The sequence below is a fragment of the Streptomyces sp. NPDC058877 genome, assembly GCF_042742855.1.
Classification (GTDB): domain Bacteria; phylum Actinomycetota; class Actinomycetes; order Streptomycetales; family Streptomycetaceae; genus Streptomyces.
On record NZ_JBHYMF010000004.1, the window covers coordinates 1 to 43,148 of the forward strand.

Genomic DNA, 43,148 nt, shown 5'->3' on the forward strand with positions numbered 1-43,148 from the left:
GTTGATAGGCCGGATGTGGAAGCCCAGTAATGGGTGGAGCTGACCGGTACTAATAGGCCGAGGGCTTGTCCTCAGTTGCTCGCGTCCACTGTGTTTGTTCTGAAGCAATGAACTCCCATGCCGGTTGAGTTCAACTTCATAGTGTTTCGGTGGTCATAGCGTTAGGGAAACGCCCGGTTACATTCCGAACCCGGAAGCTAAGCCTTTCAGCGCCGATGGTACTGCAGGGGGGACCCTGTGGGAGAGTAGGACACCGCCGAACAATCATTGTGGGAAAGCCCCGCACCTTCTGGTGCGGGGCTTTTCTGCGTTCACACCACACAACCCACCCCTCAGTGCGTCCGGCTTTGGCCGTACTCAGAGACGGCCTGCCGCCTTCAGGGAGAGATAGGCGTCCGCCAGAGCCGGGGCAAGATCTTCGGGCGTGGCGTCGACCACCGTGACACCGTGACGGCGCAGCTGATCCGCGATCCGGGCACGCTGGAACTGCGCCTGCGTCGCAGCAGCAGCCTCGTAGATGCCGTCGATCGTGCTGCGAGTCGACGCCATGCGTGTGACATGGGGGTCCGCCACGGAAGCCACCAAGACTGTGTGGCGCTGTGCGAGCTGGGGGAGGACGGGGAGGATCCCCTCCTCGATCGGGGCTGCGTCGAGGCCCGTCAGAAGAACGATGAGCGAACGGCGGGGAGCGCCGGCGATCGCGTGGGAGGCCAAGCCGCGGGCATCGGTCTCGACCAACTCGGGTTCGAGTGGAGCGAGTGCATCGACCATGGCCGGTAGCACCTCGCTGGCTGTGCGTCCCCGAACCTGGGCACGGAGGCGGCGGTCGTAAGCGAGGAGATCCACACGGTCACCGGCTCGGGAGGCGAGCGCGGCGAGGAGTAGGGCCGCGTCCATGGCAGCGTCCAAGCGGGGTACGTCGCCGACACGACCGGCCGAGGTGCGGCCGGTGTCGAGAACGATCAGGATGTGGCGATCCCGCTCGGGACGCCAGGTTCGGATCGCAACGGAAGACTGCCGGGCCGTGGCCCGCCAGTCGATCGAACGGGTGTCGTCACCGGGCAGGTACTCGCGGAGACTGTCGAACTCCGTGCCCTCGCCACGGGTCAGCACGCTGCTACCACCGTCGAGCTCACGAAGCCGTGCCAGACGCGAGGGCAGGTGCTTGCGGCTGGTGAAGGGCGGCATGACGCGGACGGTCCACGGGACCTCGTGGTGGCCCTGGCGAGCTGCGAGGCCGAGGGGGCCGAACGAACGCACCGTGATCCTCTGGGCGCGGCGGTCACCGCGGCGTGACGGGCGCAGAAGAGTCGTGAGGCTGCGGCGCTCGCCGGCGGGGACCGTCAGACGGTGGCGGGAGAGGTCCTCTTTGGCGTCCGAAGGCCAACTGCTGGGTGGCCATGCATCGCGGAGCTGGGCACGGAGCCGCCGACGGGATGGGTTGCTGACGGTGAGCTCAATCTCCGCAGTGTCACCGAGTCGAACGGATGTGTCACCAGTTCGGGTGAATTGGAGCTTTCGTACTGGCGCCGCCAAGGCGTAGTCGCACAGAATTGCTACGGAAAGGGGCGCGTTCACTGCGAGCATTCCCGCCCAACTGGGGGCGAGAATGCCGACGGGGAGCGCCCCGAGGGCGGCGAGCAGCGCGGTTCGTCCGGTGAGAGCCATGGGGCGCCGTTCTCAGCGAGGTACGGGGACGTGGGCGAGGACCGAGTTGATGACGGAGTCAGGGGTGACTCCCTCCATCTCCGCCTCGACTCGCAGGTGGATGCGATGGCGCAGGGTGGGGAGGGCGAGGGCCTTCACATCGTCCGGAGTGACGTAGTCCCGCCCGGTGAGCCAGGCCCAGGCGCGAGCGGTGGTGAGCAGGGCGGTGGCGCCTCGGGGAGAGACTCCGAGGCTCAGCGAGGGGGAATCACGCGTGGCACGACAGATGTCCACGACGTAGCCGGCGATCTCGGGAGAGACCGAGACCTTGGCGACGGCAGCGCGGGCCGCTTCGAGCTCAGCGGGGCCAGCGACGGGGCGGACGCCGGCCGCTTTCAAGTCGCGGGGGTCGAAGCCTTCGGCGTGACGGGTGAGGACGTGGATCTCGTCCTCACGTGAAGGAAGGGGGACTGTCAACTTGATTAGAAAACGGTCCAATTGGGCTTCGGGCAGAGGATAGGTGCCCTCGTACTCGACGGGATTCTGAGTAGCTGCGACCAAGAACGGTTCGGGAAGGGGGCGTGGGACGCCGTCGACCGTGACTTGGCGCTCCTCCATAGCTTCCAGCAGGGAAGCCTGGGTTTTCGGAGGCGTGCGATTGATTTCGTCAGCGAGCAGCAGATGGGTGAAGACAGGGCCTGGCTGAAAGGAGAACTCGGCGGTCCGAGCGTCGTAGACGAGGGAACCGGTGACGTCGCTCGGCATCAGATCAGGGGTGAACTGGACGCGCTTCGTGTCGAGTTCGAGTGCGGCAGCCAGCGAGCGGACCAGAAGGGTCTTGGCGACTCCCGGGACGCCTTCGAGGAGGACGTGTCCCCGACAGAGCAAGGCGACGACGAGACCGGTCACGGCGGGGTCCTGGCCGACCACGGCCTTTGCGATCTCGCTGCGCAGTGCCTCCAAAGAGGCGCGGGCGCTGTCCGATTCCGTGGCGGTCTCGGGGGTCGGGGCGCTCATGGAGTGCGTACCTCTCTTTCGAGGGCGTCGAGTTGGTCTGCCAGGTGGATGAGGGCGGTGTCATCGACCGGAGCGGGTCCGAAGAGCACGCTCTCTACGTCCGCACTGGTTTGGGGAAGACGGAGGGAGAGAGCGGGAAGGAGGCGGCCGGGGGAGTGGGCGTCCTTGACCGGGACACCGAGCAAGGGCGCGAGCTTGGTTCGGGTCGCTGCACGCAGGACGGAGGCCGCGCGGTCCCGGGCGTTCGCCTTGTGGTAGAGCCTGGCGTGGCCCTCGGTGGTCTCGGACGCGCGAAGGGCGACGGGAAGCGGCTCGGTGACCAGGGGGCCGAGGCGGCGCCCGCGCCACAGTGCGGCGAGCAGGGTTGCGACGGCGAGTTGCAGGGTGCCCCACAGCCAGCCGGAGGGGATGAGGGCGAAGAAGTCGCCCGTCGTGTTGCCGTCGGACGTCTCGGCCGTGGCCGAAGCATCGGAGAGGGAGGGGAGGTACCAAACGAGATGGGCTTGGGAGCCGAGCAGTTGCAGGGCCAGCGAGGCGTTGCCCAGTTGGTCGAGTCGGGAGTTGTAGAGGATGTCGGGCGAGCCGAGGAGGACGGTGTCGCTGCCAGTGACCTCGGTGCGGGGAAGGCGGACCAGGGTCGGCAAGTCGTCGGAGCCGTAGCAGGAGTCGGCAGTGGTGCCGGGGGAGACCTCGTAGCGCTCGCCACCCAGGTCAACGCTGCCGGCACGGATGGCAGCCGGCAGAGCACAGGCCGGTGTGCGCTCCGTCACCGGAATGCCGGGTGCGCTGGTGACAGTCGGGGCCAAGACGTCGAGGGAGGGCCTGCCGGCCCCGACGAGGACCGTACGGGCGGCCGAGTTCTCCATCGTCCTACGGAGCGTGGACTGCTGCCCATCCGTCAGGAGGTCGGGGGCGGTGACCAGGAGGGTGGTGTCGCTGTCCATGGCCGCGGTGGCTTCGGGCAGGGTGGTCGCGAGGGTGATGGAGACGCCACGGGCCTTGAGCAGTTCGGCGATGGCGCGGCTGCCGTGGGGGTCGGCCGAGCGAGGGTCGAGGGCGTTGTGGGAGTCGACGGATTGCACCGCAGCAAGGGCGATGCCACCGGTCAGGATCAAGGCGAGGACCAGGGCCGCGCCACGGACACGGGTCCAGATCTGGCGGGCGGTGGGAGCGGTCGAGGTGGTGCCGGCGGGCTGGGCGCTCATGCGGTCGTCCCCGTGGAAGTGGCATCGGAACCGGGGCGGGCCCGCTCCAGGGCGGTGTCCAATGCTTCGACACGCCGGTACGCCGGTTCGTCGGCGGTGTGTCCCCCGTACGTGACGTCGTCGAAGGTGCGGACCGCGAGGCGCAGTCCGTCTGCGTGGGAAGGGAGCGAGCGACCGGCTTCGGCGGCCGCCTCGTCGGCCGTGCGGCCGGGACGGGAGTCCAGGACGGTGCGTTCTTCGAGGGAGCGGACGATGGCCCGCATCCGCTCCTGGACCGCCTCGTTCCAGCGGCCGGCGGAAGCGTGCTGGGCGGCAGCCGTGCGGTGGTCCCGTGCGGTGCGCGGACCGTTCGGGAAGAGGGGGTCGCCGGTCACGCCGCTCGCCCGGCCCGGAGAGCCGAGGCGCCACCAGAAAGCCGTGGCGAGGGCGGCCACGGCCAGGACGATCACGACGAGGCCGAGCAAGCCGCCCGGGGTGGCCCCGGAAGCGGCGCCGAAGAAGGCGTCGAGCCACTCCCAGAAGCTCTTGAGACCGCGCTGGAGGAGGCCGGGATCGTTCTCGTGGTACCGGGGGTCGGACAGCTCCCGCTCCGCCGCCTCACGAGCGGGTACGCGGGAGATGTCCACCGGAACGTCACCGTCGGCGCGCAGCCACCACAGCGCCGACGTTCCCCCCGTGACCGTCACCGCATCAGCCCCCGACGGAGCTGGTGCCGTAGCCGGGGAGGCCTGCCGCTCGGGCCAGTTCGAGGTCCAGGGCCTCGCGACGGATGCGCTGGTCCACGTAGAGGAGGGCCGTCACACCGGCCGAGATCGGGTAGGTGACCGCGCTGATGATCACGCCGCCGATGCCCGTGACGATGAGGAACGGCCAACCGAAGGTCGTGGCGGTGCCGGAAAGGAGGCCGGAGAACCCTTCGCCGTCGACCGCAATGCCGATGACGGTGAACGGGATCACGATGATCATGCTGAAGATGAAGATCAGCAACTGGGTCAGCACGATGATGCCGAAGATCCGCCACCAGGAGCCCTGCACCAGCTTTGCCGAGCGCTTCAGCGAGCGGGCCACCCCCTGGCGCTCCAGCATCAGGGAAGGCGAGGCGAGACTGAAGCGGACCATCAGCCAGACGACCACCACCAGACCGCCGAGGCCCCCGAGGAAGGCCAAGGCTCCCCCACCGGCCCCGCCGAGCAGGAGCCCCGGGAGCAGGCCGACGCACACGATGGCCACACTCATCACCGAGAGCAGCAGGGTCAGTCCCGTCAACTGGAGCAGACGCGGGCGAGCCTCCTGCCAGGCGGATCCCAGCGTGACCGGACGGCCGAGGACCGCACGACTGATGACCACGGTCAGCAGCGCTGCGACCACGAGCGAGGCCATCAACGTCACGACCAGGGAGGGACCCATGCTGATCATGGAGGTCTGGGCCGCGTCGAGGGACTGCTCCAGCTGCTCCGCTGGCGTGGCACTCGGGTCGGGCTCGGGAGCGGCCGGCACGAGGTAGCGCTGGGCCAGGACATTGGCGATCTGGGAGAGCACTGCGACCGGGACCGTGATGGCGAGGACGGTGCGCCAGTAGGTGCGGAGCGTTTTCACCGCGCCGTCGAGGATCTCTCCCGTGCCCAGGGGGCGCAGCGGAATGACACCTGGCTTTGCGGCCGGGGGCTTGCTCCAAGGAGCGTTCGAGTGCGGGGTTCCCCAGTTCCGGCCGGGAACGGGAAGCGGAGCGAGGTCAGCAGGAGGGGACCATTGGCCGGCGGGAGGCTGTTCCTTGGACCACTGGGGGGTGGAGTCGTTGGCGTCGACCGAAGCGGGGGGAACGGGAGCTCCCGTATCGCCCTGCTGGTCGGAGGGGCCGGATCCGGGCGAGGTCCAGCCCGGAGTGTCGTTCACGGTCGTCCACCTCGGAGGAATGGTCGCGGTGCCGGATCGGCGAACCGGCTCGGTCACGGCGGCCGACACCTGTACACGGCGGCGGGCCGGGTGCCATCGTGCCACGCGAGGTTTGCCGATGGGCCGGAGTGGTCCCTTCCCTCGTACCTTTGTCCGGACCTTCATTGTGTGAGTGGTACACGGCACACTGTGCGGATGCCCGGTCAAGGCGCACGAACCGTACGCTGACGGGCCCAGCGGGGCGCCTTTGAGCGGCTCGCGATCCAGGCAGGGGGAGGCGCTGTGGGACAGGTCACGGCAGGTAACGATTGGCTAATGGGATGATGTCGATATGAAGGGACGCGTTCTTGTCGTCGACGACGACACCGCACTGGCCGAGATGCTCGGCATCGTGCTGCGGGGTGAAGGGTTCGAGCCGTCGTTCGTCGCTGACGGCGACAAGGCGCTGGCTGCTTTCCGCGATGCCAAGCCCGACCTGGTGCTGCTCGACCTGATGCTGCCCGGACGGGACGGCATCGAGGTGTGCCGGCTCATCAGGGCCGAGTCGGGCGTGCCGATCGTGATGCTCACGGCCAAGAGCGACACCGTCGACGTGGTCGTGGGCTTGGAGTCGGGCGCCGACGACTACATCGTGAAGCCGTTCAAGCCGAAGGAGCTCGTCGCCCGCATCCGGGCGCGGCTGCGGAGGTCCGAGGAACCGGCTCCGGAGCAGCTCACCATCGGTGACCTGGTCATCGACGTGGCGGGCCACTCGGTGAAGCGGGACGGGCAGGCCATCGCCCTCACCCCGTTGGAGTTCGACCTGCTGGTCGCGCTGGCGCGCAAGCCGTGGCAGGTCTTCACCCGCGAGGTCCTGCTCGAGCAGGTGTGGGGCTACCGGCACGCGGCCGACACCCGGCTGGTCAACGTGCACGTCCAGAGGCTGCGCTCGAAGGTCGAGAAGGACCCCGAGCGCCCGGAGATCGTGGTGACCGTCCGCGGAGTCGGTTACAAGGCGGGACCGAGCTGACATGAGTACGGGCAGTACTGCTCCGAAGCCCGGGGACCCGGGAGTCCGTACGGGGCGGGCTGCCGGACCGGGGCGGGGGGGCTCGCGATTCGGCCGTCTGCTCCGTGGGGGACGGTTCTCGAAGCACGGCGTGCGCGGTGGACCGGTCCTCCGGCTCTTCGCGCGCTGGATCCGCAGACCGCTGCTGCCCGCCGTACGGCTGTGGCGGCGGAACATCCAGCTGCGGATCGTCGCGGGCACCCTGCTGATGTCCCTCGGCGTGGTACTGCTGCTCGGCGTCGTCGTCATCGGGCAGGTTCGCAACGGGCTGCTCGACGCCAAGGAGAAGGCCGCCCAGAGCCAGGCCGCCGGCGGGTTCTCCGCGGCCCAGGACCGGGCGGCAACCACCCCGACCACGCCCGGACAGCAGGACGGGGTGCGGGTCGGCACCTCCCTGAACTGGCGCTCCACGCTGGTCGAGCAGCTCGCCAGTGGTGGCCAGAGCGCCTTCAACGTGGTCGCGCTCTCCCGCGACGGCGGGGACACCGCGAACCGCGGCGCCCGTGCCTCCGGCGAGGTCGACCCGATCACGAGCATCCCCGCTGAACTGCGGCACTCGGTGGCCCAGGGCACCGGAACCTTCCAGAAGTTCACGCGGATCCACTACACCAGCAGCAAGGCCTCCGAGCCCGGGTTGGTGATCGGCAAGCGGCTGAACGACGCCGACGGCGATCAGTACGAGCTCTACTACCTCTTCCCCCTGGCCCAGGAGGAGGACTCCCTCACCCTGGTCAAGGGGACCCTGGCGACCGCAGGGCTCTTCGTCGTCGTCCTGCTCGGCGCCATCGCCTGGCTCATGGTGCGCCAGGTCGTCACACCCGTGCGGATGGCCGCCGGAATCGCCGAGCGGCTCTCGGCGGGGCGGCTCCAGGAGCGGATGAAGGTGACCGGCGAGGACGACATCGCACGCCTCGGCGAGGCCTTCAACAAGATGGCCTCCAACCTCCAGCTCAAGATCCAGCAGCTGGAGGACCTCTCGCGGATGCAGCGGCGGTTCGTCTCCGACGTTTCGCACGAGCTGCGGACCCCGCTGACGACCGTGCGGATGGCTGCCGACGTCATCCACGAGGCGCGCGTCGACTTCGACCCCGTCACCGCCCGCTCCGCCGAACTCCTCGGGGACCAGCTCGACCGTTTCGAGTCACTGCTCTCCGACCTCCTGGAGATCAGCCGCTTCGACGCGGGGGCGGCAGCCCTGGAAGCCGAGCCGATAGACCTGCGCCAGGTCGTCCGCCGGGTCATCGGCGGCGCCGAGCCCCTTGCCGAACGCAAGGGCACCCGGATCGTGGTCGTCGGAGACGAACAGCCCGTGGTGGCCGAGGCGGATGCCCGCCGGGTCGAGCGGGTGCTGCGCAACCTCGTCGTCAACGCCGTCGAGCACGGCGAGGGCCGTGACGTCGTGGTGAAGCTCGCCGCCGCGGGCGGGGCCGTCGCCGTCGCCGTCCGCGACTACGGCGTCGGCCTGAAACCGGGCGAGGCCACCCGGGTCTTCAACCGCTTCTGGCGTGCCGACCCCGCGCGGGCGCGCACCACCGGTGGCACCGGCCTCGGCCTGTCCATCGCCGTCGAGGACGCACGGCTGCACGGCGGCTGGCTCCAGGCATGGGGGGAGCCCGGCGGCGGCTCACAGTTCCGGCTCACCCTGCCGCGCACCGCGGACGAGCCGCTGCGGGGCTCCCCGATACCCCTGGAGCCCGAGGACTCGCGGCGCAACCGCGAGCAGGCTGCCGCCGGACGGGCCCGGGAGAGCGACTCCAGGGCCGCCGTGCCGACACAGCCCGCGGGCGACCGGCCGCACCTTCCCGTGGGCCCGAGACTGCCCACGCCCTCGCGGGCGACCGTCGATCCGACGGCGCTGCCCGGCAGCGGCGCCCGGGTGGTGGCGCGAGCGACACCGGACGGCGACGGCGGCGGGGCGGGTACGGCGACGGCCGGCGGGAACGGACATCTGGAGCGGGAGGACGGGACACGTGGGAGCTGACTCCCGAGCGGAACGCGCGGGCCGGCGACGGAGCGCCCGGGTGCTGGTGCTGGCCGCGTGCGGAGGCCTGCTGGCGACCGGGTGCGCCACGATGCCCGACAGCGGGGAGGTGCAGCAGGTGAAGGGGGCCAACACGGGTGACTCGCAGGTGCGGGTCTACGCCGTCGCCCCCCGGGAGAACGCCGACCCGAAGGAGATCGTCGACGGCTTCCTGGAAGCCATGACCAGTGACGACCCCGGCTTCGCCACGGCCCGCAAGTACCTCACCGAGAAGGCCGCGCAGAACTGGAAGCCGGAGCAGAGCATCACCGTGCTCACCACGGCCCCCAACCGCGACCAGGCGGACCGCAACGCGGACCCCGACAGCCCGGGGCGTACCTTCCCGCTCTCCGGCCGGAAGATCGCGACCGTGGACGCCCGGCACGCGTACCAACCGGTCAGCCCTGCCGAGTACCTCCAGTCGATCCACGTCGTGCAGCAGCCGGCCGCGAAGGGCAAGGGCAAGGAGTGGCGCATCGACAGCCTTCCGCCCGGCCTGGTCCTCGGCGAGGCCGACTTCCTCCGGAACTACCGTTCCGTCAACAAGTACTACTTCGCCTCCGGGGAGAGCTGGGTCGTCGCCGATCCCGTCTACATCCGGCAGCGGCAGGACCCGGTCACCCGGATGGATCCGGTGACGCAGACGGTCAGGGCGCTGCTCGAAGGGCCGACGAACTGGCTGAAGCCGGCCGTCGACTCCCAGTTCCCCTCCGGTACGGAACTGAAGAGCGGGGTCACCAGCCTGGCCCCGGACGACCAGTCCACGCTGCGGGTGCCGCTCAACGACAAGGCGGACGGGATCGGTGGCGAGGCCTGCCGGCGGATGGCGGTCCAGCTGTTGTTCACCCTGCGCGACCTGACCTCCGTCAACGTCGAGCAGGTGGAGCTCCTGGACTCGCACAGGCGTCCCCTGTGCCGCTTGGGACAGGGGCAGGCGGCGGAGTTCGCGGCCGTGCGGAACACCAGCGGCAAGGAGAACCCGTACTTCGTCGACGAGCACGGCAAGCTGATGATGCTGGTCGTCGGGGGCAAGGAGCCGAACGCGCCGATCCAGGTTCCGGGGCCCCTCGGCAAGGGCACGGTGCCGCTCGGTTCGGTCGCCGTCGACCGGGGCGAGACCCGGGCTGCCGGGACCAGTGAGACCGGTCGCGAACTGGTCGTCTCCTCCATCACCACGGAGGGCGAGCCGCTGCCGCCGGTCCTGACGAGCCGGGCGGTCCGACCGGAGGACCGGTTGTCCGCGCCCAGCTGGGACGGCAAGGGCGACCTGTGGGTCGCCGACCGCGACCCCGCCGCACCCCAGCTGTGGATGGTGCCGGGCGGCACCGGCCAGCCCGTCAAGGTCCGCACGCCCTGGTTGGGCGACGGTGCGCGCATCGAGTCGCTGAGGGTCTCCGCGGACGGGGTGCGGATCGCCATGACGGTGACGCGGGGTGACCACACGACCCTGCAGATCGGCCGGGTCCAGCGGCAGACCACCGACGAGGAGACGGTCGTCTCCGTCCTGGACCCGCAGCCCGCCGCACCTCGGCTGGAGTCCGTCACGGCCGTTTCCTGGGCGGGCCCCAGCCGGCTCCTCGTGGTCGGCAAGGAGGCGGGCGGCGTCCAGCAGATCCGCTACCTCCAGACCGACGGGTCGACTTCCACCACCGCGGTGCTCCCCGGGCTGAACGGGGTGACCTCGGTGGCCGCCCCGCACACGGACGCGGCGCCCGTGGTGGCCGTTTCGGGTGATGACGGCATCGTGCGGCTGGCACCCGGCACGAACTGGCAGCCCGTGGCCAAAAAGGGCTCCTCCCCGGTCTACCCGGGTTAGGTCGACACCCTGCCGGGGCGCCGCGCGGTGCGGTTCCCCGGCCGCCGACAGCTCCGCGCGACCGGGCGAGACGGACGCACCTGACGTACTTCGGGGTGTCGGAGAGGTTTTCCACAGGGGTGGCCGGGTGGCGCGCGAAGGCGCACAGTGGAGCCATGCGGGGGTGGTGGCACGAGATCGTCGGGCTGGTGCTGCCGGTCGCCTGCGGCGGCTGTGGCAGACCGCGGACGGAGCTGTGCCCGGAGTGCGCGGATGCGCTCGTCGGGGCGGCGCCGCGCAGGGTGAGGCCCGCACCCGAGCCCGCCGGGCTGCCCGTGGTCCACGCTGCCGCGCCGTACGCCGATGCCGTCAGGGAAATGCTCCTCGCCCACAAGGAACGCGGCGCGCTCCCCCTCACCCGGCCCCTGGGCGAAGCCCTCGCCGGGGCCGTGGAGGCCGCCACGGGCCCGCCAGCGGACCCCGTGGACCGGCCGCTTCTCCTCGTACCGGTGCCGTCCTCGCGGCGCTCCGTACGGGCACGTGGCCATGATCCGATGCGGCGGATCGCGCTGGCCGCAGCGACGCGGCTGCGGAGGGCGGGGAGGCCGACGCGCGTCCTGCCGGTGCTCCGGCACCGGCGGCGCGTGGCGGACCAGTCAGGGCTCGGGGCGCGTGGACGGCTGGCCAACCTCGACGGGGCGCTCCGGGTGGTGCCGGGCGGAGCAGATCTCCTCGGCACGGGAAGGGTCGTGCTCGTGGACGACCTGATGACGACGGGGGCTTCGCTCGCCGAGGCGGCGCGCGCCCTCACAGCCGTTCGCCTTCCGTTCATTCCTGGAATACCCCACGGCTTACCGGCCGGTTTGGCGCAAGGTGAAATCGAACAGCAGGTGGCGGCTGTGATCGCATCCTCTCCCACCTCGTTCGAAATAAACCGGAACTCGCCGGGATCTTGGATCGTTGCAGGTGGTGAGAGGTGAAAGCACCCGATCGGAGGTATGTCGCGGTACCGGGTGCCAACACCCGTCCGAAGGGGCTATGTTCGGTTGTGAGGAATGGCGAACGCCATCGCCTCGCCGAATACATGGTTGCGCCTACAGGACAGGAGTTCAGGGCGAATTAACCTCTTGTCGATGGGGTGGAGATCTTGTCGACTGGGGAGGAGGAGGGCGAAGTCGCCAAGTCCGAGCTCCGGTAATCCACCGGAGTCTGGTGCAAAGGGAGATGCCCGGCGGCCAAGGAGCCGGCCAGGGCGATCCGGGAACGGAGTTCTGCGTGGACATCGTCGTCAAGGGCCGCAAGACCGAGGTGCCCGAGCGGTTCCGCAAGCACGTGGCCGAGAAGCTGAAGCTGGAGAAGATCCAGAAGCTCGACGGCAAGGTGATCAGCCTCGACGTCGAGGTGTCCAAGGAGCACAACCCGCGGCAGGCCGACCGGTCCGACCGTGTGGAGATCACCCTCCACTCCCGAGGCCCGGTGATCCGGGCGGAAGCTGCGGCAGGCGACCCGTACGCAGCGCTCGACCTCGCCAGCGACAAGCTCGAGGCACGACTGCGCAAGCAGCACGACAAGCGGTACACCCGCCGCGGGAACGGCAGGCTGTCGGCGGCCGAGGTCGGGGACGTGGTCCCCGGTGCCGCCCAGCTCAACGGGGACGGCCAGCTCGTCGCCGACGAGACCGACAAGGTGCCCACCACGATGATGGGCTCCATCGAGGTCCAGGGCGAAGGCCCCCTGGTGGTCCGGGAGAAGACCCACCGGGCCGCACCGATGACGCTCGATCAGGCGCTCTACGAGATGGAGCTGGTCGGGCACGACTTCTACCTCTTCGTCGACTCCGACACCAAGCAGCCGAGCGTCGTCTACCGGCGACACGCGTACGACTACGGCGTCATCCACTTGGAGAGCGACCCGCTCGCCGAGGGCGGCGGCGCCGGCGGTGCTCTCGGCGGCTGAACGAGCCGCCCGCACCACCTCCGACCGAGAGGTGTTCCACTCGGTGCCCCTGGAGCGCGTTGCGCCTCCCAGGGGCACCCCTGTGCGCCCGTGGATCACCCCGTCGTCATCCGGGCATGAAATCATGGCGCGCACGCCAACCGGTGCTCATGGAGTACGGGTTGGCGGACCGGAAACGAATTCAGGCCACGGCCTTCAGGGGGAGGAACGATGGCGGACAGCTTCGGACCGGTGCTCAGCGGGCGCGAGCACGGTGGTGCGGTCCCGGAGGGATCGGACACGGACGGCGGAGCGTTCCGCAAGGAGCCGATCAGGGTCCTCGTCGTGGACGACCACGCCCTCTTCCGTCGGGGACTTGAGATCGTCCTCGCCCAGGAGGAGGACATCCAGGTCGTCGGCGAGGCCGGCGACGGCGCCGAGGCCGTCGACAAGGCGGCCGACCTCCTGCCGGACATCGTCCTCATGGACGTGCGGATGCCCCGGCGCGGCGGCATCGAGGCGTGCACCTCCATCAAGGAGGTGGCTCCCAGCGCCAAGATCATCATGCTGACGATCAGCGACGAGGAGGCCGACCTCTACGAAGCGATCAAGGCGGGGGCGACCGGGTACCTCCTGAAGGAGATCTCCACCGACGAGGTCGCGACGGCGATCCGTGCGGTTGCGGACGGACAGTCGCAGATCAGCCCGTCCATGGCGTCCAAGCTCCTCACCGAGTTCAAGTCGATGATCCAGCGCACCGACGAGCGCAGGCTCGTGCCGGCGCCCCGGTTGACCGACCGGGAACTGGAGGTCCTCAAGCTCGTCGCGACCGGGATGAACAACCGTGACATCGCCAAGGAGCTGTTCATCTCCGAGAACACGGTGAAGAACCACGTCCGGAACATCCTGGAGAAGCTGCAGCTGCACTCGCGTATGGAGGCCGTGGTGTACGCGATGCGGGAGAAGATCCTCGAAATCCGGTAGCCCATCCGCACCGGCCTCCGCCGCGCCGCGAACCGGTCCGACAGGGACCACGGACTGCCTCACCCCAAGGCCGCCACCAGGTCCTTCGCCAGTTCCGGGGCGTCGACCCGCTCGACCGCCACCGCATCGCAGCCGACCCACGCGGCGGCCTCCCGCAGGGCCCGGGCCACCGCCGACACCGCCTTCGGGCCGTCCAGCGTCACCTGTCGGGCGACCAGGGTCCCGCCTTCCCGTGCCGGGTCCACCCGGCCGACCAGGCGCCCCCCGGCGAGGACCGGCATGGCGAAGTAGCCGTGGACCCGCTTCTGCTTCGGCACGTACGCCTCCAGACGGTGGGTGAAGTTGAAGATCCGCTCCGTCCGGGCCCGTTCCCAGATCAGTGAGTCGAACGGGGAGAGCAATGTCGTGCGGTGCCGGCCGCGCGGCTCCGTGGCGAGCGCCGCCGGGTCCGCCCAGGCGGGTTTCCCCCAGCCCGCCACTGTCACCGGCACCAGGCCCGAGGCCTCGACCACCGCGTCGAACTGCTCGCCCTTGATCCGGTGGTAGTCGGCGATGTCCGCGCGGGTGCCCACGCCGAGCGCTTCGCCGGCCTGCCGCACCAGCCGCCGCACGCATTCGGCATCGGCCAGGTCGTCGTGGAGCAGCGCCTGCGGGACCGCCCGCTCGGCCAGGTCGTAGACCCGCTTCCAGCCGCGCCGCTCGACGACCACCACCTCGCCGTACATCAGCGCCCGCTCGACGGCGATCTTGGCGTCGGACCAGTCCCACCACTCGCCCTTGTTCTTCGCGCCGCCCAGTTCGGTCGCCGTCTGCGGTCCTTCGGCCCGCAGCTGGTCGATCACCTTGCCGTACGCGCCGGCCGACAGCTCGTGGCCCCAGTGCGGGCGGTCGCGGTAGGCGCGCCGACGGAAGGCGAAGTGCGGCCATTCCTCCACGGGCAGGACACAGGCGGCGTGCGACCAGTACTCGAAGGCGTGCGTCCCCGTCCAGTACGCGTCCTCCACCGTCGTCCGGCCGACGGCCCCGAGGCGCGCGTACGGGATGAGCTCGTGGGAGCGGGCAAGGACCGAAATGGTGTCCAGCTGGACCTGGCCGAGGGACCGGAGGACCCCGCGCACCCCGGCCCTGCGGTCGGGGGCGCCCAGGAAGCCCTGGGCGCGCAGCGCGATCCTGCGGGCTTCGTCGGCGGACAGTTCGGCGGCGGGGCGCGGCGCAGTCGTCATGGACGGCACCCTAGGCCCCGGTACTGACAGCGGGCCCCGCCCCGGCCTCAGGCGGCACCGGTCGGCAGGTCGCGGGCGGGGAGGTACGGCAGGGGGCTGGGCAGGCCGAAGTCCGAGGGGAGCAGGGAGCCGACCCAGCCGTCCCGGAGGATGCCCTTGTTGGGGAGTCCGGCGCGCTGGACGCCCTCCAGGGCGAAGCCCAGCCGCTCGGCCACCGCCCGCGAGGCCGTGTTGCCGACCTCGGCGCGCCAGACCAGCCGGACGCAGCCGAGGCCGGTGAAGGCCCAGTGGGCCAGGGCGCGCACGGCCTCGGTCATGTAGCCGTGGCCCCGCTGCTCGGGCGCCATCCAGAAGCCGATCTCCCAGACCCCGGTGTCGCGGGCGTGAAGGCCGGTCGCAGCGAAGAGCGGGCCGCCCTCCAGCGGTTCCACGGCGAAGGTGTACTCGGTGTCGTCCCGCCAGCCGTCCGGGACCAGGCGCTGGAGGAAGAAGGCGGCGTCCTCGTGGCGGTACGGGGAGGGCACGACGGTCCACCGCTGGATGGTGGGGTCCTGGCAGATCTCGTACACCCTGTCGACGTCCTCGGGAACGAAGGTGCGGAGTCGCAGGCGGTCGGTGCTGAGGGTGATGGGTTCCATGTCGGGATTGTGGTGACCGGACGGGCTCGAAGCGAACACTTTTCGGATGAGGCGGCACCTTCCGCCCACCTTGCGCGTTCTCTTCTACGGGCGGACGTGCGGCTTCGGCACTGCGGGCCTCCCAGTGCAAGGGCGGTCTCGCTTACGATGGCCGTTGCGGTGGGGACCACCTGCCGTGCCCGCGCTCGCGTCCATCACAAGACCCAGTGCCAGGCCCGACCGGCAAGGAGACCAGCCTCAGTGTCCGTCTTCAACAAGCTCATGCGTGCAGGCGAAGGCAAGATCCTGCGCAAACTGCACCGCATCGCGGACCAGGTCAACTCCATCGAAGAGGACTTCGTCAACCTCTCCGACGCCGACCTGCGGGCGCTCACCGAGGAGTACAAGCAGCGGTACGCCGACGGCGAGAGCCTCGACGACCTGATGCCCGAGGCCTTCGCGACCGTTCGCGAGGCAGCCAAGCGCGTCCTCGGCCAGCGCCACTACGACGTCCAGCTGATGGGCGGCGCCGCGCTCCACCTCGGCCACGTCGCCGAGATGAAGACCGGTGAGGGCAAGACCCTCGTCGGCACGCTCCCGGCCTACCTCAACGCGCTCTCCGGCAAGGGCGTGCACCTGATCACGGTCAACGACTACCTGGCCGAGCGAGACTCCGAGCTCATGGGCCGGGTGCACAAGTTCCTCGGTCTGACCGTCGGCTGCATCCTGGCCAACATGACGCCGGCCCAGCGCCGCGAGCAGTACAACTGCGACATCACCTACGGCACGAACAACGAGTTCGGCTTCGACTACCTGCGCGACAACATGGCCTGGTCCAAGGACGAGCTCGTCCAGCGCGGCCACAACTTCGCCTGTGTCGACGAGGTCGACTCCATCCTCGTCGACGAGGCCCGTACGCCGCTGATCATCTCCGGTCCCGCCGACCAGGCGACCAAGTGGTACGGCGACTTCGCCAAGCTGGTGACCCGCCTGACCCAGGGCGAGCCGGGCAACCCGCTCAAGGGCATCGAGGAGACCGGCGACTACGAGGTCGACGAGAAGAAGCGCACCGTCGCCATCCACGAGGCGGGCGTCGCCAAGGTCGAGGACTGGCTGGGCATCGACAACCTCTACGAGTCGGTGAACACCCCGCTCGTCGGTTACCTGAACAACGCCATCAAGGCGAAGGAGCTGTTCAAGAAGGACAAGGACTACGTCGTCATGGACGGCGAAGTCATGATCGTCGACGAGCACACCGGCCGCATCCTCGCCGGTCGCCGCTACAACGAGGGCATGCACCAGGCGATCGAGGCGAAGGAGGGGGTGCCGATCAAGGACGAGAACCAGACCCTCGCCACGATCACCCTGCAGAACTTCTTCCGCCTCTACAACAAGCTCTCCGGCATGACCGGCACGGCCATGACCGAGGCCGCCGAGTTCCACCAGATCTACAAGCTCGGCGTCGTCCCGATCCCGACGAACAGGCCGATGCAGCGCAAGGACCAGTCCGACCTGATCTACCGGACCGAGGTCGCCAAGTTCGCCGCCGTCGTCGACGACATCGCGGAGAAGCACGAGAAGGGCCAGCCGGTCCTCGTCGGCACGACCTCCGTCGAGAAGTCCGAGTACCTCTCGCAGCAGCTCGCCAAGCGTGGCGTTCCGCACGAGGTCCTCAACGCCAAGCACCACGAGCGCGAGGCCACGATCGTCGCCCAGGCCGGCCGCCGCGGTGCCGTCACCGTCGCCACCAACATGGCCGGCCGTGGTACGGACATCAAGCTCGGCGGCAACCCGGACGACCTCGCCGAGGCCGAGCTGCGCCAGGCGGGTCTGGACCCGGTGGAGCACGTCGAGGAGTGGGCCGCTGCCCTTCCCGCCGCCATGGAGCGCGCCGAGAAGGCCGTGAAGGCGGAGTTCGAAGAGGTCAAGGACCTCGGCGGGCTGTACGTCCTCGGCACCGAGCGTCACGAGTCGCGCCGCATCGACAACCAGCTCCGTGGTCGTTCCGGCCGTCAGGGCGACCCCGGCGAGTCCCGTTTCTACCTCTCGCTCGGCGACGACCTGATGCGCCTGTTCAAGGCGCAGATGGTCGAGCGCGTGATGGCCATGGCCAACGTCCCGGACGACGTGCCGATCGAGAACAAGATGGTCACCCGCGCCATCGCTTCCGCCCAGTCCCAGGTCGAGACCCAGAACTTCGAGACGCGCAAGAACGTCCTGAAGTACGACGAGGTCCTCAACCGGCAGCGCGAGGTCATTTACGGCGAGCGGCGCCGCGTCCTGGAGGGCGAGGACCTGCACGAGCAGGTCCGCCACTTCATGGACGACACGATCGACGACTACATCCGCCAGGAGACCGCCGAGGGCTTCGCGGAGGAGTGGGACCTCGACCGCCTGTGGAACGCCTTCAAGCAGCTCTACCCGGTGAAGGTCACCGTGGAGGAGCTGGAGGACGCGGCCGGGGACCGGGCGGGGATCACCGCCGAGTTCATCGCCGAGTCCATCAAGGACGACATCCACGAGCAGTACGAGGCGCGCGAGGCGCAGCTCGGCCCGGACATCATGCGTGAGCTGGAGCGGCGTGTGGTCCTCTCCGTCCTGGACCGCAAGTGGCGCGAGCACCTCTACGAGATGGACTACCTCCAGGAGGGCATCGGCCTGCGCGCGATGGCGCAGAAGGACCCGCTGGTCGAGTACCAGCGCGAGGGCTTCGACATGTTCACCGCCATGATGGAGGGCATCAAGGAGGAGTCCGTCGGCTACCTGTTCAACCTGGAGGTCCAGGTCGAGCAGCAGGTCGAGGAGGTCCCGGTGCAGGCGGGTGCTCCGTCGCTCGCCAAGGAGGACGCGCCCCGTGACGCCGTGCCGGGCAACGGGCGCCCGGAGATCCGCGCCAAGGGGCTCGAAGCCCCGCAGCGGCCGGACCGGCTGCACTTCTCGGCGCCGACCGTGGACGGCGACGGCGGTGTCGTCGAGGGCGACTTCGCCTCCGAGGACGGCATGACCCGCGCGGAGCGGCGCAAGGCGCAGAAGAACGCGAGCGGCGGGCGTCGCCGCAAGAAGTGACCTTCTGAGCAGTGCGGAGGGGCCGGTCGCCCGAGGGGGCGGCCGGCCCCTCCGTCATGGCTGGCGGGCGGTGCCGTCGAGTCCGTCGAGTTCCACTGCGGCGCAGCGCCAGCGCTGGTCGTCGCCGCGCTCCAGGCGGAACGCCATGGCCCGCACCCGGGCTCCGGTGGTGATGGTCGCGAAGGCCTCGACGACCGATCGCGGGGAGTGCACCTGTACCGAGCAGCGGCGCAGGGCCGGGCGGGGGCCGGGGGAGCGCAGGGGCGTGTGCGGCGCGAGGCGGACCAACTGCTCGTAGGCGGCGCCGACGGTGTGGCCGAGCATCCAGTGGACGGGCCGCTCACCGCTGAGCACGGCGAGCAGGCGCTCGGCGAAGACGGTGTGCGGGAGGAGCGTGCGGGGGGCGGTGCGGCGCGGGCCGCCCTGGGCCGGGCCGTGGGGACGGGGGCCCGCCGTGCCGCGGGGGCGGGTGCCGGCCGGGCCGCCGGGGGCCGTGCGGGGGCGTGGGGTGGGTGAGGGGGTGCTGGTCAGCGTGGTGTTCATGGCGGACCCCTGTCGTTCCGTGAGCGAGCGGTACCAGTCGGTAACTTGACCTGGGGATCTTGTACGGGCGAATCCCGTGGGCCCGCAAGCGCCCTTCCGGGCGGGGCGCTCCGAAAGGCGGATCACCTATCAGGGTGACGCCGGGGGACAGCGGGTCTCCGGCGGCCCGGAGGGCGCCCTCCGGCGGTGGACGCGTGGTGCGTTCGCCCGGCCACCCCGAAGGGGGACTCCGCACGTATCCTGAGGGCCTCTCCGACTACGAAAGCGGCCAGCCATGCGCGTCTACGTCCCCCTGACCCTTCCCGGTCTCGCACAGGCGCACAAGGCGGGCGAGCTGGGCCCTGGCCCGCTGACCGCCTACGCCGTCACGCCCGCGCTGCGCGAGTGGTACGTCTCCGACGACATCGAGGAGCTGGAGTACGCGGCGCTCAGCCGGGCCGCTTCCGCCTCCCTGCGCCTCCTCGCCGAGGACCCCGAGGCGCCCCGGCGGCGGATCGTGGTCGCCGTGGACGTGGCCGACAAGGACGCCGTCGTCGACCCCGACCGCGGGCTCGACGCCGCTTCCATCGGTGAGGTGCGGATCGCCGGTGCCGTTCCGCTGGCCAAGGCGGCGGCGGTGCACGCCGACGCGGAGGACGCCGACGAGGACGTCACCGCCGCGGCGCGTGCGCTCGGTGCGGCGGACCGGGGCGACGACGACGCGCAGTTCGTCGTGGACGGGGCCGAGGACCACGAGCTGCTCTGGTTCGGGGTGCAGGAGATCCCGACGCTGCTCGGCTGACCGCCCCGCGGCGGTCGCGGACTCTTCGCCGCCGGTGGGGCCGGGTACTTTCTTTCCATGGGGAAGCACGGGAAGCACCTGGTCTGGGACTGGAACGGCACACTGCTCGACGACATCGGTGCGGTGATCGGGGCGACGAACGCGGCCTTCGCAGAGCTCGGACTCGCGTCGATCACCCTGGAGCGCTACCGCGAGCTGTACACCGTGCCGGTGCCGAAGTTCTACGAGCGGCTGATGGGCCGGCTGCCGACCGAGGAGGAGTGGGCCGTCATGGACGACGTCTTCCACCGGCACTACTGGGAGCGGGCCGAGTCGTGTGGTCTCACCGCCGGTGCGGCCGAGCTGCTCGCGGTGCGACAGGCGTCCGGACTCACGCAGTCGCTGCTCTCGCTCGCACCCCATGCCCACCTCGTGCCGCTCGTGCAGAGGCACGGAATCGCGGAACGGTTCGTCCGGATGGACGGCCGCGTCGACACCTCGACCGACGGGAAGTCCGGGCACATGGTGCGGCACCTCGCCGCGCTGCGGGTCCCCTCGGAGCGCGTGGTCGTCATCGGCGACGCCGCCGACGACGCGGTGGCGGCGGCCCACGTGGGTGCACGGGCGGTGCTGTACACCGGGGGGTCGCACAGTCGGGCGTCGTTGGAGAGGGTCGGGGCGCCGGTGGTGGACTCCCTGGAAGAGGCGGTCGCCGTCGCCGAGGAGCTGGTGTAGCGGTCCGACGCGGTGCCCCGGCCGCGGCCGGGGTGCGTCCCGGACCGCGGCGTGCCCGCTCTGGACCCGGGCGGGGGCGTGGTGCCGCCGTGCGTCAGGCCTTGGCGCGCAGGACCTTCAGGAACTCGCGCATCCAGGTGGGGTGGTCCGGCCAGGCCCGGGAGGAGACCAGGAGGCCGTCCACCACGGCCGCGCTGTCCTGGAAGGTCGCCCCCGCCACCTGCATGTCGATCTCCAGGGCCGGATAGGCGGTGACCCGGCGGCCCTCCAGGCCGCCGACCGCCGCCGTCAGGAGCGGGCCGTGGCAGATCTGGGCCACCGGCTTGTCGGCGTCGAAGAACGCCTTGAGGATCTTGCGGAGCTCCGGGTCGTTGCGCAGGTACTCCGGCGCGCGTCCGCCGGGGATCACCACGGCCACGTACGCGCCCGGATCCACCTCGGAGAAGGCCAGGTCGGCGGGCCAGGTGTAGCCGGGCTTCTCCGTGTACGTGTCGTAGCCCGGCTCGAAGTCGTGGACGACGAAGCGGAGCGTCTTGCGCGCCGGGGCCGCGATGTCGACCTCGTACCCCTCCTCCAGAAGCCGCTGGTACGGGTACATCACCTCCAGCGACTCCGCCGCGTCACCGGTCACGATCAGGATCTTCGCCATGGCTCTCCCAGATCACAGAGGGTCGGTCTGCCGTACTCGGGTCCACGCTGCCGTCCCCGGCGTGCTTTGCCAAGAGGACACGTGTCGCTGTCCATAACGTCAAACTTCGCCCGCTCTTTTGTACGCATACGGCTCATGACGGTTCGGGGGTCCGGGGCGATAGGCTTTTCCCGTGATCAGCGCGATACGCCAGGGGGGCAGTGAAGCCCCCGGCTGCCGCCCGGCCCGCGACAGCGGCCGGGCCGACCGTGCGTCCGCCGATCCCCTCCGTCCGGGTGCGCCGCGTTCCGTGGCCGATAAAGACCCGGGCATCTCTCATCCGGGCATAGCGTCGAGGTCGACCGGAATCCCCGCGTCGTGGCGTTGTGCCCTTTCTTCCACCGACGTCACGCAACGGCGCGCGACAGGAGTCAGAGGACATGCAGACCAAGCTGGACGAAGCAAAGGCCGAGCTGCTCGAACGGGCCGCTCGGGTAGCTGAGCACAGCCCGGTCGGGGGGCGACTTCCGACGGGCCCGGAGGGCGCGGAGGAACGTCCTGACCGGGACACCGTGCTCGACTACCTCCAGCGCTACTACCTGCACACCGCGCCGGAGGACCTCGACGACCGGGACCCGGTCGACGTGTTCGGCGCCGCGCTCTCTCACTACCGCCTCGCGGAGAACCGCCCGCAGGGCACCGCGAACGTGCGCGTCCACACCCCGACGGTGGAGGAGAACGGCTGGACCAGCAGCCACTCCGTCGTCGAGGTCGTCACCGACGACATGCCCTTCCTCGTCGACTCGGTGACCAACGAGCTCTCCCGCCAGGGCCGCGGCATCCACGTCGTGATCCATCCGCAGGTCCTCGTCCGCCGGGACGTCACCGGAAAGCTCATCGAGGTCCTGGCGGCCCAGATCCACGGCGAGCTGCCGCACGACGCCCTCACCGAGTCCTGGATCCACGTCGAGATCGACCGCGAGACCGACCGCGCCGACCTCAAGCAGATCACCAGCGACCTGCTGCGCGTGTTGTCCGACGTCCGCGAGACGGTCGAGGACTGGGAGAAGATGCGCGATGCCGCCCTGCGCATCGCCGACGGGCTGCCCTCCGAGCCCACCGCCTCCGACCTGCGGCCGACCGAGGTGGAGGAGGCCCGCGAGCTGCTGCGCTGGCTCGCCGACGACCACTTCACCTTCCTCGGTTACCGAGAGTACGAGCTGGTCAACGGCGACGCCCTCTCCGCCGTCCCCGGTACCGGCCTCGGCATCCTGCGCTCCGACCCCCAGCACGGCGCCGATGACGAGGGCCACCACGCCCACCCCGTCTCGCCGTCCTTCAGCAGGCTGCCCGCCGACGCCCGCGCCAAGGCGCGCGAGCACAAGCTGCTGATCCTGACGAAGGCCAACAGCCGGGCGACCGTGCACCGCCCCTCCTACCTCGACTACGTCGGGGTGAAGAAGTTCGACGCCGAGGGCAACGTCATCGGCGAGCGGCGCTTCCTCGGCCTCTTCTCCTCCGCCGCCTACACGGAGTCCGTCCGCCGGGTCCCCGTGGTCAAGCGCAAGGTCCAGGAGGTCCTGGAGGGTGCCGGCTTCTCGCCCAACAGCCACGACGGCCGCGACCTGCTCCAGATCCTGGAGACGTACCCGCGCGACGAGCTCTTCCAGACCCCGGTCGACCAGCTGCAGTCCGTCGTCACCAGCGTCCTCTACCTCCAGGAGCGGCGCCGGCTGCGCCTCTACCTGCGCCAGGACGAGTACGGCCGCTACTACTCGGCCCTCGTCTACCTGCCGCGCGACCGCTACACGACCCGCGTCCGGCTGCGGATCATCGACATCCTGAAGGAGGAGCTCGACGGCACCAGCGTCGACTTCACCGCCTGGAACACCGAGTCGATCCTGTCCCGCCTGCACTTCGTCGTCCGCGTCAAGCCCGGCACCGAGCTGGCGAAGCTCACCGATGCCGACGTCGACCGCATCGAGTCCCGGCTGGTCGAAGCCGCCCGCTCCTGGGCCGACGGCTTCAGCGAGGCGCTCAACGCCGAGTTCGGCGAAGAGCGCGCCGCCGAGCTGCTCCGCCGCTACGGCACCGCCTTCTCCGAGGGTTACAAGGCCGACCACTCGCCGCGCGCCGCCGTCGCCGACCTGGTCCGCATGGAGGCCCTCACGGCCAGCGGCAAGGACTTCGCGCTCTCCCTCTACGAGCCCGTCGCCGCAGGCCCCGGAGAGCGCCGCTTCAAGATCTACAAGACGGGCGACCAGATCTCGCTCTCCGCCGTCCTGCCGGTCCTCAACCGGCTCGGCGTCGAGGTCACCGACGAACGTCCGTACGAGCTGCGCTGCGCCGACCGCACCCACGCCTGGATCTACGACTTCGGCCTGCGGATGCCGGCCTCCTCCGGCAGCGGCGGCGACTACCTCGGCGACGACGCCCGTGAGCGCTTCCAGGAGGCCTTCGCCGCCACCTGGACCGGCGCGGCGGAGAACGACAACTTCAACTCGCTCGTCCTGTCCGCCGGGCTCACCTGGCGCGAGGCGATGGTGCTGCGCGCCTACGCCAAGTACCTCCGGCAGGCTGGTGCCACCTTCAGCCAGGACTACATGGAGGACACCCTCCGCAACAACGTCCACACCACCCGGCTGCTCGTCTCCCTCTTCGAGGCCCGGATGGCGCCGGAGCGCCAGCGCGCCGGAACCGAGCTGACCGACGGCATCCTGGAGGAGCTGGACGGTGCCCTCGACCAGGTCGCGAGCCTGGACGAGGACCGGATCCTGCGGTCCTTCCTCACCGTCATCAAGGCCACCCTGCGGACGAACTTCTTCCAGGCCGCGGCGGACGGCCGCCCGCACTCCTACGTGTCGATGAAGTTCGACCCGCAGGCCATCCCCGACCTGCCGGCCCCGCGCCCGGCCTTCGAGATCTGGGTGTACTCCCCGCGCGTCGAGGGCGTCCACCTGCGCTTCGGCAAGGTCGCCCGAGGCGGCCTGCGCTGGTCCGACCGCCGGGAGGACTTCCGCACGGAGATCCTCGGCCTGGTCAAGGCCCAGATGGTGAAGAACACCGTCATCGTGCCGGTCGGCGCCAAGGGCGGCTTCGTCGCCAAGCAGCTGCCGGACCCGTCCGTGGACCGCGACGCCTGGCTGGCCGAAGGCATCGCCTCCTACAAGACCTTCATCTCGGCGCTCCTCGACATCACCGACAACCTGGTCGCGGGCGAGGTCGTGCCGCCGGCGGACGTGGTCCGCCACGACGAGGACGACACCTACCTCGTGGTCGCGGCCGACAAGGGCACCGCGACCTTCTCCGACATCGCCAACGGGGTCGCGGAGTCGTACGGCTTCTGGCTCGGCGACGCCTTCGCCTCCGGCGGTTCCGCGGGCTACGACCACAAGGGCATGGGCATCACGGCCCGCGGCGCCTGGGAGTCCGTGAAGCGGCACTTCCGCGAGTTGGGCCACGACACCCAGACCGAGGACTTCACGGTCGTCGGCGTCGGCGACATGTCCGGTGACGTCTTCGGCAACGGCATGCTGCTCTCCGAGCACATCCGCCTGGTCGCGGCCTTCGACCACCGCCACATCTTCATCGACCCGAACCCGGACGCGGCCGTCTCCTACGCCGAGCGCCGCAGGCTCTTCGACCTGCCGCGTTCGTCCTGGGCCGACTACAACACCGAGCTGCTCTCCGCCGGCGGCGGCATCCACCCCCGCTCCGCCAAGTCCATCCCGGTCAACGCGCCGATGCGGGCCGTGCTCGGCATCGAGGACGGCGTCACCAAGCTGACCCCGGCCGAGCTGATGAAGGCCATCCTGCAGGCCCCCGTCGACCTGCTGTGGAACGGCGGCATCGGCACGTACGTGAAGTCCTCGGCGGAGTCCAACCCCGACGTCGGCGACAAGGCCAACGACGCCATCCGCGTCGACGGCCAGAACGTCCGCGCCCAGGTCATCGGCGAGGGCGGCAACCTCGGCGCCACCCAGTTGGGCCGCATCGAGTTCGCCCGCAGCGGCGGCCCCGAAGGCCTGGGCGGCAAGGTCAACACCGACGCCATCGACAACAGCGCCGGCGTCGACACCTCCGACCACGAGGTCAACATCAAGATCCTGCTCAACGGGCTCGTCGCCGAGGGCGACATGACCGTCAAGCAGCGCAACAAGATCCTCGCGGAGATGACGGACGAGGTCGGCCGGCTCGTCCTGCGCAACAACTACGCGCAGAACACCGCCCTCGCCAACGCCGTCGCCCAGTCGCCGTCCCTGCTCCACGCCCACCAGCGGTTCATGCGCCGCCTGGGCCGCGACGGCGACCTCGACCGCGCCCTGGAGTTCCTGCCCAACGACCGGCAGATCCGCGAGCTCCTCAACAACGGCCGGGGCCTGAGCCAGCCCGAGCTCGCCGTCCTCCTCGCGTACACCAAGATCACGGTGGCCGAGGAGCTGATCGGCACCGGGCTCCCGGACGACCCGTACCTGCGCGGGCTGCTCCACGCGTACTTCCCGTCGCTGCTGAGCGAGAAGTTCCCGGATGCCGTCGACGGCCACGCCCTGCGCCGCGAGATCATCACGACCGTCCTGGTCAACGACACCGTCAACACCGGTGGCTCGACCTTCCTGCACCGCCTCCGCGAGGAGACCGGCGCATCGATCGAGGAGATCGTCCGCGCGCAGACCGCCGCCCGGGCCGTCTTCCGCCTCGGCCGGGTCTGGGACGCCGTCGAGTCCCTCGACAACCGGGTGCCGGCCGACGTCCAGACCCGGATGCGGCTGCACTCCCGCCGGCTGGTCGAGCGCGGCACCCGCTGGCTGCTCAACAACCGGCCGCAGCCGCTCCAGCTCACCGAGACCATCGAGTTCTTCGCCGAGCGCGTCGAAGAGGTCTGGACCCGGCTCCCGGAGCTGCTGCGCGGCTCGGACCTGGAGTGGTACCAGTCGATCCTGGCGGAGCTGACCGAGGTCGGCGTGCCGGAGGAGCTCGCCATGCGGGTCGCCGGCTTCTCCTCCGCCTTCCCGATCCTCGACGTCGTCGCGATCGCGGACCGTGCGGGCAAGGAGCCGCTCGCCGTCGCCGAGGTCTACTACGACCTGGCCGACCGGCTGCGGATCACCGACCTGATGGACCGGATCATCGAGCTTCCGCGCAGCGACCGGTGGCAGTCGATGGCCCGTGCCTCGATCCGCGAGGACCTCTTCGCGGCACACGCGGCCCTGACCGCCGAGGTCCTGACGGTCGGCAACGGCACGACCAGCCCCGAGGAGCGGTTCAAGGCCTGGGAGGAGAAGAACGCGGCGATCCTGGGCCGCGCGCGGACGACCCTGGAGGAGATCCAGGGCTCGGACACCTTCGACCTGGCGAACCTGTCCGTGGCGATGCGAACGATGCGGACGCTGCTCCGTTCGCACGGCTGATGCGTTCATGAGGGAGGGCCCCGCCGGAGTTCCGGCGGGGCCCTCCTGCACGTCCGGGCCGAACGGGAGCGGCGGTGCGTGCCCCTGGCATTGCGGCCCCTCAGGCCCCCGCGGGGACGGCGGCCGTCGAGGTCCACAGCCGGCGGGCGGCCAGCAGGGCCGCCGCGAGCAGCAGGCCGTTGCGCAGCACCATGACGGCCAGGCCGGGGACGGTGCCGGCGATGACCTCGGCGTACAGGACGGGGTAGGCGAGCGAGCTCAGCGCGGCTGCCGGGAGGAGGAGCAGGGCCACCGGGCGCATCGCGGTCGCGCGGGAGGTCAGACAGACGGCGGCGAGTCCGAGCAGCCAGATCAGGTACTGGGGGCTGATCACCCGACTGGTCACGGTGAAGAGCAGGACGGCGGTCAGGGCCGCGTCGAGCGGGGTGGCAGGGCTCCAGCGGCGGGCCTGGAGCCGCCACAGGAGCAGCCAGCCGAAGGCGATGACGGTGAGCAGCAGGGCGAGGTGTCCGAGGGTGGAGACGTACGGCCCGACGTACTCGACGGATCCGTAGCGGAACTCGACCCCGCCCGGCCAGGCGCCGGCGGCCCGGGCCAGGGCGAGTGCCGTGCCGCCCAGGGACTCGATCTGGACGCCCCGGTCGCCCTGTTGGCGGAGGAAGCCCAGGGAGTCGGAGAAGAAGAGCGCGAGGGTGGCGAGGAGCGCGAGGGCGGCGACGGCAGCGGCGGTCCAGGCCTCGCGGGTGGTGCGACCGCGCGGCGTGCCGATCAGGGCGAGCGCCGGCCACACCTTGACCATCGCGCCGATCCCGGCCAGTGCCCCGCCGAGCTGGTGGGCGGCGGGGGACCGGGCGCCGATGGCCAGCAGGGCGAGCACGGCGAGGGCGGTGGTCTGGACGTCGTACCGGGCGAGCGGCAGGTGCAGGAGGAGCGGGAGGCCGCAGACCCAGATCCAGGCGCCGTGGGTGGCGCGGGCGGCATCGGCGTGGGCGAGGGCGAGGGCGACGACCGCGTCGGCGAGGAGGGCGAGGGCGACGAAGGCCTGGAAGTAGGTGAGCCAGGGGAGGAGGCCCGGCGACATGATCACGAGTCCTGCGCCGGGAGGGTACTGCCAGGTGACGTCGCCGGAGGGGAAGGTGCCGTCGGCGAACCCTCCGTACCAGTGCTCGTACAGGGCGATCTCGCCGCTCACCCCGCCGATGCCGAGGTCGTCGCGGACGAGGAGGAGGAGCATGCCGACCCGGGTGAGGAGCCAGACGGCGGCGAGGGCGAGGGCGGGGCCCCGGCTGACCGTGACGAAGGTGGCGGAGGTGAAGGTCTCCGATTCGAAGGGGGACCGGGTGAGGGCGGGAGGGCCGCCCTCGGGCCGCGAGGGGGTGGCGGGGGTGCCCCGGGGGTCGGGCGTCCGGGACGGGTCGGGGCGGGGGTGATCGAGAGGCGGGTGATCGTTCGTCACCCCACCGCACTTTAGCCGTCGATGTCCCATTTGTTCGTTTACTTGCTCCTCGGTCTGGCCGTGAACTCCTCGTACGCCGCCACCACCTGCTCCGCCGGCCCGTCCATCCGCAGCGTTCCCTCCTCCAGCCACAGTGCGCGGTCGCAGGCCTCCGTGACCGTCGTGTTCGAGTGGCTGACCAGGAAGACCGTCCCCGCCTCGGCCCGCAGTTCGTCGATCCGTCGCCGGCTGCGGCGGCGGAAGCGTGCGTCACCGGTCGACAGGGCCTCGTCGATGAGCAGCACCTCGTGGCTCTTGGCCGTGGCGATGGAGAACCGCAGTCGGGCGCCCATGCCGGAGGAGTAGGTCCGCATCGGGCGCGAGGTCGCCTCGTCCTTCTCGTTGATGCCGGAGAAGTCGACGATCCCCTCGTAGCGCGCCTCGATCTCCGCGCGGCTCATGCCCAGGGCGAGGCCGCCCAGGATCACGTTCCGCTCGCCGGTCAGATCCTCCATCAGGGCCGCGTTGACGCCGAGGAGGGAGGGTTGCCCCTGGGTGAAGATCCGGCCCCGCGCCACGGGCAGGAGGCCCGCGACGGCCTTGAGGAGGCTGGATTTCCCTGATCCGTTCGAACCGATCAGGCCGATCGCCTCGCCCCGGCGCGCGACGAAGCTGACGCCCCGCACGGCGTGGACCCGGTGGCCGTCAGGTGTCGTGCGGCGGTGCAGCATCCGGCCGATCGCCGCGGTGGCGCCGCCCCGACCGCCGGGGCGTCCGCCGCGGACGGCGTACGTGATGTGGACTCCGTCGGCCACGACGGTCGGAGTTCCCGGTGCGTCAGCCACGGCCGTAGGTCTCCTCCGCCTTCCAGAACCAGATGAAGCCGCCTCCGAAGGAGAGCAGGGCCCAGCCGGCGGCGAGCGCCCATGCGTGGGGAGGCAGCTGGGCCGCCGTGTGGCTCTCGATGAGGGCGAAGCGCATGAGGTCGATGTAGACCGCCGCGGGATTGCACTGGAGGGCCAGCACCACGGCGTCCGGGAAGCGCCCGCCGGTCGCCAGGTTCTGGATCGACCACATCGCGCCCGAGGCGTACATCCAGGTGCGGAGCGCGAACGGCATCAGTTGGCTGATGTCCGGGGTGCGGGCCGCGAGCCGGGCGAGGACCAGCGCCGTGCCCGTGTTGAACAGTGTCTGGCAGAGGAGCGCGGGAACGGCGAGCAACCAGCTCCCGGTGGGGAACTCGCCGAGGCAGGCCAGGATCATGACGAGCGCGGCGAGCGAGAACAGCAGTTGCTGGAGTTGCTGGAGCGCGAGCGAGATCGGCAGGCTCGCGCGCGGGAAGTGCAGGGCGCGCACCAGTCCCAGGTTGCCGCTGATCGCCCGGGTGCCGGCCAGGGCCGTGTTGGAGGTGAAGGTCCACACGAAGATGCCGGTCATGAGGAAGGGGACGTAGTCGGGCACGCCGCTCTTCGCGTCCATCAGGACGCCGAAGATCACGTAGTAGACGGCCGCGTTGAGGAGCGGGGTCATCACCTGCCAGACCTGGCCGAGCCTGGCCTGGCTGAACTGTGCGGTCAGGCGGGCCGTCGCGAAGGCGGTGACGAAGTCGCGGCGGGACCAGAGCTGTCGCACGTAGGTGGGGAGCGGGGGGCGGGCACCGCTGACGCTCAGGCCGTGCCGGCGGGCGAGGGCGCCCAGGTCCTCCGCGGGGGCGGTCGGTGTCCCTTGTGCGGCAGGCGCCGGGGCCGGTGCGGCGGGGGGCAGGGTCGTGGTCACGGGCGGGCGCTTTCGGTGAAGGGGCGCGCATGCGGGGTGCATGTGCCGTGGTCGATGGAACGGGTCCGTATCGTCGCTACGGGGAGACTAAAGCGATTCTGCGTCGGGACGCAACCGTATCGTCGTGACGTTGCCCTTGGTTAGGATGCCGTCCATGACCGAGCCGACCCCCCGCCGTGCCCCCGCCGGAGCCGCCGTACTCCGTGAGGACGTGACCGAGGCCATCCGCGCCGCCGTCTTCGAGGAACTCGCGGCCGTCGGGTTCGCCCGGATGTCCATCGAGGGCATCGCGCGCCGGGCAGGAGTCGGCAAGACCGCCGTCTACCGGCGCTGGAAGTCCAAGCTCGCCCTGGTCCTCGACCTCGTCGGAGCCTTCGCCGCCCAGGGCCTCCCGGCTCCCGCCAGCGGCTCCCTGTACGGGGACGTGCGCGCCCTCCTCGAAGTGGCCTCGCACGCCCTCCGCCACCCGGTCGCCTCACAGGTCATCCCCGACCTGCTCGTCGAGGCCGCCCGACAGCCCGAGATCGCCGAGACCGTCCGGGCCGTGCTGCTCGACGGCCAGCAGGGCGTCATGACCCAGATCGTCCGCGAGGCCGTCGCACGCGGTGAACTCCCGACCGGTACGGACCCCGGCCGGGCACTCGACCTGGTCGTCGGACCGCTCTACTGGCGCCTGGTCGTCGTCCGCGCCCCGCTGCCGGCCGGGTACGTCGACGAGCTCGCGCGTGCGGCGGTCGCCGCGCTCACGGCCTGACCCCGGGGCCTACTTCACCGCACCCGCCATCACCCCGGACGCGAACTGCCGCTGGAACGCGAAGAAGACCACCAGCGGCACCACCATCGACACGAACGCCCCCGGCGCCAGCACGTCCACGTTGTTGCCGAACTGGCGCACCTGCTGCTGCAGGGCCACGGTGATCGGCGGGGACTGGGAATCCGCGAAGACCAGTGCGATCAGCATGTCGTTCCAGACCCACAAGAACTGGAAGATCCCCAGCGAGGCGATCGCCGGACCGCCGAGCGGCAGCACCACCCGGGTGAAGAGGCGCACCTCGCCCGCCCCGTCGAGCCGGGCCGCCTCCAGGAGCTCGCGCGGGATCTCCGCGAAGAAGTTCCGCAGCAGGAAGACCGCGAACGGCAGGCCGAAGGCCGTGTGGAAGAGGACGACCCCCGCGGTCGTCTCGAAGAGCCCGACCGCACCGAAGAGCTTCGACACCGGAACCAGGGCGACCTGCACCGGGACCACGAGGAGCGCGACCACCCCCAGGAACCACCAGTCCCGGCCGGGGAACTCCAGCCAGGCGAAGGCGTACCCGGCGAGCGAGCCGAGGACGAGCACGAGGAGGGTGGCCGGGACGGTGATCAGGACGGTGGAGAGGAGGGATCCGGTGATCGTGTCGTTCGCGAGGAGGCGGCCGTAGTTCTCGGTGGTCAGCTGGGCCGGGGAGGTGAGCACCCGCCACCAGCCGCTCGCTGCGATGTCGGAGGGCGAACGGAGCGAGGACAGCAGGAGCCCGACCGTCGGCAGCAGCCAGAACAGGCCGACGAGGACCAGGAAGACCCGTACGGCGCCGGACGCGGCCCCGGAGGCGAGCCGGGCCGCGAGTCGGGTGGCGGGGTGGACCGCGAGCCGGGTGGCGGGGCGGACCGTGCTCCCGGTGGTTCCCCCGGGGGCCTTCCCGGTGGCGGGCGGGGTCATCGGCGGGACTCCCTTCGGATGCGACGGACGTTGACCACCATCACCGGCAGCACGAGGAGGAGCAGGACGACCGCGATGGCCGAGCCGACCCCGAGGTCCGCGTCCGTGCCGAAGGACGAGCGGTACAACTGGAGCGCGAGCACGTTGGCGTCGTCCTGCGTCGAGCCGGGCGCGATCACGAAGACCAGGTCGAAGACCTTCAACACGTTGATCATCAGGGTGACGAGGACGACCACCAGGACCGGTGCCAGGAGCGGCACCGTGATCCGCCGGAAGACCTGCCATTCGTTCGCGCCGTCCATCCGCGCCGCTTCGAGCAGTTCCCGCGGCACGGCCGCGAGTCCGGCGCCGATCAGCACCATCGCGAACCCGGCCCACATCCACACGTACGCCCCGATCACGGCCGGGGTGACCAGCACGGGGCCGAGCCACTGCACGCCGTCGTACTGCTCCCGGAAGTTGCTCGCGGGCAGGCGGAGCACGGCCCCGTCGGCGCGGTCGGCCGGCAGGCTGAAGCTGCCGTCGGCCGCGGCCGTGGTCGTGGCGACGACCTTCCCGTCCCGTACCGCCTCGATCCGCAGGCCCTTCAACCCCAGCTCTCCCGGATCGACGACGTTCGGCTTCCCGCCGCCGCCCCGGGTGAAGTCCAACCAGGCCGTGCCGGTGACCTCGGCACCGGTGGCCGCATCCGCTGGCGCGTGCGCCGGGAGCGCTTCCGTCGGCATCCGTGCCGGCGCCACCCCGATCAACGGGATGCGGACGGGCACGCCCGCCCGGACCGGCTCCTCCGTGACGTACCCCCCGTCGCCGGCCTCCTCCAACGGGTGCACCGGCAGCGGCCGGGCCCCGGGGAAGCCGGAGGACTCGACGAAGGTGTCGTGGACCCCCACCCAGACGGCGTTGGCGACGCCCCGGTCCGGATCCTGCTCGTAGACCAGCCGGAAGATGATCCCGGCGGCGAGCATCGAGATGGCCATCGGCATGAAGACGACCAGCTTGAAGGCCGTGCCCCAGCGAACCCGCTCGGTCAGGACCGCGAAGACCAGGCCGAGGGCGGTGGCCACGGCCGGGGCGACCACCAACCAGATCAGGTTGTTCCGGACGGCCGTGCGGAGCGATTCGTCGGTGACCAGGGCGAGGTAGTTGTCGAGGCCGACGAAAGAGGCGTCGGAGCGGTCGAAGAGGGAGCGGCGGACGGAGTACCCGATCGGGTAGACGACGAGCGCGCCGAGCAGGAGCAGGGCGGGCAACAGGAATCCTGCCGCCACGACCCTGCTCCGACGGGTGGTCCTCGGCATCGCGGCGCCTCAGCCCTTCGTGCCGGCCCGGTACGCCTTCGCCGCGTCCGCCTCCAGGCGCGCCTGGGTGCCGGTGATGTCCTTCGGGTCCTTCAGGAAGTCCTGGAGCGCCTTCCACTCGCCCTTGCCCGGCGTCCCGCCGAAGGACTGCGGCATCTGGTCCGACATGTCGAAGCGGAAGTCGTCGCCGGCGCCGATGAGCGCCCGGGCGATCTCGCGCTGGACGTCGTTCGGGTACGTGGCCGGGTCCAGGTTCTTGTTGGGGGACAGGAAACCGCCCTCGGCCGCCCAGATCCCCGCGGCGTCCGGAGAGGCGAGGAAGGCGAGGAGGGCCTGGGCGCCCTTGCTGTCCTTCAGGGCCACGGCCGCGTCACCGGCCGTCACGACCGGGGCCGCGCCGCCGCCGACCGCCGGGAAGGGGAAGACCTTCGCGTCCTTCCCGATCGCCGCGCTGGTCTGGGCGATGTTGACGGCGGCGAAGTCGCCCTCGAAGACCATCGCGCCCTTGGGTTGGTCGCCGCCCGTGAAGGTCTGCGTGACCGAGGTCGGGTACTCCGTCTGCAGGGCCCCGTCGGCTCCTCCCGCGAGCAGCGAGGGCTTGCCGAACAACTCCCCGAGCGTGGTCAGCGCGGCCGTGACGGACGGGTCCGTCCACGGGATCGAGTGCTTCGCCAACTGGTCGTAGCGGGCCGGGCCGGCCTGCGAGAGGTAGACGTTCTCGAACCAGTCGGTGAGGGTCCAGCCGTCCGCACCCCCGACCGAGACCGGGGCCACGCCCGAGGCCGAGATCGTCTCGGCGGTGGCGAGGAACTCCTTCCAGGTCTTCGGTTCGACGGCGCCCGCGTTGTCGAAGACCGCGGAGTTGTACCAGACCAGGGACTTGTTGGCGGCCTTGAAGTAGACCCCGTACTGGGTGCCGTCCACCGCGCCGAGCTCCTGCCAACCGCGCGAGTAGTTCGCCGCCAGCTGGGCCTTCGCGTCCGGGCCGACCGGCTTCAACCACTTCTCCGCGACGGCCTGCTGGATCGCGCCCACCTGCGGAAGCATGGCCACGTCCGGCGGGGAGCCGCCGGCGATCTTCGTGCCGAGGAAGTTCACGATCGGATCCTGGGCCGGCACGAAGACGGTCTTGGCGCCGGTGCGCTTCTCGAACTCCTTCAGGACCTTGGTGAAGTTCTCCTGCTCCGGCCCGGTCCAGACGGCGGCGACCGTGACCGTCTCGCCCGCGAGGGGGCCGGCTTCTTCCGGGCCCCCGCTCCCGTCGCTCCCGCTGCCGCAGGCTGCGAGGGCCAGGGCGAGGACGGTCGCCGTTGCCGCGGCCACGGCCTTGCGTGGACGAAGAGTTGTACGCATTGCTGCCCCGTCTCTTTCGTGCGCGTCGCTGTCCCGTGTCGACAGGTCTACGCCGGGGTGCGGGGCCCCGCAATACCGCCTTTCGCGTCAAGTGGGCGATCGTGATTGGCTTGTGACGTGTCGTCAGGGTGTTCGACGGGGGAATCCGGGGGCGTCAGGCGTGACTGAGCGGGGGGACCGGCACCGCCTCCACGGAGCGGGCCGCCCGATCGAGGGCGCTCGCGAGCAGGGCAAGGTCCGTCGGGCCGTTGCCCAGCTCGCGGACCGGGCGACGGGCGGGCGGGTCGCCCATCCGCTCCCACTCCAGCGGGACGACCGTCGGACGGAGCGTGGCCGTGCGGGGGATCCGCCCTGTGACGCGCCCCGCCTGGAAGGGAGTCACTCGGCCGTCCGGGTGGCCGAGCCGCCCCCGTCCGGCCGCCGGCACGTCCGGGCCCGCCTCCACCGGAGGAGCGTCGAGCACGATCCGCAGCCGGGCCCCGTGCGCCAACTCGGTGTCGGCCGTGCGGTCCGGGCGCGCCGAAGTCGCCACCAGGTGCACCCCGAGGCGCTCGCCGTGCCGTGCGACGGCTTCCAGGGCCCGGACGACCGACCCGGCGGCCGGTCGGCCGGGGGCACCGAGCGCCGGGGTCACCAGGGCGTCGAAATCGTCGACGAGCACGACGAGCCGCGGCAGGTGCCCGGTGCCCGTCGTCGCCCGGTCCCCCGGGCCGGGGGACGCAGTCCTCCCCGGCGGCTCGGCGCCGGGATGCGGGACGCGTCCGCTGGGGCGTTCGGCGAGGTCGCCCGTGCTCGGGTGGGGGATGCGTCCGCTGGCCCGGCCGGTGACGTCGCCGGTGTCGGGGTGGGGGACGCGTCCGCTGGTGCGGCCGGTGAGGTCGTCCGCGCCCGTGCGCAGGGTGCGGCTGCTCGGGCCGCTGCGGAGGTCCCCCGCACCGGCGCGGGGCGGCAGGCCGTTCGCGTCGTCGGCACCCGCGCGCGGAACGCGACCGCTGCGACTGCTGGGGAGGGTGCCGATCGTGCCGTCGCCCGTCCGGAGGGTGCGTCCGCTCGGCCGGTCCGTGAGTTCACCGGTGTCCGGGACGCGGACGGTCGCCCGGACGCCCTGCGGGAGCGATTCCGCCGCGCTCGGAGTGCGCTGCCCGATCAGCCGGTCGGTGGTGCGCACCACCGACCGCCGGTCGGCGAAGCGGCCGTCGCCCAGGAGCTCCGCCCGGCGCTTCAGCTCCGCGCCGAGCGCCTGGGCGAACTCCCGCATCCGCACCGGGTCCGAGGCGACCAGGTGTTCGGTGACGTGCGGCAGCTCCGTACAGGAGGCGAGGCCCTCACCGCGCTCGCCGCCCGCGCCGTCCACCAGGAGCAGTCCGAGCCGATCGGGCCGCCCGCCCGCCGCGAGGGAGGCGGCGATCGAGCGGAGCAGCTCCGTGCGCCCGCTGCCCGCCGGACCTTCGACCAGCAGGTGCGGGCCCTCCTGGGTGAGGTCCACCGCCAGGGGGCCGCGCGGGCCGGCGCCCAAGACGGCCGTCCCGTCCTCGGCCGAGGCCCAGCGGGCCATCAGGGAGGCGGGGGTGGCGCGGGCGAGCCCGAGCTCGTCGAGCAGGCGCGCTGACGGGGGCAGTGCGGCGGTCCGGCCGTGGGGTGTCGCCGTCGTCTCCGGGCGCAGCGGGGCCAGGGCCCGGCCGAAGCGTTCCGCCCAGGCGACGGAGACCGCATCGACCACGCCGACGGTGCCGTGTCCCGCGAGCCGTCCGCCCGCCGTCCGCAGCAATCGCATCGCGGTCGCCACGTCACCGCTGAGCAGTGCGGCGGCCCCGCACTCGCGGAACGCGAGGGAGGCGGCGCACGCGGCCTCGTAGGTGGCGGCCACGGGTGAGTCAGGGGTGGCCGAGGGCGCCTCGGCCAGGCACAGGAGGTGGATGCCGGCTGCCGCGCCCGCTCCCGCGAGCCGTGCCACGGTTTCGCGCAGCGCGGCCGAACCGGGATCGCCGTCCACGATCACCACCGTCGTCGGCCCGTCGTGGCGGGCCGCGGCCTCGGCGACGGACGCGTGGTCGGCGCTGGGCCAGCCGGGACCGAGCGGGCCGTCGTCGAGCCGCCGGGTCAGCTCGGCCGTCCGGGCCTGGGCCTGCTCGCGGTCGTACGCGAGGAGCAGCCGGCAGTCCTGGCCGTGGGCCGGGCGGACGTGGGGGAGCCAGCCGAGCCAGCCCCAGGCACGGCGCCGCTCGTCGAGGGAGCGGTTCCGATCGGCGCTGATGAGCACGATCTCCAGATCCGCGGGGGAGTGCAGGGCGGCGAGTTGGGCCACGACCGAGCGGGCGAGACCGGTGAGTCGATTGCCCGGACCGGCCAGGCCGAGGGAGCCGACCTCGCGCAGCCCGACGGTGACGGGCACGCCGGAGAGCTCGGCGCGGTCCGTCGTGCCGAGCCTGACGACGAGCGCCTCGGGGTGCTGCTGGCCCCGCTCCCAGAGCCGGGGTCCCGGTCCGAGGGCGGTGAGCAGGACGGTGGCCGGGTCCGGCCAGGTGTCCGCCCGCGGTGCGGATCCGGGGGTGCCCTGCCGGGCGCCCGGCACGAGGGGGACGCCGCTGTGGGGGGCCGGAGCGGCGGGCGGGCCGGCGGAGGGCGCCGCGAGGTCCTCACGGCCGCCCGCGAGACGACGGGCCCATGCGCCGAGTCCGCGCCTGCCGCCGCCGCTGCGCAGGGGTGCCGCGGGAGTCCCCGCGGCCCCTTCCCGTGCCCGGGGCGGCCCGGTCCGCTCGGTCGGCCGGGTTCCGTCGTCGGCCCCGGCTCCTTCGTGGCCGACGGTCCCGCCGGGACGGTTCTGCGCGTGGCCTCCGTCGTGCGCGATCCCGTGTGCGCCGCCGTGGGTGGCGCCGTCCGACGGGGGCACCCGGTCGGCCCGGTCGGTGCGGTGCGTCGCGCCCGTCCCCCCGAGCCCGGGCACGACCCGCAGATGGCCCTCTCCGTCGGGGGCCGTCGCCAGCTGGTCCGTGCCGCCGAGGGCACCGCCGGGACCGGTCAGCCGGAGGGCGGACTCGCCGAGGCGCAGCAGGGCGCCCGGGCGGAGCGGGACCGGGCGGTCGCCGACGGGTGCGCCGTCGACCGTCGTCCCGTTGGTCGAGCCGCGGTCGACGACCGTGACCCGGCCGTCCGCACCGACGGTCACCGTGCAGTGGGCGCGGGAGACGTCCGGGTCGTCGAGCGGTACGTCGGCATCGACGGAACGGCCGATTTTGATCGCTCCGCCGTGCAGCAGGTGCACTCCGCCCGCGTCCGGGCCCGCCACCACGTGCAGCCGGGCCGTGGCCGTCTCGTCGACCCGGTCGTCCGGGCCGGGGTCGTGGAGGGCGAGCACCGCGCCGTCGACGAGCGGGGGCTCGCCGAGCACGCAGCGCCGGCCGTCGAGCCGCTCCCCGCTCGCGTGGAGCACGGGCGTGCCCGAGGCGGAGGCCTCGGGGCCGGTGACGGCGGCGGCGAGGTTCGAGGCCACGGTGGCCAGGGCCGTCCCGGCGGGGGCCGTGACGAGCACGTCGCAGGCGCGCCGGGCGCCGTGGCCGGCATGCGGCGCGAGGACGGTCAACCGGATCTGCATCGCCGTCAGCGGTCCCTTCTGCGCGAGCTGCCAGGCAGGGGAACCGCCCGTGTCACCCCCCACCCGGCACGGACGCGTCGCCCGGTACAGGTCGGCACGGCGCGGGGGCTCCCGACCCCTTCGGTGCGACGTGCTGGAGGCATCCTCGCACCTGCCGCAGACAATACGCCCGCGGGTCGACCACAAGTGATCTTGAACGGTCGACTGAGGACGGGAAAGCGCCTGGTTGGGCATGTCTTCGGAGCATGCCTGGCAACCGCTGCACCCCTTGGAGCGTCTTCTTCCGGACAAGTTCCGCTCGCCCCGAGGCACCGAGGGGAGTCGATCACGACACCGGAACCGGCCCGTGGACGACCGACCGGTGACCCGTTCGGCCGCACTAAAGTGGTTCGGACACCCGGACGGGTCACATACACAGGACAGCAACCCCGGGGACATCGAGCGGGAACCACCCCAGGACCACGACCAGCAGGGAGCGCGTGACGTGCGGCCTATCGGCAGTAAGTACCTGCTCGAGGAGCCGCTCGGCCGCGGCGCCACGGGCACCGTCTGGCGAGCCCGGACGGTGGCGCCCCCGGGCGCGCCGGAGTCCTGGGGCAGGGACGGGACGGCGACCGAGGCCACCGTGTCCGGCCAGCCCGGCGAAACCGTCGCGATCAAGGTCCTCAAGGAAGAGCTGGCCAACGACGCGGACATCGTGATGCGCTTCCTGCGCGAGCGGTCCGTGCTCCTGCGGCTCACCCACCCGAACATCGTGCGCACCCGTGACCTGGTCGTCGAGGGCGATGTGCTCGCCCTCGTCATGGACCTCGTCGAGGGCCCCGACCTGCACCGGTACATCCGGGAGAACGGGCCGCTCACCCCGGTCGCCGCCGCCCTCCTCACCGCCCAGATCGCCGACGCGCTCGCCGCCAGCCACGCCGACGGGGTCGTCCACCGCGACCTCAAGCCGGCCAACGTGCTGCTCGCCGAGCAGGGCGGCCAGATGCACCCGATGCTGACCGACTTCGGCATCGCGCGGCTCGCCGACTCCCCGGGCCTGACCCGCACCCACGAGTTCGTCGGCACGCCCGCGTACGTGGCGCCCGAGTCCGCCGAGGGCCGCCCGCAGACCTCCGCCGTCGACATCTACGGCGCGGGCATCCTCCTCTACGAGCTGGTCACCGGCCGGCCCCCGTTCGCGGGCGGCACCGCCCTGGAGGTCCTCCACCGGCACCTCAGCGAGGAGCCGCGCCGCCCCTCGACCGTGCCCGGTCCGCTGTGGACGGTCATGGAGCGCTGCCTCAGCAAGGACCCGGACCGGCGGCCGAGCGCCGTGAACCTGGCCCGCGGCCTGCGCGCGGTCGCCGCCGGCATCGGCGTGCACGCCACGCCCGCCCAGATCGAGGCGGCGGACGGCGTCGCCGTGCTCCTGGCCCCGGACCCGGCGCCCGCGCCGGTGCCCCAGACGCCGGGGGCCGCCGACGCCACCCAGATGCTGCCCGGCGGATCCGGTGCCGGGACCCCGCCGCAGTACGACCCCGCCGCCGCGACCAGCGTCATGCCGACCGGCGGCCCGACCGGCGCGGCCGACCCGACCGCGGTGCTCCCCGCGACCGGTCAGGGGGCGTCGGGCGCGGCCGACCCCACGGCCGTCATGCCTCCCGTGCCGCAGGACCCGCCGGCGGAACAACCGCACCCCTGGCAGGGCCAGCTGCGCGCGGCCCGCGACCGCAACGAGCAGACCCAGGTGCAGTACCTCGACCCGAGCGAGGACCCGCTCCGTCGCCGGCCGCAGCGCCGGCCGCAGCAGCCCGGTGGGTACGACCAGCAGCAGCAAGGCCAGCAGCAGCCCGGCCCGTACGGACAGCAGCAAGGCCAGCAGCCCGGCCCGTACGGACGGCAGCAGCCCGGCCAGCAGCCCGGCCCGCACGGCCAGCAGCAGCCGTACCCGCCGCAGCGCCCGGCCCAGCGCCCGGCTCCGCAGCGCCCGCCGCAGCCCCAGCAGCAGTACCGGCCGCCCCAGCCCGCCCCGCAGGCGTACGCGGCCCCGCAGCAGCAGTACCAGCCGCCGCAGCCCCAGCAGCAGTACCAGCCGCCTCAGCAGCCGCCGCCGCAGGCCCCGGCGCCGCGCGAGCCGCGCCCACCGCGCCAGCGCAGCGCCAACCCGATGCGGATCCCCGGGCTGGGCTGCCTCAAGGGCTGCTTGTTCACGATCGTCCTGTTCGTGGTCGCCGGCTGGCTGGTCTGGGAGCTCACCCCGCTGCAGGACTGGGTCGCCCAGGGCAAGGGGTACTGGGAGGCCATCGGTGACGGCATCTCGGCGGTCACCGACTTCTTCTCCTCGCTCTGGGAAGCCACCGGTTCCGGGGGTGCTACCGGCGGTAGTGGTCAGTAATACTGCAGATTTATCGACTTCCGAGGTGTGATTTCCCCTCGGAAGTGACGACCGGCGGCCGTGGACGCGTAGTTTTGTCGCGAACCGCAGCCGCTGAGGGAGCAGTCTTGGCACGGAACATCGGCAGCCGCTACACCGCCCACCAGATCCTCGGGCGGGGCAGCGCCGGAACGGTGTGGCTCGGCGAGGGCCCCGAGGGGCCCGTCGCCATCAAACTGCTGCGCGAGGACCTGGCCTCCGACCAGGAGCTCGTCGGCCGCTTCGTCCAGGAGCGGACCGCCCTGCTCGGCCTCGACCACCCCCGGGTGGTCAAGGTCCGCGACCTCGTCGTGGACGGCAACGACCTCGCCCTCGTCATGGACCTGGTCCGCGGCACCGACCTGCGGACCAGGCTCGACCGGGAGCGGCGGCTCGCCCCCGAGGCCGCCGTCGCGATCGCCAAGGACGTTGCCGAGGGGCTCGCCGCCGCGCACGCCGCCGGCGTCGTCCACCGGGACGTCAAGCCCGAGAACATCCTGCTCGACATGGAGGGGCCCCTGGGGCCCGGTGGCGCCCATCCCGCCCTCCTCACCGACTTCGGCGTCGCCAAACTGATCGACACCCCGGGCCGCACCAAGGCGACCCGGATCATCGGCACCCCCGACTACCTCGCCCCCGAGATCGTCGAGGGACTCCCCCCGCGCGCCGCCGTCGACATCTACGCCCTCGCGACCGTCCTGTACGAGCTGCTCGCCGGCTTCACCCCCTTCGGCGGCGGCCACCCCGGTGCGGTCCTGCGCCGCCACGTCACCGAGACCGTCGTCCCGCTGCCCGGCATTCCCGAGGAACTGTGGCAGCTGCTGGTGCAGTGCCTCGCCAAGGCCCCGGCCTCCCGCCTGCGCGCCTCCGAGCTCGCCGCCCGCCTGAAGGACGTCCTGCCGCTGCTCAAGGGCATCCCGCCGCTGGACGTCGACGAGCCGGGCACGGAGCCGGCCCCCGAGCAGCGGGAGGGGGACGCGTACCCCACCGGCACCGACGCGGGGGAGCCCGGTCCGCGCCGTGCCGCCGTCCCGCTCGTCCCCGGCGCCTCCGCCGACTCGAACCGCGACACCCACACCTCCATGCGGGTCCCGGCCCCCGACGAGCTCTCCGGCGGCCCCCTCGGCACGGCCCGCGCCCCCCGCCCCGCCGGTGCCCGCCGCCCCGGTTCGGCCCGCCACAAGTCGGGTGCGGTCCGCAAGAGGAGGATCACCCTCGCCGTCGCGGCGCTGGTGGTCGCGGGGGCGCTCGGGACGGGTGGCTACCTCGCGGCCTCCGGCGACGACGACGCCGTGCCGCAGGACTCCAAGCAGTCCTCCCAGCCGTAGCCCCCAGCCGTAGGTTCGGGTCCGAGCCCGGAGCCGTTACGCTGGACGCGTGGCAGTCGTCGATGTATCCGAAGAGCTGAAGTCCCTCTCCTCGACCATGGGGTCGATCGAGGCCGTCCTGGACCTCGAGAAGCTGAGGGCCGACATCGCCGTGCTCGAAGAGCAGGCCGCGGCCCCGTCCCTGTGGGACGACCCGGAGGCGGCGCAGAAGATCACCAGCAAGCTTTCGCACCTCCAGGCCGAGGTCCGCAAGGCGGAGACCCTGCGCGGTCGGATCGACGACCTCGGGGTGCTCTTCGAGCTCGCCGAGGAGATGGACGACCCGGACACCCTCGCCGAGGCCGAGGCCGAGCTGGGCTCCGTCCGCAAGGCCCTCGACGAGATGGAGGTCCGCACCCTCCTCTCGGGCGAGTACGACGAGCGCGAGGCACTGGTCAACATCCGGGCCGAGGCCGGCGGCGTCGACGCCTCCGACTTCGCCGAGCGGCTCCAGCGCATGTACCTGCGCTGGGCGGAGCGCCACGGCTACCCGACGGAGATCTACGAGACCTCGTACGCGGAGGAGGCGGGCATCAAGTCCACCACCTTCGTGGTGAAGGCCCCGTACGCCTACGGCACGCTCTCCGTCGAGCAGGGCACCCACCGACTCGTCCGCATCTCGCCCTTCGACAACCAGGGGCGCCGTCAGACGTCCTTCGCAGGCGTCGAGGTCCTGCCGGTCGTCGAGTCCTCGGACCACGTGGACATCGAGGAGTCGGACCTCCGCGTCGACGTGTACCGCGCCTCCGGCCCCGGTGGCCAGGGCGTCAACACGACCGACTCGGCCGTGCGCATCACGCACATCCCGACCGGCATCGTGGTCTCCTGCCAGAACGAGCGCTCCCAGATCCAGAACAAGGCGAGCGCCATGAACGTCCTCCAGGCCAAGCTCCTCGAGCGCCAGCGCCAGGAGGAGCGGGCCAAGATGGACGCCCTCAAGGACAGCGGCAGCTCCTGGGGCAACCAGATGCGTTCGTACGTGCTGCACCCCTACCAGATGGTCAAGGACCTCCGTACGGAGTTCGAGGTCGGCAATCCGCAGTCCGTGCTGGACGGCGAGATCGACGGCTTCCTGGAGGCCGGCATCCGCTGGCGCAAGCAGCAGGACAGGTAGTCCGCGGCTCCGTGCTTCCGGGCCCCACACCGTTCGGGTGTGGGGCCCGATGTCGTTCCGTGCCCCCTGCTCATTCGCTGGCGCAAGCGAAAGGGCGATGCTCTGGGAGCTTTGTCGACAAGGGAACTTCCCTTGCTGGGGCCTTAGTTCAGGGTTTACGTCACAGTTGCTTCATCGCATCTCGGGTGTGAGGTGATCTTTCGGGCATTGCACGCGCAATCGGCTTGACGGTGCTTCGGAAACTCGGAAGGGTGGCTCACTGGCATGCGCTTCGCTGGGACGCGTGTGAACGGGGGCAGGTCCAGTCGTGACGTCACCCGTACTGCGCGGAGCCCCGAGCGCTGCCCCATGACGAGATGAGCTACTGGGGGTAGCAGCCAGATGACCAACAAGACGCGAGTCCGCCTGGTGCGGGTCGCGGCCAGTGCCGTGATCATCGCCGGTGCGTCCCTGACGGCGGCCGGTGCCGCACAGGCCGTCGGCGGATTCGGAACCGAATCGAACCAGACCCAGGACGCGGGCCTCGGTATCCAGGACGCCCCGGGCGAGGAGGACACCGGGAACACGACCTACGGTCAGACCACCGGTGGTGCGT

The 43,148-nt window shown here is 71.5% G+C and carries 30 protein-coding genes, 2 rRNA genes and 1 pseudogene; 17 read left to right on the forward strand and 16 right to left on the reverse strand.

From position 1 onward, the window contains the following. Both ACFW2Y_RS01755 and rrf read left to right on the forward strand, forming a co-directional pair. Window positions 1–73: ribosomal RNA gene (locus ACFW2Y_RS01755) — 23S ribosomal RNA — on the forward strand; the annotation flags it as partial. 72 nt (window positions 74–145) lie between these two features. After that, a 5S ribosomal RNA gene (gene rrf / locus ACFW2Y_RS01760) occupies window positions 146–262 on the forward strand. A gap of 95 nt (window positions 263–357) precedes the next feature. On the opposite strand, the gene ACFW2Y_RS01765 is transcribed toward rrf, so the two are convergent. From ACFW2Y_RS01765 to ACFW2Y_RS01785, 5 genes are read right to left on the reverse strand one after another with little or no spacing between them, the layout of a single operon-like run. After that, window positions 358–1,668: a DUF58 domain-containing protein gene (locus ACFW2Y_RS01765; protein ID WP_384871979.1), complete on the reverse strand. Its 1,311-nt coding sequence runs from the start codon at window positions 1,666–1,668 to the stop codon at window positions 358–360. Between the two features lie 12 nt (window positions 1,669–1,680). Next, entirely contained in the window at window positions 1,681–2,664 is a 984-nt protein-coding gene (locus ACFW2Y_RS01770) for an AAA family ATPase (protein WP_384871982.1), read from the reverse strand. Then, entirely contained in the window at window positions 2,661–3,869 is a 1,209-nt protein-coding gene (locus ACFW2Y_RS01775; protein WP_384871985.1) for a DUF4350 domain-containing protein, read from the reverse strand. The genes ACFW2Y_RS01770 and ACFW2Y_RS01775 overlap by 4 nt, the downstream gene beginning before the upstream one ends. Then, window positions 3,866–4,555 carry a DUF4129 domain-containing protein gene (locus ACFW2Y_RS01780; RefSeq protein ID WP_384871988.1) on the reverse strand — a complete coding sequence of 230 codons (690 nt, stop codon included), beginning with the start codon at window positions 4,553–4,555 and terminating at the stop codon, window positions 3,866–3,868. Before ACFW2Y_RS01780 ends, ACFW2Y_RS01775 begins: the two co-directional genes overlap by 4 nt. A 4-nt stretch (window positions 4,556–4,559) precedes the next feature. Next, window positions 4,560–5,762, reverse strand: coding sequence for a glycerophosphoryl diester phosphodiesterase membrane domain-containing protein (locus ACFW2Y_RS01785; RefSeq protein ID WP_384871991.1), 1,203 nt, complete (start codon window positions 5,760–5,762; stop codon window positions 4,560–4,562). 331 nt (window positions 5,763–6,093) lie between these two features. Here ACFW2Y_RS01785 and mtrA point away from each other — a divergent pair, with 331 nt between their 5' ends. The 6 genes from mtrA (at window position 6,094) to ACFW2Y_RS01815 (ending at window position 13,544) form a co-directional block, all read left to right on the forward strand. After that, window positions 6,094–6,771: a two-component system response regulator MtrA gene (gene mtrA, locus ACFW2Y_RS01790; RefSeq protein WP_384871993.1), complete on the forward strand. Its 678-nt coding sequence runs from the start codon at window positions 6,094–6,096 to the stop codon at window positions 6,769–6,771. A gap of 1 nt (window position 6,772) precedes the next feature. Next, window positions 6,773–8,791 (forward strand): MtrAB system histidine kinase MtrB, encoded by a 2,019-nt coding sequence (mtrB, locus tag ACFW2Y_RS01795; protein WP_384871996.1) that lies wholly within the window; start codon window positions 6,773–6,775, stop codon window positions 8,789–8,791. After that, entirely contained in the window at window positions 8,781–10,646 is a 1,866-nt protein-coding gene (locus ACFW2Y_RS01800; protein WP_384871999.1) for an LpqB family beta-propeller domain-containing protein, read from the forward strand. The genes mtrB and ACFW2Y_RS01800 overlap by 11 nt, the downstream gene beginning before the upstream one ends. A 155-nt stretch (window positions 10,647–10,801) precedes the next feature. Further along, on the forward strand, window positions 10,802–11,605 hold the full coding sequence (locus tag ACFW2Y_RS01805; RefSeq protein WP_384872002.1) for a ComF family protein: 804 nt from the start codon (window positions 10,802–10,804) through the stop codon (window positions 11,603–11,605). 295 nt (window positions 11,606–11,900) lie between these two features. Then, window positions 11,901–12,581, forward strand: a complete 681-nt coding sequence (hpf, locus tag ACFW2Y_RS01810; protein WP_384872005.1) for a ribosome hibernation-promoting factor, HPF/YfiA family — start codon at window positions 11,901–11,903, stop codon at window positions 12,579–12,581. A 210-nt stretch (window positions 12,582–12,791) separates the two neighbouring features. Next, complete coding sequence (locus tag ACFW2Y_RS01815; protein ID WP_384872007.1) at window positions 12,792–13,544, forward strand: response regulator; 753 nt, start codon at window positions 12,792–12,794, stop codon at window positions 13,542–13,544. Between the two features lie 59 nt (window positions 13,545–13,603). Here ACFW2Y_RS01815 and ACFW2Y_RS01820 read toward each other — a convergent pair whose 3' ends face one another. Both ACFW2Y_RS01820 and ACFW2Y_RS01825 read right to left on the reverse strand, forming a co-directional pair. Beyond that, on the reverse strand, window positions 13,604–14,767 hold the full coding sequence (locus ACFW2Y_RS01820) for a winged helix-turn-helix domain-containing protein (protein WP_384872010.1): 1,164 nt from the start codon (window positions 14,765–14,767) through the stop codon (window positions 13,604–13,606). A gap of 47 nt (window positions 14,768–14,814) precedes the next feature. Further along, on the reverse strand, window positions 14,815–15,405 hold the full coding sequence (locus ACFW2Y_RS01825; RefSeq protein ID WP_384872013.1) for a GNAT family N-acetyltransferase: 591 nt from the start codon (window positions 15,403–15,405) through the stop codon (window positions 14,815–14,817). Window positions 15,406–15,645: 240 nt separating this feature from the next. On the opposite strand from ACFW2Y_RS01825, the gene secA reads away from it, so the two are divergent. Next, window positions 15,646–18,450 carry a preprotein translocase subunit SecA gene (secA, locus tag ACFW2Y_RS01830; protein WP_384872015.1) on the forward strand — a complete coding sequence of 935 codons (2,805 nt, stop codon included), beginning with the start codon at window positions 15,646–15,648 and terminating at the stop codon, window positions 18,448–18,450. Between the two features lie 54 nt (window positions 18,451–18,504). Here the strand turns inward: secA and ACFW2Y_RS01835 are convergent, their stop codons facing one another. Continuing rightward, window positions 18,505–18,993 carry an Rv3235 family protein gene (locus ACFW2Y_RS01835; protein ID WP_384872018.1) on the reverse strand — a complete coding sequence of 163 codons (489 nt, stop codon included), beginning with the start codon at window positions 18,991–18,993 and terminating at the stop codon, window positions 18,505–18,507. Window positions 18,994–19,267: 274 nt separating this feature from the next. On the opposite strand from ACFW2Y_RS01835, the gene ACFW2Y_RS01840 reads away from it, so the two are divergent. Both ACFW2Y_RS01840 and ACFW2Y_RS01845 read left to right on the forward strand, forming a co-directional pair. Next, window positions 19,268–19,774: a DUF6912 family protein gene (locus ACFW2Y_RS01840; protein WP_384872021.1), complete on the forward strand. Its 507-nt coding sequence runs from the start codon at window positions 19,268–19,270 to the stop codon at window positions 19,772–19,774. Between the two features lie 57 nt (window positions 19,775–19,831). Continuing rightward, window positions 19,832–20,488 carry an HAD family hydrolase gene (locus tag ACFW2Y_RS01845; protein ID WP_384872023.1) on the forward strand — a complete coding sequence of 219 codons (657 nt, stop codon included), beginning with the start codon at window positions 19,832–19,834 and terminating at the stop codon, window positions 20,486–20,488. A gap of 94 nt (window positions 20,489–20,582) precedes the next feature. On the opposite strand, the gene ACFW2Y_RS01850 is transcribed toward ACFW2Y_RS01845, so the two are convergent. After that, a complete protein-coding gene (locus tag ACFW2Y_RS01850) occupies window positions 20,583–21,137 on the reverse strand; it encodes a DJ-1/PfpI family protein (protein ID WP_384872026.1) in 555 nt (184 codons plus the stop codon). A 419-nt stretch (window positions 21,138–21,556) separates the two neighbouring features. On the opposite strand from ACFW2Y_RS01850, the gene ACFW2Y_RS01855 reads away from it, so the two are divergent. Then, a complete protein-coding gene (locus tag ACFW2Y_RS01855; protein WP_384872029.1) occupies window positions 21,557–26,524 on the forward strand; it encodes an NAD-glutamate dehydrogenase in 4,968 nt (1,655 codons plus the stop codon). Between the two features lie 100 nt (window positions 26,525–26,624). Here ACFW2Y_RS01855 and ACFW2Y_RS01860 read toward each other — a convergent pair whose 3' ends face one another. From ACFW2Y_RS01860 to ACFW2Y_RS01870, 3 genes are read right to left on the reverse strand one after another with little or no spacing between them, the layout of a single operon-like run. Continuing rightward, complete coding sequence (locus ACFW2Y_RS01860) at window positions 26,625–27,980, reverse strand: glycosyltransferase 87 family protein (RefSeq protein ID WP_384872032.1); 1,356 nt, start codon at window positions 27,978–27,980, stop codon at window positions 26,625–26,627. A 38-nt stretch (window positions 27,981–28,018) separates the two neighbouring features. Continuing rightward, on the reverse strand, window positions 28,019–28,804 hold the full coding sequence (locus ACFW2Y_RS01865) for an ABC transporter ATP-binding protein (RefSeq protein ID WP_384872034.1): 786 nt from the start codon (window positions 28,802–28,804) through the stop codon (window positions 28,019–28,021). Continuing rightward, window positions 28,797–29,777, reverse strand: coding sequence for an ABC transporter permease (locus ACFW2Y_RS01870; protein ID WP_384872036.1), 981 nt, complete (start codon window positions 29,775–29,777; stop codon window positions 28,797–28,799). The genes ACFW2Y_RS01865 and ACFW2Y_RS01870 overlap by 8 nt, the downstream gene beginning before the upstream one ends. Before the next feature lie 112 nt (window positions 29,778–29,889). Between ACFW2Y_RS01870 and ACFW2Y_RS01875 the strand changes: the two genes are divergently transcribed. Then, the gene (locus tag ACFW2Y_RS01875) at window positions 29,890–30,489 is read left to right on the forward strand and encodes a TetR/AcrR family transcriptional regulator (RefSeq protein ID WP_384872038.1); all 600 of its coding nucleotides are present in this window, start codon (window positions 29,890–29,892) and stop codon (window positions 30,487–30,489) included. A gap of 9 nt (window positions 30,490–30,498) precedes the next feature. On the opposite strand, the gene ACFW2Y_RS01880 is transcribed toward ACFW2Y_RS01875, so the two are convergent. The 4 genes from ACFW2Y_RS01880 to ACFW2Y_RS01895 form a co-directional block, all read right to left on the reverse strand. Next, window positions 30,499–31,434, reverse strand: a complete 936-nt coding sequence (locus ACFW2Y_RS01880) for a carbohydrate ABC transporter permease (RefSeq protein ID WP_384872041.1) — start codon at window positions 31,432–31,434, stop codon at window positions 30,499–30,501. Next, complete coding sequence (locus ACFW2Y_RS01885; RefSeq protein ID WP_384872044.1) at window positions 31,431–32,732, reverse strand: carbohydrate ABC transporter permease; 1,302 nt, start codon at window positions 32,730–32,732, stop codon at window positions 31,431–31,433. The genes ACFW2Y_RS01880 and ACFW2Y_RS01885 overlap by 4 nt, the downstream gene beginning before the upstream one ends. A gap of 9 nt (window positions 32,733–32,741) precedes the next feature. Continuing rightward, window positions 32,742–34,085, reverse strand: coding sequence for an ABC transporter substrate-binding protein (locus tag ACFW2Y_RS01890; RefSeq protein WP_384872047.1), 1,344 nt, complete (start codon window positions 34,083–34,085; stop codon window positions 32,742–32,744). A 154-nt stretch (window positions 34,086–34,239) separates the two neighbouring features. Continuing rightward, window positions 34,240–37,677: an FHA domain-containing protein gene (locus ACFW2Y_RS01895; RefSeq protein WP_384872050.1), complete on the reverse strand. Its 3,438-nt coding sequence runs from the start codon at window positions 37,675–37,677 to the stop codon at window positions 34,240–34,242. Window positions 37,678–38,161: 484 nt separating this feature from the next. Between ACFW2Y_RS01895 and ACFW2Y_RS01900 the strand changes: the two genes are divergently transcribed. The 4 genes and pseudogenes from ACFW2Y_RS01900 to ACFW2Y_RS01915 form a co-directional block, all read left to right on the forward strand. Further along, the gene (locus ACFW2Y_RS01900; protein WP_384872053.1) at window positions 38,162–40,054 is read left to right on the forward strand and encodes a protein kinase; all 1,893 of its coding nucleotides are present in this window, start codon (window positions 38,162–38,164) and stop codon (window positions 40,052–40,054) included. A gap of 107 nt (window positions 40,055–40,161) precedes the next feature. Next, the gene (locus tag ACFW2Y_RS01905; RefSeq protein ID WP_384872056.1) at window positions 40,162–41,400 is read left to right on the forward strand and encodes a serine/threonine-protein kinase; all 1,239 of its coding nucleotides are present in this window, start codon (window positions 40,162–40,164) and stop codon (window positions 41,398–41,400) included. 49 nt (window positions 41,401–41,449) lie between these two features. Then, window positions 41,450–42,553, forward strand: a complete 1,104-nt coding sequence (prfB, locus tag ACFW2Y_RS01910; protein WP_384872058.1) for a peptide chain release factor 2 — start codon at window positions 41,450–41,452, stop codon at window positions 42,551–42,553. A 381-nt stretch (window positions 42,554–42,934) separates the two neighbouring features. Then, window positions 42,935–43,148, forward strand: a pseudogene (locus ACFW2Y_RS01915) (hypothetical protein); the annotation flags it as partial.

Excerpts from the sequence above, each read along its gene's own strand:
- ACFW2Y_RS01765 (WP_384871979.1), bottom strand. The coding sequence starts at position 1,668 with ATGGCTCTCACCGGACGAACCGCGCTGCTCGCCGCCCTCGGGGCGCTC.
- ACFW2Y_RS01770 (WP_384871982.1), bottom strand. The coding sequence starts at position 2,664 with ATGAGCGCCCCGACCCCCGAGACCGCCACGGAATCGGACAGCGCCCGC.
- ACFW2Y_RS01775 (WP_384871985.1), bottom strand. The coding sequence starts at position 3,869 with ATGAGCGCCCAGCCCGCCGGCACCACCTCGACCGCTCCCACCGCCCGC.
- mtrA (WP_384871993.1), top strand. The coding sequence starts at position 6,094 with ATGAAGGGACGCGTTCTTGTCGTCGACGACGACACCGCACTGGCCGAG.
- mtrB (WP_384871996.1), top strand. The coding sequence starts at position 6,773 with ATGAGTACGGGCAGTACTGCTCCGAAGCCCGGGGACCCGGGAGTCCGT.
- ACFW2Y_RS01805 (WP_384872002.1), top strand. The coding sequence starts at position 10,802 with ATGCGGGGGTGGTGGCACGAGATCGTCGGGCTGGTGCTGCCGGTCGCC.
- ACFW2Y_RS01815 (WP_384872007.1), top strand. The coding sequence starts at position 12,792 with ATGGCGGACAGCTTCGGACCGGTGCTCAGCGGGCGCGAGCACGGTGGT.
- ACFW2Y_RS01820 (WP_384872010.1), bottom strand. The coding sequence starts at position 14,767 with ATGACGACTGCGCCGCGCCCCGCCGCCGAACTGTCCGCCGACGAAGCC.
- ACFW2Y_RS01825 (WP_384872013.1), bottom strand. The coding sequence starts at position 15,405 with ATGGAACCCATCACCCTCAGCACCGACCGCCTGCGACTCCGCACCTTC.
- ACFW2Y_RS01835 (WP_384872018.1), bottom strand. The coding sequence starts at position 18,993 with ATGAACACCACGCTGACCAGCACCCCCTCACCCACCCCACGCCCCCGC.
- ACFW2Y_RS01840 (WP_384872021.1), top strand. The coding sequence starts at position 19,268 with ATGCGCGTCTACGTCCCCCTGACCCTTCCCGGTCTCGCACAGGCGCAC.
- ACFW2Y_RS01845 (WP_384872023.1), top strand. The coding sequence starts at position 19,832 with ATGGGGAAGCACGGGAAGCACCTGGTCTGGGACTGGAACGGCACACTG.
- ACFW2Y_RS01850 (WP_384872026.1), bottom strand. The coding sequence starts at position 21,137 with ATGGCGAAGATCCTGATCGTGACCGGTGACGCGGCGGAGTCGCTGGAG.
- ACFW2Y_RS01855 (WP_384872029.1), top strand. The coding sequence starts at position 21,557 with ATGCAGACCAAGCTGGACGAAGCAAAGGCCGAGCTGCTCGAACGGGCC.
- ACFW2Y_RS01870 (WP_384872036.1), bottom strand. The coding sequence starts at position 29,777 with ATGCACCCCGCATGCGCGCCCCTTCACCGAAAGCGCCCGCCCGTGACC.
- ACFW2Y_RS01875 (WP_384872038.1), top strand. The coding sequence starts at position 29,890 with ATGACCGAGCCGACCCCCCGCCGTGCCCCCGCCGGAGCCGCCGTACTC.
- ACFW2Y_RS01880 (WP_384872041.1), bottom strand. The coding sequence starts at position 31,434 with ATGACCCCGCCCGCCACCGGGAAGGCCCCCGGGGGAACCACCGGGAGC.
- ACFW2Y_RS01885 (WP_384872044.1), bottom strand. The coding sequence starts at position 32,732 with ATGCCGAGGACCACCCGTCGGAGCAGGGTCGTGGCGGCAGGATTCCTG.
- ACFW2Y_RS01890 (WP_384872047.1), bottom strand. The coding sequence starts at position 34,085 with ATGCGTACAACTCTTCGTCCACGCAAGGCCGTGGCCGCGGCAACGGCG.
- ACFW2Y_RS01895 (WP_384872050.1), bottom strand. The coding sequence starts at position 37,677 with ATGCAGATCCGGTTGACCGTCCTCGCGCCGCATGCCGGCCACGGCGCC.